The sequence below is a fragment of the Chroococcidiopsis cubana SAG 39.79 genome (assembly GCF_003991895.1).
GTDB classification, from domain to species: Bacteria; Cyanobacteriota; Cyanobacteriia; order Cyanobacteriales; family Chroococcidiopsidaceae; genus Chroococcidiopsis; species Chroococcidiopsis thermalis.
Window position 1 is genome coordinate 1 of sequence record NZ_RSCK01000028.1, and the last position, 57,671, is coordinate 57,671.

54 protein-coding genes, 1 tRNA gene, 1 pseudogene and 1 other annotated feature (1 of these 57 running past the window's edge) are annotated in these 57,671 nt (G+C 45.4%); of the genes and pseudogenes, 28 read left to right on the forward strand and 28 right to left on the reverse strand.

Features of this window, described 5'->3' with window-relative positions:
• Nucleotides 1–214: 214 nt before the first annotated feature.
• Entirely contained in the window at nt 215–2,872 is a 2,658-nt protein-coding gene (gene clpB / locus DSM107010_RS17415; RefSeq protein ID WP_015154804.1) for an ATP-dependent chaperone ClpB, read from the reverse strand.
• Nucleotides 2,873–3,130: 258 nt separating this feature from the next.
• Entirely contained in the window at nt 3,131–3,556 is a 426-nt protein-coding gene (gene gloA / locus DSM107010_RS17420; RefSeq protein WP_015154803.1) for a lactoylglutathione lyase, read from the reverse strand.
• Between the two features lie 377 nt (nt 3,557–3,933).
• On the opposite strand from gloA, the gene eno reads away from it, so the two are divergent.
• Nucleotides 3,934–5,223: a phosphopyruvate hydratase gene (gene eno, locus DSM107010_RS17425; protein WP_106169077.1), complete on the forward strand. Its 1,290-nt coding sequence runs from the start codon at nt 3,934–3,936 to the stop codon at nt 5,221–5,223.
• A 95-nt stretch (nt 5,224–5,318) separates the two neighbouring features.
• Here the strand turns inward: eno and argC are convergent, their stop codons facing one another.
• From argC to DSM107010_RS17450, 4 genes are all read right to left on the reverse strand, one after another.
• On the reverse strand, nt 5,319–6,377 hold the full coding sequence (argC, locus tag DSM107010_RS17430) for an N-acetyl-gamma-glutamyl-phosphate reductase (RefSeq protein WP_106169078.1): 1,059 nt from the start codon (nt 6,375–6,377) through the stop codon (nt 5,319–5,321).
• Nucleotides 6,378–6,909: 532 nt separating this feature from the next.
• On the reverse strand, nt 6,910–7,992 hold the full coding sequence (locus DSM107010_RS17440; RefSeq protein WP_127023469.1) for a hypothetical protein: 1,083 nt from the start codon (nt 7,990–7,992) through the stop codon (nt 6,910–6,912).
• Nucleotides 7,993–8,050: 58 nt separating this feature from the next.
• Entirely contained in the window at nt 8,051–9,079 is a 1,029-nt protein-coding gene (locus DSM107010_RS17445; RefSeq protein WP_127023472.1) for a response regulator, read from the reverse strand.
• A 452-nt stretch (nt 9,080–9,531) separates the two neighbouring features.
• Complete coding sequence (locus DSM107010_RS17450) at nt 9,532–10,611, reverse strand: ATP-dependent 6-phosphofructokinase (protein ID WP_015154798.1); 1,080 nt, start codon at nt 10,609–10,611, stop codon at nt 9,532–9,534.
• Between DSM107010_RS17450 and DSM107010_RS39720 the strand changes: the two genes are divergently transcribed.
• From DSM107010_RS39720 to DSM107010_RS17460, 3 genes are all read left to right on the forward strand, one after another.
• Nucleotides 10,537–10,791, forward strand: coding sequence for a hypothetical protein (locus tag DSM107010_RS39720; RefSeq protein ID WP_199755601.1), 255 nt, complete (start codon nt 10,537–10,539; stop codon nt 10,789–10,791). The two genes, DSM107010_RS17450 and DSM107010_RS39720, sit on opposite strands and share 75 nt — an antisense overlap.
• A 77-nt stretch (nt 10,792–10,868) precedes the next feature.
• On the forward strand, nt 10,869–11,825 hold the full coding sequence (era, locus tag DSM107010_RS17455) for a GTPase Era (RefSeq protein ID WP_106168338.1): 957 nt from the start codon (nt 10,869–10,871) through the stop codon (nt 11,823–11,825).
• Nucleotides 11,826–11,910: 85 nt separating this feature from the next.
• Nucleotides 11,911–12,999, forward strand: a complete 1,089-nt coding sequence (locus DSM107010_RS17460) for a PstS family phosphate ABC transporter substrate-binding protein (protein ID WP_106168337.1) — start codon at nt 11,911–11,913, stop codon at nt 12,997–12,999.
• Between the two features lie 64 nt (nt 13,000–13,063).
• Here the strand turns inward: DSM107010_RS17460 and recR are convergent, their stop codons facing one another.
• Nucleotides 13,064–13,678 carry a recombination mediator RecR gene (recR, locus tag DSM107010_RS17465; RefSeq protein ID WP_106168336.1) on the reverse strand — a complete coding sequence of 205 codons (615 nt, stop codon included), beginning with the start codon at nt 13,676–13,678 and terminating at the stop codon, nt 13,064–13,066.
• Between recR and DSM107010_RS42295 the strand changes: the two genes are divergently transcribed.
• Nucleotides 13,659–13,781, forward strand: a complete 123-nt coding sequence (locus tag DSM107010_RS42295) for a hypothetical protein (protein WP_258183917.1) — start codon at nt 13,659–13,661, stop codon at nt 13,779–13,781. The two genes, recR and DSM107010_RS42295, sit on opposite strands and share 20 nt — an antisense overlap.
• Nucleotides 13,782–13,809: 28 nt before the next feature.
• Complete coding sequence (gene aptA / locus DSM107010_RS17470; RefSeq protein ID WP_106168335.1) at nt 13,810–15,144, forward strand: omega-aminotransferase AptA; 1,335 nt, start codon at nt 13,810–13,812, stop codon at nt 15,142–15,144.
• A 70-nt stretch (nt 15,145–15,214) separates the two neighbouring features.
• Here the strand turns inward: aptA and DSM107010_RS17475 are convergent, their stop codons facing one another.
• The 3 genes from DSM107010_RS17475 to DSM107010_RS17485 all read right to left on the reverse strand — a co-directional run bounded on the left by DSM107010_RS17475 (nt 15,215) and on the right by DSM107010_RS17485 (nt 20,524).
• The gene (locus DSM107010_RS17475; protein WP_106168334.1) at nt 15,215–18,418 is read right to left on the reverse strand and encodes an efflux RND transporter permease subunit; all 3,204 of its coding nucleotides are present in this window, start codon (nt 18,416–18,418) and stop codon (nt 15,215–15,217) included.
• Between the two features lie 178 nt (nt 18,419–18,596).
• A complete protein-coding gene (locus tag DSM107010_RS17480) occupies nt 18,597–19,928 on the reverse strand; it encodes an efflux RND transporter periplasmic adaptor subunit (protein WP_015154791.1) in 1,332 nt (443 codons plus the stop codon).
• A 290-nt stretch (nt 19,929–20,218) separates the two neighbouring features.
• A complete protein-coding gene (locus DSM107010_RS17485; protein ID WP_015154790.1) occupies nt 20,219–20,524 on the reverse strand; it encodes an ArsR/SmtB family transcription factor in 306 nt (101 codons plus the stop codon).
• A 564-nt stretch (nt 20,525–21,088) separates the two neighbouring features.
• Here DSM107010_RS17485 and DSM107010_RS17490 point away from each other — a divergent pair.
• The gene (locus DSM107010_RS17490) at nt 21,089–21,682 is read left to right on the forward strand and encodes a thylakoid membrane photosystem I accumulation factor (protein WP_041463116.1); all 594 of its coding nucleotides are present in this window, start codon (nt 21,089–21,091) and stop codon (nt 21,680–21,682) included.
• A gap of 65 nt (nt 21,683–21,747) precedes the next feature.
• On the opposite strand, the gene DSM107010_RS17495 is transcribed toward DSM107010_RS17490, so the two are convergent.
• Nucleotides 21,748–21,936: a hypothetical protein gene (locus DSM107010_RS17495; RefSeq protein WP_127023476.1), complete on the reverse strand. Its 189-nt coding sequence runs from the start codon at nt 21,934–21,936 to the stop codon at nt 21,748–21,750.
• Between the two features lie 129 nt (nt 21,937–22,065).
• Here DSM107010_RS17495 and DSM107010_RS17500 point away from each other — a divergent pair, with 129 nt between their 5' ends.
• Complete coding sequence (locus DSM107010_RS17500) at nt 22,066–22,674, forward strand: hypothetical protein (protein WP_106217363.1); 609 nt, start codon at nt 22,066–22,068, stop codon at nt 22,672–22,674.
• Nucleotides 22,675–22,721: 47 nt separating this feature from the next.
• On the opposite strand, the gene DSM107010_RS17505 is transcribed toward DSM107010_RS17500, so the two are convergent.
• Both DSM107010_RS17505 and DSM107010_RS17510 read right to left on the reverse strand, forming a co-directional pair.
• A complete protein-coding gene (locus DSM107010_RS17505; RefSeq protein ID WP_106170668.1) occupies nt 22,722–23,495 on the reverse strand; it encodes an SDR family oxidoreductase in 774 nt (257 codons plus the stop codon).
• Nucleotides 23,496–23,602: 107 nt separating this feature from the next.
• The gene (locus tag DSM107010_RS17510) at nt 23,603–24,520 is read right to left on the reverse strand and encodes a nuclear transport factor 2 family protein (RefSeq protein ID WP_199755596.1); all 918 of its coding nucleotides are present in this window, start codon (nt 24,518–24,520) and stop codon (nt 23,603–23,605) included.
• 108 nt (nt 24,521–24,628) lie between these two features.
• On the opposite strand from DSM107010_RS17510, the gene murG reads away from it, so the two are divergent.
• Nucleotides 24,629–25,702, forward strand: a complete 1,074-nt coding sequence (gene murG, locus DSM107010_RS17515; protein WP_106170671.1) for an undecaprenyldiphospho-muramoylpentapeptide beta-N-acetylglucosaminyltransferase — start codon at nt 24,629–24,631, stop codon at nt 25,700–25,702.
• Nucleotides 25,703–25,840: 138 nt separating this feature from the next.
• Nucleotides 25,841–26,443 carry a Uma2 family endonuclease gene (locus DSM107010_RS17520; protein ID WP_127023479.1) on the forward strand — a complete coding sequence of 201 codons (603 nt, stop codon included), beginning with the start codon at nt 25,841–25,843 and terminating at the stop codon, nt 26,441–26,443.
• Here the strand turns inward: DSM107010_RS17520 and DSM107010_RS17525 are convergent.
• The 4 genes from DSM107010_RS17525 to DSM107010_RS17540 all read right to left on the reverse strand — a co-directional run bounded on the left by DSM107010_RS17525 (nt 26,440) and on the right by DSM107010_RS17540 (nt 28,840).
• Nucleotides 26,440–27,327: a sugar kinase gene (locus DSM107010_RS17525; RefSeq protein WP_106167471.1), complete on the reverse strand. Its 888-nt coding sequence runs from the start codon at nt 27,325–27,327 to the stop codon at nt 26,440–26,442. The genes DSM107010_RS17520 and DSM107010_RS17525 overlap by 4 nt on opposite strands.
• Nucleotides 27,328–27,350: 23 nt before the next feature.
• A complete protein-coding gene (locus tag DSM107010_RS17530; RefSeq protein ID WP_106167472.1) occupies nt 27,351–27,701 on the reverse strand; it encodes a type II toxin-antitoxin system PemK/MazF family toxin in 351 nt (116 codons plus the stop codon).
• The gene (locus DSM107010_RS17535; protein WP_015154781.1) at nt 27,698–27,970 is read right to left on the reverse strand and encodes a ribbon-helix-helix domain-containing protein; all 273 of its coding nucleotides are present in this window, start codon (nt 27,968–27,970) and stop codon (nt 27,698–27,700) included. Before DSM107010_RS17535 ends, DSM107010_RS17530 begins: the two co-directional genes overlap by 4 nt.
• 63 nt (nt 27,971–28,033) lie before the next feature.
• The gene (locus DSM107010_RS17540; RefSeq protein WP_106167473.1) at nt 28,034–28,840 is read right to left on the reverse strand and encodes a pantothenate kinase; all 807 of its coding nucleotides are present in this window, start codon (nt 28,838–28,840) and stop codon (nt 28,034–28,036) included.
• Nucleotides 28,841–28,990: 150 nt separating this feature from the next.
• Between DSM107010_RS17540 and DSM107010_RS17545 the strand changes: the two genes are divergently transcribed.
• Genes DSM107010_RS17545 through DSM107010_RS17560 form a run of 4 tightly spaced genes read left to right on the forward strand, consistent with a single transcriptional unit; the run spans nt 28,991 to nt 33,539 of the window.
• Nucleotides 28,991–30,712: a diflavin flavoprotein gene (locus DSM107010_RS17545; protein WP_015154779.1), complete on the forward strand. Its 1,722-nt coding sequence runs from the start codon at nt 28,991–28,993 to the stop codon at nt 30,710–30,712.
• 37 nt (nt 30,713–30,749) lie between these two features.
• Entirely contained in the window at nt 30,750–31,142 is a 393-nt protein-coding gene (locus DSM107010_RS17550; protein WP_106167474.1) for a hypothetical protein, read from the forward strand.
• Nucleotides 31,135–31,812 carry a hypothetical protein gene (locus tag DSM107010_RS17555; RefSeq protein WP_015154777.1) on the forward strand — a complete coding sequence of 226 codons (678 nt, stop codon included), beginning with the start codon at nt 31,135–31,137 and terminating at the stop codon, nt 31,810–31,812. Before DSM107010_RS17550 ends, DSM107010_RS17555 begins: the two co-directional genes overlap by 8 nt.
• Nucleotides 31,813–31,829: 17 nt before the next feature.
• On the forward strand, nt 31,830–33,539 hold the full coding sequence (locus tag DSM107010_RS17560) for a diflavin flavoprotein (protein ID WP_106167475.1): 1,710 nt from the start codon (nt 31,830–31,832) through the stop codon (nt 33,537–33,539).
• Nucleotides 33,540–33,575: 36 nt separating this feature from the next.
• On the opposite strand, the gene DSM107010_RS17565 is transcribed toward DSM107010_RS17560, so the two are convergent.
• On the reverse strand, nt 33,576–34,622 hold the full coding sequence (locus DSM107010_RS17565; RefSeq protein ID WP_106167477.1) for a fatty acid desaturase: 1,047 nt from the start codon (nt 34,620–34,622) through the stop codon (nt 33,576–33,578).
• Between the two features lie 228 nt (nt 34,623–34,850).
• Complete coding sequence (locus tag DSM107010_RS17570; protein WP_015154774.1) at nt 34,851–35,399, reverse strand: phycobiliprotein lyase; 549 nt, start codon at nt 35,397–35,399, stop codon at nt 34,851–34,853.
• Between the two features lie 343 nt (nt 35,400–35,742).
• Between DSM107010_RS17570 and rplS the strand changes: the two genes are divergently transcribed.
• From rplS to rplL, 8 genes are all read left to right on the forward strand, one after another.
• Nucleotides 35,743–36,105 carry a 50S ribosomal protein L19 gene (gene rplS / locus DSM107010_RS17575; RefSeq protein WP_039716820.1) on the forward strand — a complete coding sequence of 121 codons (363 nt, stop codon included), beginning with the start codon at nt 35,743–35,745 and terminating at the stop codon, nt 36,103–36,105.
• Nucleotides 36,106–36,217: 112 nt separating this feature from the next.
• Nucleotides 36,218–36,290: transfer RNA gene (locus DSM107010_RS17580), tRNA-Trp, on the forward strand.
• A 224-nt stretch (nt 36,291–36,514) separates the two neighbouring features.
• Nucleotides 36,515–36,733, forward strand: coding sequence for a preprotein translocase subunit SecE (secE, locus tag DSM107010_RS17585; RefSeq protein WP_015154772.1), 219 nt, complete (start codon nt 36,515–36,517; stop codon nt 36,731–36,733).
• Nucleotides 36,733–37,374: a transcription termination/antitermination protein NusG gene (nusG, locus tag DSM107010_RS17590; RefSeq protein ID WP_015154771.1), complete on the forward strand. Its 642-nt coding sequence runs from the start codon at nt 36,733–36,735 to the stop codon at nt 37,372–37,374. The genes secE and nusG overlap by 1 nt, the downstream gene beginning before the upstream one ends.
• 9 nt (nt 37,375–37,383) lie before the next feature.
• Nucleotides 37,384–37,809, forward strand: a complete 426-nt coding sequence (rplK, locus tag DSM107010_RS17595; protein ID WP_015154770.1) for a 50S ribosomal protein L11 — start codon at nt 37,384–37,386, stop codon at nt 37,807–37,809.
• Between the two features lie 169 nt (nt 37,810–37,978).
• Nucleotides 37,979–38,695, forward strand: coding sequence for a 50S ribosomal protein L1 (gene rplA / locus DSM107010_RS17600; RefSeq protein ID WP_015154769.1), 717 nt, complete (start codon nt 37,979–37,981; stop codon nt 38,693–38,695).
• A 131-nt stretch (nt 38,696–38,826) separates the two neighbouring features.
• Nucleotides 38,827–38,990, forward strand: a sequence feature (ribosomal protein L10 leader region).
• Between the two features lie 66 nt (nt 38,991–39,056).
• Nucleotides 39,057–39,608, forward strand: a complete 552-nt coding sequence (gene rplJ, locus DSM107010_RS17605) for a 50S ribosomal protein L10 (RefSeq protein WP_106167476.1) — start codon at nt 39,057–39,059, stop codon at nt 39,606–39,608.
• A 51-nt stretch (nt 39,609–39,659) separates the two neighbouring features.
• The gene (gene rplL, locus DSM107010_RS17610; RefSeq protein ID WP_015154767.1) at nt 39,660–40,055 is read left to right on the forward strand and encodes a 50S ribosomal protein L7/L12; all 396 of its coding nucleotides are present in this window, start codon (nt 39,660–39,662) and stop codon (nt 40,053–40,055) included.
• Nucleotides 40,056–40,143: 88 nt separating this feature from the next.
• On the opposite strand, the gene DSM107010_RS17615 is transcribed toward rplL, so the two are convergent.
• The 4 genes from DSM107010_RS17615 to DSM107010_RS17630 form a co-directional block, all read right to left on the reverse strand.
• Nucleotides 40,144–41,982 carry a serine/threonine-protein kinase gene (locus tag DSM107010_RS17615; protein ID WP_127023482.1) on the reverse strand — a complete coding sequence of 613 codons (1,839 nt, stop codon included), beginning with the start codon at nt 41,980–41,982 and terminating at the stop codon, nt 40,144–40,146.
• A gap of 100 nt (nt 41,983–42,082) precedes the next feature.
• Nucleotides 42,083–42,271 (reverse strand): DUF4089 domain-containing protein, encoded by a 189-nt coding sequence (locus DSM107010_RS17620; protein ID WP_015154765.1) that lies wholly within the window; start codon nt 42,269–42,271, stop codon nt 42,083–42,085.
• Between the two features lie 2 nt (nt 42,272–42,273).
• The gene (locus DSM107010_RS17625) at nt 42,274–43,761 is read right to left on the reverse strand and encodes a carotenoid oxygenase family protein (RefSeq protein ID WP_127023485.1); all 1,488 of its coding nucleotides are present in this window, start codon (nt 43,759–43,761) and stop codon (nt 42,274–42,276) included.
• A gap of 213 nt (nt 43,762–43,974) precedes the next feature.
• A complete protein-coding gene (locus DSM107010_RS17630) occupies nt 43,975–45,435 on the reverse strand; it encodes a folate/biopterin family MFS transporter (RefSeq protein WP_106170767.1) in 1,461 nt (486 codons plus the stop codon).
• A gap of 855 nt (nt 45,436–46,290) precedes the next feature.
• On the opposite strand from DSM107010_RS17630, the gene DSM107010_RS17635 reads away from it, so the two are divergent.
• Nucleotides 46,291–47,097 carry a mechanosensitive ion channel family protein gene (locus DSM107010_RS17635; RefSeq protein ID WP_106218320.1) on the forward strand — a complete coding sequence of 269 codons (807 nt, stop codon included), beginning with the start codon at nt 46,291–46,293 and terminating at the stop codon, nt 47,095–47,097.
• Nucleotides 47,098–47,136: 39 nt separating this feature from the next.
• Here DSM107010_RS17635 and hisB read toward each other — a convergent pair whose 3' ends face one another.
• From hisB to DSM107010_RS17650, 3 genes are all read right to left on the reverse strand, one after another.
• Complete coding sequence (gene hisB / locus DSM107010_RS17640) at nt 47,137–47,769, reverse strand: imidazoleglycerol-phosphate dehydratase HisB (RefSeq protein WP_015154761.1); 633 nt, start codon at nt 47,767–47,769, stop codon at nt 47,137–47,139.
• 299 nt (nt 47,770–48,068) lie between these two features.
• Nucleotides 48,069–49,808, reverse strand: coding sequence for a polysaccharide biosynthesis/export family protein (locus tag DSM107010_RS17645; protein WP_015154760.1), 1,740 nt, complete (start codon nt 49,806–49,808; stop codon nt 48,069–48,071).
• Between the two features lie 342 nt (nt 49,809–50,150).
• Complete coding sequence (locus DSM107010_RS17650) at nt 50,151–52,241, reverse strand: sensor histidine kinase (protein ID WP_106166239.1); 2,091 nt, start codon at nt 52,239–52,241, stop codon at nt 50,151–50,153.
• A 357-nt stretch (nt 52,242–52,598) separates the two neighbouring features.
• Here DSM107010_RS17650 and DSM107010_RS17655 point away from each other — a divergent pair.
• From DSM107010_RS17655 to DSM107010_RS17675, 5 genes and pseudogenes are all read left to right on the forward strand, one after another.
• Nucleotides 52,599–52,796: pseudogene (locus DSM107010_RS17655) on the forward strand (restriction endonuclease); the annotation flags it as partial.
• Nucleotides 52,793–53,722 (forward strand): N-6 DNA methylase, encoded by a 930-nt coding sequence (locus DSM107010_RS17660; RefSeq protein WP_106166240.1) that lies wholly within the window; start codon nt 52,793–52,795, stop codon nt 53,720–53,722. The pseudogene DSM107010_RS17655 and the gene DSM107010_RS17660, both read left to right, overlap by 4 nt.
• A 150-nt stretch (nt 53,723–53,872) precedes the next feature.
• Nucleotides 53,873–54,097: a hypothetical protein gene (locus DSM107010_RS17665; RefSeq protein WP_106166241.1), complete on the forward strand. Its 225-nt coding sequence runs from the start codon at nt 53,873–53,875 to the stop codon at nt 54,095–54,097.
• 38 nt (nt 54,098–54,135) lie between these two features.
• Nucleotides 54,136–56,307, forward strand: a complete 2,172-nt coding sequence (gene ppk1, locus DSM107010_RS17670; protein ID WP_106166242.1) for a polyphosphate kinase 1 — start codon at nt 54,136–54,138, stop codon at nt 56,305–56,307.
• 235 nt (nt 56,308–56,542) lie between these two features.
• Nucleotides 56,543–56,953: a response regulator transcription factor gene (locus tag DSM107010_RS17675; RefSeq protein WP_015154756.1), complete on the forward strand. Its 411-nt coding sequence runs from the start codon at nt 56,543–56,545 to the stop codon at nt 56,951–56,953.
• Between the two features lie 115 nt (nt 56,954–57,068).
• On the opposite strand, the gene DSM107010_RS17680 is transcribed toward DSM107010_RS17675, so the two are convergent.
• Both DSM107010_RS17680 and DSM107010_RS17685 read right to left on the reverse strand, forming a co-directional pair.
• Nucleotides 57,069–57,251, reverse strand: a complete 183-nt coding sequence (locus DSM107010_RS17680; protein WP_015154755.1) for a hypothetical protein — start codon at nt 57,249–57,251, stop codon at nt 57,069–57,071.
• Between the two features lie 113 nt (nt 57,252–57,364).
• On the reverse strand, nt 57,365–57,671 hold the 3' portion of the coding sequence (locus DSM107010_RS17685; protein ID WP_106166243.1) for a hypothetical protein. The gene runs 221 nt beyond the window's last position; the window shows 307 of its 528 coding nt (coding positions 222–528); the start codon falls outside the window, past its right edge — the gene reads right to left on this strand; its stop codon occupies nt 57,365–57,367.

Consider the following 57,671-nt stretch of genomic DNA (forward strand, 5'->3'; position numbering starts at 1 on the left):
AGACTATTGTGTGTGTATTTTGAGCATAGGTCTCAGTTTTCTTTTTGGCTAGTTTTTCTCATCGAACTCACGTTTAACAACATAGATTGCAATAAAAAGTCGTTCTCAATTAGCAAATTTTTAGTGAATACCCGATTTAAAAAGCATTCACTGAGGCGATCGCCACTAAATTGCTAACTAAAAACAACGAGAAAATTTCAGTGTTGTTTATGACTTAATTTGTATCAGGCTTAGAAAGAGCTGGCGCATAGGTAACAACTGAGCGTTGACGCTGGAAAGAAAGAGCGCCATCCTGACAATCGACTTGAATGGTGTCGCCTTCGGTAAAAGTCCCCTCTAATAATTTAGTTGCCAGAGGATTTTCTAGGTAGCGTTGGATGGCTCGTTTGAGCGGACGAGCGCCATATACGGGGTCATAGCCGATATCTACCAAGTAATCTTGAGCTGCTGGCGATAGCACGATGCCAATTTTTTGCTCGTCGAGCAGTCTTTGGACTCGTTTGAGCTGAATGCTGACAATTTGCCGTAACTGGCTGCGATCGAGGGGGTGGAAAATAATCAGGTCATCGACGCGGTTGAGAAATTCGGGGCGGAAGTGCGATCGCAGTGCCTCTAAAACTTGCCGTTGTACCTGTTCGTAGTCGGTATCATCTCCAGATAAATCGAGAATGCGATCGCTACCAATATTACTCGTCATGACGATCACCGTGTTGCGGCAGTCAATGACTCTACCCTGAGAATCCGTAATTCGTCCGTCATCCAACACTTGAAGCAGAATATTAAATACATCTGGGTGGGCTTTTTCCACCTCATCTAGCAACACCACAGAATAGGGACGACGACGGATCGCTTCTGAGAGTTGCCCTCCTTCTTCGTAACCAACGTAACCAGGAGGCGCACCTACTAGGCGGGAAACCGAATGTTTTTCCATGTATTCGGACATGTCCAAGCGGACTAAAGCATCGTCGGCATCAAATAAAAACTGTGCCAATGCTCGCGCTAATTCTGTTTTACCTACTCCCGTCGGACCCATGAACAAAAAAGAACCGATGGGACGACCGGGATCTTTCATCCCTGCCCGAGCGCGGCGAATAGCTGCTGCTACAGCCGATACAGCCTCAGATTGACCGACTACCCTAGCGTGGAGGTGGCTTTCGAGTTGGAGTAATTTCTGGCGTTCTGACTCTAACAGGCGATTGATTGGAATACCCGTCCACTTAGCAACGATCTCAGCAATATCAGCCTCGGAGACTTCTTCTCGCAACAGTGTAGAACCCTGGCTTTGAATTTCTATTAGTAGAGTTTCTTTCGCTTCGCGATCGCGCTGTACTCCTTCTAGCTGCCCGTATTTCAGCCGCGCTGCCGTGTTGAGATCGTAGGCGCGTTCTGCCTGTTCGATCTGTACCCGCAAAGATTCTTCTTCTTTTTTCAAAGCCCCGATCGCGTCGAGGATCTGTTTTTCACCCTGCCACTGAGAGTTTAATTCCTGTTGTTTTTGCGTTAATGTAGAAATTTCTTGCTCGATCCGTTCCAAGCGTTCTTTGGTAATGGCGGCGCGTTGGTCTTCACCTGCGATCGAGAGTTTTTCCATCTCTAGCTGCATTAAACGGCGATCGATGATTTCTAGTTCTGTGGGCTTAGAAGTGATCTCCATTTTCAGTTGGGCAGCAGCTTCATCGACGAGATCGATCGCCTTATCGGGTAAAAAGCGATCGGTGATGTAGCGGTGGGAAAGAGTCGCTGCTGCAACCAAAGCAGAATCAGTAATTTTGACGCTGTGATGTGCTTCGTATCGTTCTTTCAAGCCTCGGAGAATCGAAATTGTCGTTTCTACCGAGGGTTGATCGACAAAGACTTGTTGGAAGCGGCGTTCTAAGGCTGCGTCTTTTTCAATATACTTGCGGTACTCATCTAAAGTCGTCGCGCCAATACAGCGTAACTCTCCCCGCGCCAGCATTGGTTTGAGCAAGTTTCCCGCATCCATTGCGCCTTGAGTCGTGCCACCCGCACCGACAACGGTGTGTAATTCGTCAATAAATAAGACGATTTGTCCGTTAGATTCGGTAACTTCCCGTAATACAGCCCGCAAACGGTCTTCAAATTCGCCGCGATATTTTGCCCCAGCAATCAAGCTACCCATGTCGAGAGTAATGAGCTGCCTGTTTTTGAGAGATTCAGGGACATCGCCTTTGATAATTCTTTGCGCCAACCCTTCCGCGATCGCGGTTTTCCCTACACCAGGTTCGCCAATTAAAACAGGATTATTCTTCGTGCGGCGAGACAATACCTGGATCACGCGCCGCACCTCATCGTCTCTACCAATGACGGGATCGAGCTTGCCAACCTTTGCCTGTTCTGTCAGGTCGCGCCCAAATTTTTCTAAAGCTTCGTAGCGTGCTTCGGGGGTTCGGTCTATGACCTTTTGATTGCCACGAATCGCCTTAATTGCCGCTTCTAGCTTTGCCGTATCGAGATTGAAGCCTTTACATACCCTACGCCCGATCCGTTCGTCCTCCCCAAACGCTATCAGCAGGTGTTCGACTGAAACGTGTTGGTCTTGCCAGTTCGTTCTAATCGCATCTGTCCGGTCGAGCATCAGATCCAAATTTCGACCCAAATAAAGCTGACTGCTTTTACCCACTTTCGGCTGTCGCTTGGCAAAAGCTTCAAGCTGCTGATTCATTGCTGCGGGATCGACACCAGCTTTAGTCAGAATCCGATTAGCCAGCCCTTTTGGTTGTTCTAAAAGTGCGATCGCGAGGTGTTCGACCTCCAGTTGTTGTTGCTGAAAACGTTGAACCATCAAATCCTGAGAATTGACGATCGCTTCCCAGGCTTCTTCGGTGAACTTGTTAGGGTCGGTGGGCTGCATCTTAACGATTTTAGATTTTAAATTGGCGATTTTAGATTTAGAAAGAAAATACCATCTAGTGCTGATGGTGCGATCGCTATTAGCCTATCCTATTTTGGGAGTCGGGAGTCGGGAGTCGGGAGTCGGGAGTCGTGAAGAAAGAAGGGTGTGGGGTGTAGGGTGTAGTGTTTTTTTCTCCGCGACTCTCCGCGACTCTCCCTCAGCTCTCTCTTGTCCCCCTTGTCTTGCCCCTCTCCCCTGTCCGACGTATACCTCAGCCTACTGTGACACTAACTCCTTCTGGGGAGTAGCAGATTCTCTAGAACTGAGTTGGATCAGCTCTACCTTATAGCCGTCGGGGTCTTCAACAAAAGCAATGACTGTAGAACCGTGCTTCATCGGTCCTGGTTCTCGTACTACTTTACCGCCACGAGCTTTAATTTCTTCACAAGTGCCGTAAATGTCATCAACGCCAATCGCGATATGACCGTAAGCATCACCTAAGTTGTACTTCTCTGTGTCCCAATTGTGGGTGAGTTCGAGAACGGTGTGGTCTGCCTCGTCACCATAGCCTACAAAAGCCAGGGTAAACTTACCGCCTGGATAGTCTTTCTGGCGCAGCAACTTCATGCCCAAAAGTTCGCAGTAAAACTTGAGAGATGCTTCCAAGTTACCGACGCGAAGCATTGTGTGTAGTAATCGCATTAAGTGACTCCAAATTTCAGCATCGATCTCTATTCTAGGGAATGGGGAGTCGGGAGCAGTTATCAGTGACCAGTGACCGGTGACCAGTTAACCAACAACCAACAACCAACAACTATCAACTGTCAACCGTCAACCAACAACTAATGACAAATGATAAATGACGAATGACAACCAATTTCGTGTCAAATGATCCTTAACATCGTACCCATCAGCCTGTAAAATTCCTATCCTGACTCAAATGAAGTGAGTAGTGAGCAGTGAGTAGTAAGTAGAACCAGTGAGGAGTGACTAGTGACAAGAATTGAGTCCAGCCACTAGCCACCAGCCACTAGCCACTGATAACTGATAACTGATAACTGAAAAAGGAGCTACGCAGCATGATCGATACAATAGACAGCGCTATAGACAACATTATTGCTAGAGAAATTCTCGACTCGCGGGGTCGCCCTACTGTCGAGGCAGAAGTACATTTAATTGGGGGAGTGGTGGGACTCGCCCAGGTTCCCAGTGGGGCTTCTACAGGAACTTTTGAGGCGCACGAACTTCGAGATGACGACAAGAGCCGTTATGGGGGTAAAGGGGTACTCAAGGCTGTGGAAAATGTCAATTCGGCGATCGCCCCACAACTATCTCAAATGGATGTCTTGAACCAAGAAGCTATCGATCGCGCCATGATCGCTCTAGATGGCTCTCCAAATAAAGCCAAGCTGGGAGCAAATGCGATTTTATCGGTGTCTTTGGCGGCGGCGAAGGCAGGAGCGGAGTTACTCGGAATTCCTTTGTATCGCTATCTCGGGGGTCCTTTAGCCAACGTGCTACCCGTACCTTTGATGAACGTGATCAATGGTGGCGCTCATGCGGCAAATAATATCGATTTTCAAGAATTCATGATCGTTCCCGTTGGTGCGCCTTCATTTCGAGAAGCGCTACGTTGGGGGGCGGAAGTTTTTGCAGCTTTGAGTAAGGTATTGGACGACAAAGGATTGCTCACTGGTGTGGGCGATGAAGGCGGTTTTGCGCCTAATTTGGAGTCGAATCAGGTAGCTCTAGAAATACTAATGAGCGCGATCGCCAAAGCTGGATATAAACCTGGGGAGGAAGTTGCATTAGCCTTGGACGTAGCCGCCAGCGAGTTTTATAAAGATGGGCAGTATGTCTATGACGGTGCAGCTCACGCACCCACTGAGTTTATCGAGTATTTGGCTAAACTAGTCGGTGAATACCCAATTGTCTCAATTGAAGATGGGTTACATGAGGAAGATTGGCAGCACTGGCAGATGTTAACTGAAAAAATTGGCGATCGCGTTCAACTGGTAGGCGACGATCTATTTGTGACTAATGCCACCCGCCTGCAAAAAGGGATCGAAACCAAAGCAGGAAATGCTATCTTGATCAAGCTGAATCAAATTGGTTCGCTGACGGAAACTTTAGAAACCATCGATCTAGCTACCCGTAACGGTTTTCGCTCGATTATCAGCCATCGTTCGGGAGAAACAGAAGACACGACGATCGCTGACTTAGCTGTAGCAACACGCGCAGGTCAGATTAAAACTGGTTCTCTCTGTCGCAGCGAACGGGTAGCAAAATATAATCGCCTATTGCGTATTGAAGACGAACTTGGCGATCGCGCTGTTTATGCTGGAACTGTGAAGATGGGACCGAAGTAGGGATTGGTAATTGGTAGTTGGTAATTGGTAGTTGGTAATTGGTAGTTGGTAATTACTACCAATTGCTGACTGTTACCCATTACCCATTACCAAAATTAGGGATAAAACCCTAGCTTAGGTAGTCCTAAACTCTCGTCCCAACCCATCATGATGTTGAGGCATTGAATTGCTTGTCCGGCTTGTCCTTTGATCAAGTTATCGATCGCTGATAAGACGATGACTCTACCGGTACGGGGATCGGTTTCGATACCGATGTAGCAGAGATTGCTGCCGCACGCCCACTTAGTTTGGGGATAGATGCCACTGTCGCAAATTGTTACCCAAGGGCAATTGCGATAAAAAGCTCTGTAGATGGTAATTAAGTCTTCTCTAACTAACCCAGGATCGCGTAGAGTGGCGTAGACGGTGGCGAGGATACCGCGTACCATCGGGACTAAGTGAGGAGTAAATTGCACTAACACTTGATGTCCAGCCAAATCGCTGCAAACTTGCTCGATTTCTGGCGTATGACGGTGACGGGCAACGCCATAAGCAGCAAAGGAGTTATCTGCTTCTGCCAGCAACAGTCCAGTTTTTGCCTGTCTACCACCCCCAGACGTGCCGGATTTTGCATCGACGATCGCGGTTTCAGGAACGATTAAGCCTTGTTTTAGTAGGGGTGCAAGTGCTAACAAACTGGCGGTGGGATAGCAGCCAGGACAACCGATCAGTTGGCTTTCGGCAATGCGATCGCGATACAGTTCTGGCAAGCCATAAACTGCTTTTGTTGCCACAGCTAAGTCTTGCCGCTGTTTGCCGTACCAGATTTGATAAGTTTCTAAATCGCTAAATCTATAATCGGCAGATAAATCGAGAACTTTACAACCTTTATCGACCAACTGAGGAGCCATATCGCAAGCAAAACCATTGGGGAGTGAGAGAAAGACTACCTCACACCTTGCCGCGATCGCTTCTGGATCGACAGATTCGATTGGCTGCGCTACCCGATGAGCTAAGTGGGGGTATATATCAGCAAACGATTTGCCAGCACTGCTATCGCCACCCAAGTAGACGAGTTCTACTTCAGGATGATCCATCAACAATCTGACTAATTGCACCCCGCCATAGCCTGACGCGCCAACAATTCCTACCGATACGCGCCCTTCTTTACCCATGACAATCAATCCTGATGAAATACATTTTTATGACTCGATTGCGATCGGGCTTTGACAATTGGCGATCGCCAACTGCTCTTAGCCTCGGAAATGGATTTGTAAACTAGGAAAAAAAATTAACTTTCGCTGCATTGTAGTACTAAAAGGGAAATCTCGTTGCAACAATTTTTTCAAATCTTGACGTAAGCCGTGGGGTGAGTTATCAGTTACGCCAAAATAGCCGTTTTGTAACGCAAGAAAGGGTGTAGGGTGTGGGGACAAGGGAGACAAGGGAGACAAGGGGGAACTCGCTCTTCCCCACGACCGAAGGGAGTGGGGATTAGGGGGCGAAAGGGGACAAGGAAGCAGGTGAGCTTTGTGTGCAGGTGAGCTTTGTGTGCAGGTGGGAAGGTGGGCTTCAGGTGCAACAACTACCCATTACCCATTACCCATTACCCATTACCCATTACCCATTACCAACTACTAATTCCCTACACCCTATATCCCACACCCTTTCTTCACGCTCTTACTGACAACTGCTCCCAACAGGTAATCAAATTTCCTGTAGCAGTTTTTGCGGATCGACTTGCGCAGCCATTTCTTGCTTTTTTAATTCAATTGCTTTTAGTTCATCTAATTGCCTGAGAATTTTTTCACCCACATTTTCTGGCAGTACTTGAGCAATACGCGAGGTTTCGTATTCTATAGAAATCATTCTAATAATTTGACAATATCCGTATAATAATTCTTCCGATAATTTAATTTGTTGTGCGATTTTGTCGATCCCTTTGCTCGTAATGTCAATTTGACGACTATATAATTCCTGTTGCGCGCTTAACATTTTTTGCTGTAAATTTTTTAAGCGTCGAATCAATTTTTTATTAGCATTTAACTCTTGTTGCAGCTTGAGAATCTGTTGCTCCATCTCATGTTTTTGCGATAGCAATTGTTGCTCAGAGGTGAGCCTACCTAACTCTTGGCGATCGCGCTCTTTGAGTCTTTGACGCATAGTTGCATAGGTTCCTATGCCTGCCGCTGTAGGTGCAGCCGCAGCTAATAGCAGTTTATTGGTTGTAGGATTTAGAATGCATAACGGTACGGTAATGGCTAGAGCAAACTTACTAATATTAAAAGCTAGAGATTTCGCTCTTGCTCCTGGTTTTCTTAAAAGATAATTTTCACCTGTATGAGAATTTTCTAGCCACAGCAAATCTTTTAAAACCTTACCTTGCATCAGATAAAGCAAAAGTAGTTTATCTCCAGCTACAGCTGATATTCTTTCCTCTCGTCCTAAAGTGGAAAAGTCTAGTGCTTGCAGCAGATTATTTTTGTATAGATTCCCTACATTATACAACCGCAATTGATAAACACGTCTGTATTCTGGTTGCTTATTATATTTACTGCGATACGATGATTCTAGATATGAATTAAAGCTAGCAACTTCGGTGCGTACTAAGGCATATCTATAGTCACACTTGAGACATATACCTTCGAGAAAGTCTTCATCGCATTCTTCAAAGCTGGGAAAATAGACAGAATGACGACAAGCCGGACAGGAAATTTGCAGTGTCATGGAAGGAGCTAGGGGCGATCGTGAGAGCTGAGAGACTGTAGGGCAGAACTCTTTTTGAAGCATGAGGATTGAAAAAGATTGAAAAAGGCTGAGGAAATCTTTCTTTTTCTTCAAAAAAAGTCTAGCCTCTAGCCCTTAATCCCTCGATCCTAACCCCAAGTCCCTCCAGAGAGGTTGCGGGGATGGCAGTTGAGTTAATAAAGTTGATAAACTGTTGTACGAGTTTGGGATTGCGCCATCCTCGATTGGTTTCTGCAACCAAAACTTTTAATGCTTCTTCCTGAGACAGCGCGCGTTTGTATGGGCGATCGCTAGTCAGAGCATCATAAATATCAATAATTTGAAATACTTGGGCGAGATAAGGAATCTGTTCTCCAACTAGTTGATAGGGATAACCAGAACCGTCCCAGCGCTCGTGATGGTGCAAAACAATTGGAATCACCCCTCGCATCGTCCGTAGAGGTTGACAGATTCTCTCACCAATCAAAACGTGCTGTCGCATCACTTCCCACTCTTTGGGATTTAGTTTTCCAGTCTTCAGCAGCACGGCATCGGGAATGCCAACCTTACCAATATCGTGTAAATAACTACCCCACATCAAATCTCGTCTCTGAGGGCGGGACAGATTGAGATAGCCACCGAAAGCATCGCTCAAGTTTACCAAGCGTTCGCAGTGATCGCCAGTATTGGGATCGCGGCTTTCCACTGCTCTAGCAATGGAAAATAACACTTGCGAAGCATGATCTAAATCTTCATTCAAACGCTTTTGACGCACCAAGGATTTGACGCGGGCAGCTAATTCCAGGCGATCGAAAGGTTTGCTTAAAAAATCATCTCCCCCAGCTTCAATCCCACGAATTCTAGCTTGTCTATCGTTTAAAGCTGTGATAAAAATGACTGGGATCAACCTTGTCTGTTCGTCCTGCTTCAGTTGGCAACAAACTTCAAATCCATCCATTTCTGGCATCATTACATCCAGTAGGATTAGATCCGGTTGACCTTGACTGACGGACTCTAGCGCTGACGAGCCGCTATCTGCCTCTAAAACTTCGTACCCCTCTACCGAGAGAATAGCTACAGCCGTCATACGACTAGCTGGATGGTCGTCAACTACCAGGATTTTAGGCGGAGCTAGATCGAAGCTGTTCACTCAATATACCTGTATTATTATCTACAATCTGAAGTCTGTGTGAAGTCTGTTGGAAGGACAACAAGCTAGACGGAACAATCCGTCAAAAGTCACAGACTCATCAGTGAGATTGTTTCATTTTGTCAAAAAATATCTGAATTATACCGGAAAAGTTTTAATAAATTAACTTTAGTTTATCTTTGAGGCATTAGCCACGTATGGTTAATTCTACCTCTGCTTTCGCAACTTCTGCTTTCAGATTTTACTTTCACAACATACAGCACTTTTCTCAACTACTCACTCTTACCATTCTAGAGTTTAGGTGAGAAAAGACATAGTGGATACCAGTTTTTGAACCGTCTATAGCCACGCATTCGCAAGTCAACCCCACACCCCACAATCCATTCGCCAAGAACTTTGTAGAGACGTTACATGTAACGTCTCTACACTGATAACTGATAACTAATAACTGACTAATGCTCGTCGCCTAAACAAATACCCAAACCACGGGCAGTTTTGACCAGTGTACCGTGAGGATTGACTGCGCGGTATTGGGCGATCGCCTCGGGAATAGGAACGCTGACAACTTGCCGTTTTTGCCACGTTACCATGTGGTCGTACTGTGCTTCGGCGATCAAATCGACAGCCGCAACACCAAAAGCAGAGGCAATTACCCGTTCTAGTGGCGACGGCGTACCACCTCGTTGAACGTGTCCTAGTACTGTGACTCGCGTTTCTGCTCCAATCCGAGTGCAAATTTCGTCAGCTAAATATTGACCGATGCCACCATAGCGACATTGTCCCAAGCGATCGGTGGACATGACACATACACCTGTTTCCGTCCGCACCGCTTCCGATACGACGACGAGAGAATAATTTTTCCCCTGTTCTTGTCTTTCTTTAATCGTGTAACAGACGCGCTCGACAGTGTAAGGAATTTCTGGGACTAAAATCACATCAGCACCACCAGCAATCCCCGCACTGATGGCGATATGTCCTGCATCGCGTCCCATAACTTCTAAAATCATCACGCGGGAATGACTGGCAGCCGTAAAATGCAACCGATCTAAAGCTTCAGTGGCGATACTTACAGCAGTATCAAAACCGATTGAAAGTTCGGTTACGCCGACATCATTGTCAATCGTTTTAGGAATTGCTACCAGGTTGAGATTTCCTTGTTGGGCAAGGCGACGTAAAATCGCCATACTACCGTCGCCACCAATGCCAATCATGGCATCCAAGCCTAATTGGTGGTAGCCAGCAATAATGTCTTCCGAGCGATCGCGGATAGTCCCGTCTGGCATCGGAAAAGCAAAAGGATCGCCTTTATTGGTCGTTCCTAAAATTGTCCCACCAGCTACGAGCAATCCATCAACTTTGTCAATTTCTAAGGCGATCGCTTGTGGTGGTTGAGCCATCAATCCTAAAGTGGCTTGTCGAATTCCAAATACCTCCCAGCCATAAGTACCGACAGCGCGATGCACCACGGCACGAATCGCGGCATTCAAACCCGCACAATCTCCACCACTGGTCAAAATTCCAATTCTTTTCATTCAGTTATTAGTTATCAGTTAACAGGGAGCAGGGAGCTTCTGAGCAGGGAGCAGGGGGACAAGGGGGACAAGGGGGACAAGGGGGACAGGGGAGTTGGGGGAGAAAAACCACGCACCACGCACCACGCATCACACCTGCATCAACACGCGCCACTCTACCAAAGCAGTACATTAGACTGAAACAGGTAGCATCGATCTTAATTACAATTTGATTTTAGATTTCTTTATTTTTTGCAATATTAAGCTAGTTCTAGGCAGTGATTAATTCAGATAACGATTCTTTTGATTTTTCGGATGCATTAACTATTCCCCAAGCCCCGCCTGGTTATAAATCTGGCTTTATTGGGATTATCGGTCGTCCTAATGTTGGTAAATCGACGTTGATGAATCAACTTGTAGGGCAAAAAATTGCAATTACTTCTCCAGTCGCGCAGACAACGCGCAACCGCTTGCGAGGAATTTTGACCACACCCGCAGCTCAATTTATTTTTGTCGATACGCCAGGAATTCATAAACCCCATCATCAGTTGGGAGAAGTGTTAGTCAAAAATGCTCAGATTGCGATTGATTCTGTCGATGTAGTCTTGTTTGTGGTCGATGGTTCTCAAGTTGCTGGGGGAGGCGATCGCTTTATTATCGAGTTGCTAACTCAGACACAAACCCCTGTAGTTCTAGGGCTGAACAAAATCGACCGGCGATCGACTAATACTGAAGATTTGGATCGTTCTTACCAAGAAATCGTTAAATCTTACCAATGGCAGATGCTAAAATTTTCAGCTCTCAATGGTGAGGGATTAGAAGCCTTACAACAGGCAATTGTAGAATGTTTGGAGCCTGGTCCTTATTATTATCCTCCCGACTTAGTTACAGACCAGCCAGAACGTTTTATTATGGGAGAATTAATTCGCGAACAAATTTTATTGCTAACACGGGATGAAGTTCCTCACTCGGTAGCAATTACTATTGACAAAGTGGAGGAAGCTCCTAATATTACCCGTGTATTTGCGACTATTCATATCGAGCGAGATTCTCAAAAAGGAATTCTGATCGGTAAGGGAGGAGCAATGCTCAAAGCGATCGGTAGCGCTGCTCGCGAACAAATTCAAAAGCTAATCGCCGGGAAAGTTTATTTAGAACTATTTGTAAAAGTACAACCAAAATGGAGGCAATCTCGGCTCAGACTATCAGAATTTGGTTACAAAGTAGAAGAATAGTTGGTAATGGGTAATGGGTCATTGGTAGTTGCTCCCTTGTCCCCCTTGTCTCCCTTGTCTCTCCCTGCTCCCTGATAACTAAAACATGTTTGAAAAATCCAATCAGACTCCACTCAAGAAAAATAAAGATGTTGTCCTATTAATTAAAGGATTAATTATTGGCAAAGTTCTGATCTTGCTGGTTATTGGTGGTTTGTTGTGGTGGCTAAAACCTCAATTGTGGAGCAGCGCTACTGCTACAAATCAAACTTCAGAAAATCCAGTAGCAACAACAAATGGTTCTACCTACGATCGCACGACAGGTGTACCATCAGGTACGTTTAACTATGGTGGTAGTGCTGCATGGATACCAATCCGCCAAGTGGTTGACGCTCAGATTCAGCAAGCACGCCCAGAACTTCAATTGCGCTATATCCAGCCGCCTAATGGTAATTTGAGTTCTAGTGTGGGAATACAGATGCTGCTCGACGGGAAATTAGATTTTGCCCACTCCTCTCGTCCGCTAACAGCAGCAGAAAAAGCACTGGCACAAAAGCAAGGATTGACACTGGCAGAAATTCCAATTGCGATGGATGGGATCGCCGCCGTCGTTCATCCCTCTTTGCAAATCTCTGGCTTAACCGTAGAGCAGTTGCAGCAAATTTATCAAGGCAAAATTACCAACTGGAGTCAGTTAGGTGGGGAAAACTTGCCAATCGTACCATACACTCGTCATCCTCAAGATGGTAGTCCGGTTGCAATCTTTTCTACGTCAGAGCAAGCTTTTGGGACAAACGTGCGCTCTGTCAACTCCACAACAGCCGCCTTGCGTTTAGTTAATCAGACTCCAGGTGCAATCTATTATGCTTCTGCCCGTGCGGTCGTGCATCAATGCGGGGTCAAGCCAATTCCCTTGGGAGAGAATAGCGATCGCTTCGTCGCTCCCTATCGCGAACCGCTATCTCAGCCTTGCCCTAATCAGCGTCATCAACCAAACTTAGCAGCTTTTACTGATGGCAGCTACCCCCTAACTCGTAATTTATACGCGATCGTCAAGCAAGATGGAGGTAGGGCGCAACAAGCAGGAGAGGCTTACACCAAACTCCTCCTTTCTGACCAAGGACAACAAGCCATCCGACAAGCTGGCTTCGTGCAAGCAGCAGCCTCTACTGCACAAAACAAACTAGCTAACTAACAAATCTTTAATTCCGAATTCCGTAGCTTGCTTAAGCGAAGGGGTATTCCGAATTCCGAATTCCCTAATCTAGTTCCCGCCGCCCTTCTAAAGCTCTTGCTAACGTCACCTCGTCAGCGTATTCTAAATCGCCACCTACGGGTAAACCAAAGGCGATTCGCGTCACTTTGGTGAATGGTTTGAGGAGTTGACCGACATACAGCGTTGTCGTCTCTCCTTCCACGCTAGGACCAATTGCTAAAATCACTTCCTTGGGTTGTTGTTGACTCACCCGTTGTACCAGCGATTGGACTGTGAGTTGTTCGGGTCCGATGCCATCCATCGGTGAAATGACTCCCCCCAAAACGTGATATTTGCCGTGATATTCCCTAGTTTTTTCCAAAGCAATCACGTCGCGGGAGTCAGCCACAACACAAATTGTGTTGTTATCTCGGTTAGAGTTACGGCAGATCTCGCAAACGGGTTCGGCTGAGAGATGAAAGCAAACTTTACACAAACCCACTTGTTTTTTTGCTTCTAACAAAGCCTGTGCTAAGGCTTCAACTTCTGCTTCTGGACGCTTCAAAATATGTAGAGCAAGGCGCTGAGCGGTCTTGGGACCGACTCCTGGCAAGCGCTGCAACTGCTCGATCAAACGAGCCAAAGGACGTGCGTAAACCGTGGTTTTATCTCCTGCGATCGCTTTTTTATTTTATCAGTTATTAGTGAGTGGTGCGTGGTGCGCGATCGGCAGCCAATTAGCAATTACCAATTACCACTTACCAATGCGATTTAATATGTAAATGAGCTTTCAGCCCCCCGATTAAATCTATGGAATTAGCAACTACTACCAATCTTCCCAGCAGCGATTTAGATGCCTTTTGGATGCCGTTTACGGCTAATCGTCAGTTCAAGGCTAGTCCCCGTTTGTTAGTGGCGGCTGAGGGGATGTATTACACCACATCTGACGGACGGCAGATAATTGATGGTACGGCGGGGTTATGGTGCGTCAATGCGGGTCACGGTCGCCGAGAAATTGCCGATGCGGTACAAAAACAGGTAATGCAGTTGGATTTTGCTCCGACGTTTCAGATGGGACATCCAGCACCGTTTGAATTGGCAACACGGCTAGTAGAACTGTTACCTGGAGATTTGAATCGCGTCTTTTTTACGAATTCTGGTTCGGAATCTGTCGATACGGCTTTGAAAATTGCGATCGCCTATCATCGGCTTAAAGGTCAAGGGGCGCGGCAAAGACTAATTGGTAGAGAACGCGGCTATCACGGGGTCAATTTTGGTGGTACGGCGGTGGGAGGCACGGGAGCAAACCGCAAGTTATTCGGCAACATCGTAACTGGAATCGATCATTTATCCCACACTCATAATTTAGAACATAACGCCTTTACTCGCGGACAACCTAAGTGGGGCGAGCATTTAGCTAACGAGTTAGAGCGGTTGGTAACGTTACACGATGCCTCAACCATTGCTGCTGTTATTGTGGAACCAGTTGCAGGATCGACAGGAGTTTTGCTACCACCAGTCGGATATTTGCAAAAGTTACGCCAAATTTGCGATAAACACGGCATTTTACTGATTTTTGATGAAGTGATTACGGGTTTTGGACGTTTGGGTAAGCCATTTGCTGCTGATTATTTTGGAGTCATACCAGACATAATTACGGTGGCGAAAGGAATTACCAACGCGACTGTGCCGATGGGAGCGGTATTCGTGCGCGAGGAAATCTATCAAACCTTTGTCCAGGGAATAGAAAACGGGATTGAATTTTTCCACGGCTACACCTACTCCGGTCATCCCGTCGCCTGTGCTGCGTCTCTGGCTACGTTAGATATATACAAAAAAGAAGGATTGCTGACTCGCGTATCAGAAATTGCGGATTACTGGGAAAATGCCGTCCACAGTTTGCGCGGTTTACCCCATGTTATCGATTTACGCAATTTGGGATTGGTAGGAGCGATCGAACTAGAATCAATTCCAGGCAAACCAGGAGCAAGGGGATATGAAACTTTTGTCAAATGCTATCAGCAAGGGGCATTAGTCAGAGCAGCGGGAGATAATATTGCGCTGTCGCCACCGCTGATTATTGAAAAGCAGCATATCGACGAACTATTTGGCGTGGTAACGGATGTGTTGAAGCAATTAGCGTGATGATTACATAGACTGTAGGGGCGCACAGCTGTGCGCCCCTACAAATTTTGCGTATTAACCGATCGCAAATTTATCGGCTTTCAGAAGCGACTCTGACATCTGTATCGCTGGGTTCCAACTGCTGGGGTGGCTGAGGTGGACGACGCGATTGAAAGCGATCGCGCAAATTACTGATAACAATGTACAGTACTGGCACGACAAACAAACTCAAGAACGTTGCCACAAACATGCCGCCAAATACTGCCGTACCAAGTGCTTGACGACTTTTTGCCCCCGCACCCACGGCAATGACTAGGGGGAAAATCCCTAATAAGGTCGAAAGAGCCGTCATCAAAATTGGTCGCAAGCGTTCCTGGGATGCTTGAATTGCTGCTTGCGTAATTGACAGTCCGCGATCGCGCAATTGGTTGGCAAATTCTACAATCAGAATTGAGTTTTTACTTGCCAATCCGATCAACATCACCAAACCAACCTGACAGTAAACATCATTCGGTAAACCCCGCAGATTCTGAGCTAACAAAGCTCCGAAAATTGCTAGGGGAACCGCCAGCATGATGATCAATGGATCGACGTAATTCTCGTATTGAGCCGCCAGCACTAGGAATACGAAGACCAAGCCTAAAGCAAAGATAATCGGTGCTTGACCACCTGATTCTGTCTCGTCTAAGGAAATCCCCGACCATTCGTAGCCCATGCTAGCTGGGAGAATCTCCGCTGATAGTTTTGCCATCGCGTCCATTGCTTGTCCGGTACTAAAACCAGGAGCCGCAGAACCGTTGAGTTCGATCGAGCGGAAGAGGTTATAGTGTGTAATTGACTGCGCTCCAGTAGTCGGGGTGACTTTTACCAAGTTGCTCAGCGGAATCATCTGCCGCTGGTCGGGATCGGTTTGATTCGATCGCACGTATAATTTACCAATATCCTCTGGATTCGAGCGAAACTGCTTGTCGGCTTGGACGTACACCCGATAAGTCCGCCGTTGTAGGTTGAAATCGTTGACGTAGCGCGAACCCATGTATGTTTGCAGGGTATTTAAAATTTCGTCTACATCGACTTGTAAGGCTTTGGCTTTGTTGCGATCGATCTCGATCTCCATTTGCGGCGCATTTGCCCCAAAAGTACTAAAGACAGCTGACAATCCAGGGGTTTGATTTCCACGTTGCATCAGTTGTTGCATTACGCCGACAAGATCGTTGAGAGGAAGATTTCCCTGACGGTCTTGCAGTTGATATTGGAAACCGCTGACGCTACCCAAACCGCGAATTGCGGGCGGATTTACAGGTAGAATTCTAGCTTCAGGAAATTGGGAAACAACACCGCGCATCCGATTAATCAGAGCTTCTGCCGATTGATTTGCCCCTGGACGTTCGCCCCAAGGTATGAGCGGGGTAAAAATTGCTCCCCTGTTAGCGGTGTTACCCGTACCACCAATACCGAAACCACCAACGGCAAAAGTTGCTTTGACTTCGGGTAATTTCAGATATTCAGTTTCGATTTTCCGCATCACGTCGCTGGTGTAGTTCAGCGAAGCTCCTTCGGGTCCTTGAATTAGGGTGATGAAATAACCTTGGTCTTCATCGGGTAAAAATCCGGTGGGGACGATTTGATACAACCATGCCGTTAGTCCTAAGAAGACGACAAATATTCCCAAAACAATCGGTTTGATCCGCGTTAGGAAACTGAGCGATCGCTCGTACTTGTGGCGCGTCCAATCGAGGAAGCGATTAAACTTACCAAATACCCAAGCTATAGGACCCCGTGCAGGTGGTTTTTGTCGCAGCAACAAGCCTGCGAGTGAGGGCGTAAGGGTCAGCGCCAAGAAGGTAGAAATTGTAATTGAAAAGGCGATCGTCAGCGCAAATTGCCGATAAATTTGTCCTGTGGCTCCTGGGAAAAAGGCGACGGGGACAAACACCGCCATCAATACCAAGGAAGTTGCAATCACTGCCCCAAACAATTCGTGCATCGCCTCTGATGCTGCTTGACGCGGTGGCATTCCCTCATCTTGAATCAAGCGAGAGATATCTTCCACAACAACGATTGCATCGTCTACTACCATCCCTGTAGCAAGGGTTAAACCGAACAACGTCAAAGAGTTAATCGAGAAATTGAACGCTTTAACAAAAGCAAACGTGCCGATCAAAGCTAGAGGAATTGTCACAACCGGAATCAAAGTCGTGCGCCAGTCCTGCAAGAACAGGTAAATCACCGCAATTACCAGCGCCACAGACATGAGCAGGGTAATAATGACTTCTTTGAGGGACTCTTCTACAAATAAGGTCGTGTCATAGGCTACCTGATATTCCATCCCTGGCGGAAATTGTTGAGATAGCCGTTCCATTTCGGCTTTAACATTTCGCGCCACCTCCAAATCGTTGCTACCTGGAATCGGAAAGATCCCGATCCCTACCGCCTCTTGACCCCGATACCGCAGGAACGAACTGTAGTTTTGCGCCCCCAATTCTACCCGCCCCACATCGCTCAATTTAATCAGGGTTCCGTCTGGTGCGGTCGAGATTACCATGTCTTCAAACTGAGACACGTCAACAAGTCTACCCACAGCCCGCAAGTCAATTTGATATTGCTGTCCGTCTTCTGTAGGTGGCTGACCGATTTGTCCCGCACCTACTTGCAAGTTTTGTTCTTCAACAGCATCGACGACATCTTGTGCTGCTAAATTGCGGCTGGCGAGTTTATCGGGATCTAGCCACAGGCGCATAGCATAGCGACGTTCGCCAAAAATCCGCGCCTCGCTCACGCCCTTGACTCGTTGCAAGGCATCGACCATATAAAGATCGACGTAGTTGCTCAAGAACACGTTGTCATACTGCTTGTTAGGCGAGAATATACCCATGCCTAACAGCAGGTTGTTGGTCTGCTTTGTCACCGTCACGCCGACTTGACGCACTTCTTGCGGCAACTGCGGTTCGGCGATCGAAACGCGGTTTTGCACGTCTACAGCAGCAATATCGAGATCCCGTCCTGCTTCAAACGTGACTGTAATCGTACTCGTACCGTCGTTGGCGCTACTGGAGTTGATGTATCTCATCCCATCAACGCCGTTAATTTCTCGTTCTAGTACTGTCGTTACTGTATCTTCTACGACTTCTGCACTTGCCCCAACATAGTTAGCAGTGACTTGCACTTGGGGCGGCGCAATTTCAGGATATTGAGCGGCGGGCAGGGTAGGAATGCTAATCGCTCCTACCAGCAAAATAATGATGGCGCAGACGCTCGTAAAAACTGGTCGCTTGATAAAAAAGTCAACAAACATGAGGGAGTAGGGAGTAGGGTAGTTGTAGAGGCGGGTTTACCAAGCGGCTTTGCTACTAGCAAAAATTTCAGGTGAACCCGCCCGTACAGGAGTAGGGAGTGGTTCATAGTTCATAGCTAATAGTTGATTGCTATTAACCATTGACCAATAACTATTGACCATTGACTCCCTTGTCTCTTTAAGATTCAGGGGCGATCGGTGCGCCGTCTCTAAGGTTGAGCAGTCCTGAAGTGATAATTCGCTCTCCAGGTTTTAGTCCTTCGAGAACTTGGTAATTGTTACCTTGAATGCTGCCTAATTTCACGGGTTTTTGCCGTGCTATCAGCTGTGGTTGTCCCGATTGTGCCTGTTGAGACTGTTGTTGTGGTGCTGATTCTGCTACATAGACGAAGTTTTGACCGCCAATCCGGTTAATTGCCGTTGTGGGAACGAGAATGCCTTGGCGTTGATTCCAAATGACTCTCGCTCTTACATATTGGTCGGCACGCAGTTGATTTTGGGAATTTTCAAATAGAGATTTGACGAGTACGGATTGGGTATTAGTAGCGGTGTTAGGGGCAATGAAAAAGACCTTGCTCGTCCCTACACGCTTGCCTTGTCCGTCAAGCAGCTCGACTGGCATTCCCTGGCGTAGTTCTGGTCCCCGTTCGATGGGTACGGAGATATTGACTTCTAGGGGTTGGTTCTCGGTAACGCTTGTGAGTTGGGTTGATGTGTTGACAAAATCCCCCTCTTTGACTGGAATTCGCCCCACTGTACCCGCAAAGGGTGCGGTAATCGTGTAGTATTTCAGTTGCGCTTCCTGTCCTTGGGTATTCGCTCTTGCTTCTGCCAAGGCTTTTTCCTGTTGAGCTACGGTAGCTTTCTGAGCGGCAATGCGTTTGTCGATCGCATTGAGTTCGGCTTTTGCCGTAGCGATTCTATTGGTATAATCATCCGCAACCGATCGCGCTACCGCTCCTTGGTCGGCAAGGTCAGAATATCTCTTGTATTCTTTCTCGTTGAATCTGACATTCGACAAGTTGGAAAGGCGTTCTGCTTGCAAGGAACTCAGGGTTGCTTCGGCATTTGCCACTTCTGCTTCGGCAGCTGCGATCGCGGCGCTAGAACTCCTGACGGCTGCTTGTTGTTCTTCTGGATCGATCTGGATTAGGTTCGCTCCTCGATTGACGCGATCGCCCGGACGAACGAAAATACGAGAGACTTGCCCTTGAATTCTCGGCTGTAAAGTCACGGATCGTCGCGATTCTAAATTGGCAATATACTCGCTACTTTCGCTGACTGCTCCTGATTCTAGGGTGGCTAGCCTCACCTTAGTTGGCGGTTGCTGCTGTGCGGCTGAATTGGCGTTTTGATTTTTGGGTGCGAGTAAATACCATAGTCCAACTCCGCCACCAATGGCGATTAGACCGACCAATAACCACATCCACGGCTTGCGTTTACCTGGGGGTTTGTCTTGGACTTGTTTTCTCTCATCCGTAGCGGATGCTTTAGGTTCTGATGATTCCATATTGAATAGAAAGCTTGCTAAATAAAAGTTTTGACTAACGAAGAGTCAGGAATTCTCTAAAGAGAATTGTAATTTTGGCTTATTGCCTCACCTTTGTGTAATAATTCATCGGTCAATACCAAACTCTACAGTTATCAGTTACATGTAACGTCTGTACAAAAAGTTGTCAGTTAGCGGTTTGATTACTTAAGTAGTGACTCCTGTAATAACGGTGAAAGTTATATTTGTAATAGGTTTAAATTCCCTTCTATACGCGATCGAGATTATTGGTTGTCTCCAATTCAAGTCACTTAAATTCGTTCCGGCGATTTTTGTTGAATGTTTATTGTCAAAAGTTGCTGTAACTGAGTAATATAAATTGACAAAACTTCCGCACGAAAACTGTAATAACAGTATTGCCCTGCACGCCTAGTTTCGATCAAACCGACTTTAACTAACTCCTTAATGTGATGAGAAACTGTTGCTTGCGATACAGGAAACTGCTCGACTATTTCTCGGCAAGATAGCTCATCATGGGTAGCGATCGCTGTTAGAATTTCCAATCGCCGTGGCTCCGCTAGAGCTTTTGCCACTTGCTGAAATTGGGCTGCGTCCATTTGAAATATTTCCTAGTTACTCAACCAATCGACGCAACCTAATACATAGTTTCAATAACATAGCCTTAATCACTATGCCTGAGTAACTATAGCTTCAATAACTCACAGTTTTAATACCTATAGTTTCAGTAACACAGTTTCAGTAACTATGCATAAATAACCCTGTCTAAATAACTATGTCGTTTATATATTGATATACATCGATTAACTGCTCCTGTCAACCGCTAGCACCCAGATTGAACGAACGATCGCGAATCTACACCTTTTTCAGATTTTTGCGACTTCAAACCTCCAATTTCTATTGCTATGACAGAATTTTTAGCTCCTGCTTCTCCTTATATAGATTAAATCAAAATTACCGATTCTGATTTCCGACTTAAGATAGATGTAGTTAACAAAATTAACATCAATTCTCTCACTACACCCTACACCCCACACCCCACACCCCACACCTCACACCCGCATCAACACGCACCACTCTCTTACCGTCAACCAACAACCAACAGCAAAAAAATAGTCTAATGGTAGATGTGGACTATTGGCTCAAATCTAAGGTTTGCTGCAATGAATTTTTTTCAGCTCCAGTCACCTCCAAACGCGACACGTCGATGGAGACGATTGTTGACTAAGTTGTTATTACTATTCGTCGTATTTTCGTACTGCCTGGGAATACCCTCTGCCCTAGCAGGAATCAACGACGACAATTATGAAGGGAACGTTTTTGTGTTGTATGGTGGAAATGCCTCACTAGTACCACCAAAAACAACGTTAGAAAAATCTATGGCAGCAAGCGATCGCGCCACGCTGCTAGTGTTGTACTTAGACGATTGCAGCGATTGTAAGCAGTATGCTTCAGCAGTATCGCGGATGCAAGCCTTCTATGGTCGGGCAACAGATATCATTCCTGTCAATGTAGACACCATTTTACCGGAATTGACCTACAAGCCCACCGAACCTGGCTACTACTACAAGGGTGCAGTTCCGCAAGTTATTGTATTCGACAAAGCGGGTAAAGTCGTCCTGAATGAAACAGGGCAAGTTCCTTACGAACGAGTAGATGACACCCTGCGAGAAGTATTTGACTTATTACCCCGTACCGAATCATCTGAGTTGAAACGCCGCTCTTTCAATGAATTTAGTTCTGAAGTGACGGAATAGGAGCGAGGAGTGAGGAGCAAGGAGTGAGGGAAAGAGAGTGGTGCGTGGTGCGCTCAGGAAAGGGTTTAGGGTGTGGGGTGTAGGGTGTGGGGATTTTGGATATTGAATTGATTTTCTCCTCTGCTTCCTTGTCCCCCTTCGCCCCCTAATCCCCACTCCCTTCGGTCGTGGGGTCCCCGAGTTCCCCCTTGTCCCCCTTGTCCCCCTTGTCCCCCTTGTCCCCCTTGTCCTTTACCTCGCCCCTCGCTCCTCACTCCTCACTCCTCAAAATGTATTGCAGATGCGCAGACAAAAGGACAATTTTTAGGCAAAATGATCGGCAATAGCCCCAACTAGTCACTGGTTCCACTAGCCACCAGCCACCAGCCACTAGCCACTAGTTAATGACAAAAGCGTACACTACACAGGAGCTAATTGAGATTTTGGCAGCCGAACGCCAAGCCTGTCTCCAGGGACAAAGGCTCAACTTGGCGGCGCAGCCTTCTGGGAATATTGCGATCGACAAGTATCTCAAACCCGAAGGCTTGCAAAAATTTACTGCCTATCAAGACTTTAAGGCAGCAGTACATCGTTACCAAATCGAACATGGCGTATCTGGCATTGTCTGGCGACAGATGACGGTTAAAGGTAAAACAATCGCATATCCTGAAGTTGATGCCCACTTAATCGCCGTACCTGAAGATTTGGAAATCTTGAAGGAGCATAGATCCGCGATCGCCGAGTTTTGGCAAGAAGTCACGGCAGGAATGGATATTTACCTGAGTATCAATCACGGCAAAGGCTACCGACAGATTACGCCAGTTGATGTCGAAAGAATTATGCACCGAACCCAATGGGCGACCCTGTGGAAATCAGAAAATATAAATTTTCTCGAAATTATTCTGCAACTGGGTTGGGGTCAACCCCAAGAAGCAGCCTACAAACGCGGCTGGCCCGATTCTGGTAGCGAGTACATTCATGCTGTGAATCCTGGGAATCGACCGATTTGTTGATAGTACGCTGGTTGTAGAGACGTTCCATGGAACGTCTCTACAACTCCCTAACCCCTTCGATTAAACAAAGTCGAACTCGACTGATCCACGGGCATCATCAAAACTTCGCTGATATTCACGTGGGGCGATCGCGTGACGCAGAAGAAAATGACATCGGCTACGTCTTCTGGCGTGAGGGGTTTGAGTCCCTGATACACTTGATTTCCTCGTTCGGTATCGCCGTGAAATCGAACTTGGCTGAATTCCGTCTCTACCATCCCAGGATCGACGGATGTAACCCGCACGGGAGTCCCCAGTAAGTCTTGTTTTAAGCCTTCAGAAATTGCTTTGACGGCGGCTTTAGTAGCACAATAGACGTTGCCGTTAGGATAAGTTTGATGTCCTGCGATCGAGCCGAGGTTGACAACATGTCCCCGTCCGCGACTTACCATTCCTGGGACGATCGCACGGGTAAAGTAAAGTAACCCTTTAACATTGGTATCGATCATTTCTTCCCAATCTTGGTAACTGCCTTGATAGAGCTTGTCTAAACCGCGACTCAGACCAGCATTGTTAATTAAAACGTCGATCGCGGAGAATTCAGACGGCAACTGAGCTAAAGCCGATTCTATACTGGTGCGATCGCGCACGTCCAACTGCATAGTATGTATATCGCTGGCAAATTCTTTATTAAGATCGTCTGCCAATTGTGCTAATCGTTCTTGACGACGGGCTACTAAGATTAACTTAGCACCAGCTTGGGCAAATATTTGCGCTGTCGCTTCACCAATGCCACTACTTGCACCCGTAATTAATACAATCTGATGTCGGACTGAAACCATACTCCTTTCTGAAAAGTCAAAAGTCAAAAGTTAAAAGTCAAAACTTAGGAGCCAGGAGTCAGGAGCAGTTTTTCTTCCTCAGTTCCCTCAGCTCCCTCAGCTCTCTTCTATGGCTTCTGCGCCGCAGGTGGATTTTTGCCGACTACATTAAGGCGCTGAGTTACCAGTGTCATGCCATCGCCTCGGATGAGTACGGCAGAAACCCAGTAGCGATCGGGTTTGATGGGAGCGCGACCGATTTTAAATAGTCCGCCGGATGAGAGTAACTCTAGATCCACCCGCGCCGGATTTGCAAAATTATCGGGTCTAATTGGTTCTTCGATCGCCGCACCGAGGAGATAATCGTCGCCTAATGGTTCTCGCACGACTGCATCAAAGTTATATTGCTGCCCGGGTTTTACCTGCTGCGGTAGTTTGACTTCTACCGTTGGCGGTTTGTCTCCAGTTTTAATTTGACTTTGCTCGGAAAGAATTTCCTGCTGTACGATTTGACCGTTCTCGTACCTCTGTTTGGATCTAATGGTGGCATCGAGTAGCGTATTACCAACCGCTTGCGGCTGCGTGCCAGTAATCTTAGTCACCGTCTCTGCGATCGTAGCCCTGCCTTGAGGTTGCCACGAGAGCAGTTGCGTCTGATACTTGAGCTGCGGGTAACTCTTCCATAGGGCAGTTAAAGCTTGTGTCATGCTTTGGCGCGTTAAGCCATCGGAATGAGTGAAATTGGGACTATAAAACTTTAATACCTCATTAATGTTGCGTTGGTTGGCAGCCGCATCAATTTGCGCAATTATGTTTGTCAGTTCTGCGGGTGCGTTGAGCGGTACTGGTGGCTGAGGCTGAGGCGCATTAGTGGGGGTGGATGCTGGCGGGGTTTGTACTGGAGCTTGGGCAACGGTACGGTTGCTTGAGACTATGACAGAGAGTGCTAGCAGTACTGGAACTAACAAGCAAGCAGACAGAGAATTCAAGATTTTACCCATTGGCGATCGCCTAAATATTTCCCGATTGAGCAAGTTAGCTGTCATGACAATTCGCAATTTGCAATTTGCAATTCGCACTTTATGACCAATGACCGAAAACAACATCATTTGCTCTATCTTAGGTTAACCTGTGTCTTGACTTGGTAGAAGGGAATGGGGGATGCACGGATGCGACTATTGATTGCAGCAAGTGGCACTGGCGGACATTTGTTTCCGGCGATCGCCACTGCGGAACAGTTATCAGATTACCAGATTGAGTGGTTGGGGGTTCCGAATCGATTAGAGACTCAATTAGTTCCATCCCAATATCGCTTGCATACTATCGATGTAGAAGGCATTCAGCAACGCTTGGGGCTGGGTACGGTAAAAATTTTAACTAAACTGGCTCTTGCTATTTTTCAGGCGCGAAAGTTGCTAAAACAGGGGCAGTTTCAGGGGGTGTTAACAACGGGTGGATATATTGCGGCTCCAGCAGTTATTGCAGCGCGATCGCTTGGTTTACCCGTTATTTTGCACGAATCGAATGCTATTCCCGGCAAAGTGACTCGCTTTTTAAGTCGTTGGTGTAGTGTTGTGGCGATTGGGTTTGAACCAGCAGCAAAATACTTATCTGGAGTCAAAACCATCTTTACAGGTACGCCCGTGCGATCGCAGTTTCAAGTAGAGGCACTAGATACGCTACCACCTCTAGATTTAGCTATCCCTGAGAACGTACCGCTGATTTTAATTGTCGGTGGTAGTCAGGGAGCGGTAGCTGTCAACAAGTTAGTGCGGCAGTCTGCTACGGCTTGGTTTGAGGCTGGAGCGTGGGTGGTACATCAGACGGGAAGTAACGATCCTGACGTGGAAAGTTTGAAACATCCGCAGTATATTGCACTGCCTTTTTATGACAATATGGCGCGGCTGTTGCATCGGGCAAGTTTAGTTATTGCCAGAGCCGGAGCTGGTACGGTAACGGAATTAGCGATCGCCCGCAAGCCAGCGGTTTTTATTCCCCTACCAACAGCAGCGGAAGATCATCAATATTACAACGCTCAAGTTTTAGTGGCAGCGGGAGCGGCTTTAGTCTTTCGTCAACCAGAATTAACACCAGAAATCTTAACCAAAGAAGTTTTAAGTTTGTTGCATTCACCTGAAAAGTTAGCTCAAATGGGAAAAAAAGCAGGCGCGATCGCAGTAGTTGATAGTGCTGAAAGATTGGCACAGTTAGTCCGCGAAATAGTGTAGTAGGGGCGGGTTTACCAACTATCTCTGCTGCAATCTGAGATCTTCCTAAACCCGCCCTCCGATATTTTGTACAACCTACCAAGTTAAACTATCGGTAGAATTTGTGATTTCCAGTTGTAATTTGAGATTGAGGAAACTATGCAAATAACCGAACGCTACTACACCCAAGATGAGTACTTAGCTTTAGAAGAGATAGCTAAATTCAAGAGTGAATATATAAACGGTGAAATTATTCCAATGGTAGGCGGAACGACAAATCACAATCGGCTAGCACTAAATCTTAGTACTGGACTAAATTTTGCTTTCAGACAGCAAGACTACGAAGTTTTTATGGGTGACGTGCGTTTGTGGATCCCTGATAAGAACATTTACACCTATCCCGATGTCATGATAATTGCCGGAAAGCCAGAGTATTACAATAATCGTAACGATACAGTGACTAATCCAATTGTCATTGCCGAGATTTTATCTAAGTCTACCCAAAGTCGCGACCGTCAAGCAAAATTCGAGGATTATAAAACTATAGCTTCTTTCCAAGAATACATATTAATCGACCAAACCAAAATTAATGTCATGCAGTATGTGAAGACGGGAAGAAAGCGTTGGGAAATTCGAGAATATGATATAGAAGATGAAATGATTGCCTTACACTCTGTTCTCTTTCAAATCTCTCTAGAAGATTTATATAACAAAGTTGACTTTGAGGCAGAGCAGTTAGAGGAAGCTAATCCCGATAGTTAATTTCTCCCAGTTTGCATCCATTGACGAGAACCGAAAGCCTGACAAGACCGAGCAGCAATTTTTGCCGCAGCTCCTAAAGCTTCAATAAAATTGTGCTGAAGAATGTAATGACAAAAAGCCCCGTGAAAAATATCTCCTGCACCGAGAGTATCTATAGGTTTAATTTGAGAAATTTCTAGAGATTTGATTTTTCCCTCATCTAAAAACTGAATTGGTTGTTCTCCCTGAGTTATCGCAATATGAGGAATTTCTATTTGGGAAAGATAGGCAAAGACTTCCTCCATGTTGTGACAATTGGGAGGGCGAAAGTTAGCAGAACAGATAATGTAGTCTGCAAAAGACAGAACTTTTTCAAATCCAGGTTTCCAACTACCACCATCAACAACAACAGGAATATTATTAGCTTTAGCAAGTTGGGCGATTGCTTCTCCTACTAACATTTGATGTCCGTCAATTAAAACTATATCTACACCTTGTAAAATATTGTTTGGGATAAATTCAGGTGTCACTTGGTTTTTGACAGCATTAATAGAAACTACTGCCCGTTCCCCCGTCTCTTGGGAGACAATAATTGACGAGACAGGCGGCGGTTCAGTTTGACTGGGTGCTAAATCTGCGATCGCCACTCCATAAGTTGCTAAATCTGCTCGAACTAGCTGAGTAATCGGGTGGCTTCCTACTATTCCTAACAAAGTAGCCTGATTCCCCAAATAACTAAATGTGACGGCAGCATTAGTAGCAGGACCCCCAGCTGCAACAACATAATCGGATGCAACAATTTTCTGATTGTTAGTTGGTGGGGATGGAGCTAAATAAACAAAATCTAGGGTGACTAGACCAACAAATAGCCCGCGAACACTTTTAACTTCGCTTCGATTTATCATGAGCTATAAACTCTAGCTTTTACTTAATCTTGCCCTAGCAAATCTAAAGCAATTAACAATGCTTGGTTTAATTGCAACATTGCCTGATGCGAGAGCATTCCTCGTAAGCGCAAAAGACGAGCTTTAGATAAAACGCGCACCTGGTCTGCCATAGCAATAGAATCTTTACTCAATCCCCCATCTGATGCACGAATTAAAACTTGAGTCGGATAAACTCGCTTATCTGGCTGATAAGTAGTGCAAGGAACGGCTAAAATTACAGGACTATAGGCATTAATTGCATCGCGACTAACAATGATGATGGGTCGAGTTCCTCCTTGTTCAGAACCTTCAACGGGTTCGAGGCGGGCATCATAGACTTCTCCCCGTTTCACACCTGAGAAGCCCCTAGACTTAAAGCTTCCCAGCTAGCAGGAGCAAACTCAGCTTCCATTCTTAGCACTTCTGCTTGATAGTCTGGGTCTTGTGCCATCTCAGCTAGGGCTGCATCAATCTCTGCTCGTTGTAGTGTTGCCAGTTCGTGTCGCAAAGCTTGAGCTACAAACTCATTACGGCTCTTGGCTTTCCCTTCGCTAACCATTCTATCGGCGGCTTCTAGAAGCTCAGAAGGTAGAGTGAGAGTGGTACGTACCGTCCGTTCCATGTCTTTTATGGTGGCTAAATTGATGTCGCAAGTGGCATCATTTTTAGCTTAGCTCAAAAACAATTACTGGAAACTTTGCAGATACGATCGCATTCCCCAAAATGTTAGGTTTGGTTCATACATAATTTTTCGATCTGTGAATTCAGGATGGAGCGATCGCAGATATTCCAGTAGCAACTTACCATCGCCTCCTTTAAAACAAATCTGACTATCGGGAAATTTTTCCCACCAAGCCGTAACAAAATCGCGAATGCTGGCAATTAGCGTGTAGATAACTCCACTTTGGATTGCTTCTGAGGTATTCATCGCCCAGCGTTCGGGTAAAAAAAGAATTTCGGGAGTTGTTATTGATGGCAAATTAGCCGTTTGTTGCCCTAAAGACTGCAACTGTAGGCTCAATCCTGATAATATCGCCCCACCAACCAAACAGCGATCGCCATCTGCACCTGTAAAAGTTAATGCTGTCCCTGCATCAATAACTAAGACGGGAAAACCGAAAGCTTCTCCAGCTCCCAACACAGCTAAAGCGCGATCGATCCCTAGTGTGGGGTAAATTCCTGAAAGAGAGATTTTATCTAGCGAAATTACGTGTGCTTCTGGGTATGCTTGCCACAGCGCTGTCTGACTAGGAACAACTGAAGCAATGTAGATGGGTAAGAGGCGAGAGGCGAGAGGCGAGAGACGAGAGGTATTTAAGTCAGGAGACAGAATTTCTTGGGGAAGATCGGCAAAAGTCTTACACTGAGCTAGCTGTTGCTCAATCAACCTAGAAAGATGGGGGGTATCCCAAGTCTCTTGGATCTCTTCGCCTGCAAACCAAGCCCAATGCAACCGAGAATTGCCAATTTCCAAACCCAGCCAAGCTTCCATCTCAGTTATTAGTTAATTCCGACTTACGACTTACGATTTACTTTTAGCTTTTTTAACTCACTGATAATTTATTTAATAAAGCTTTACAAGAAAGACGTGAGAGAATGAAGATAAGGAAATAATACTTAAAAATTATAGGGGAGAGGACTAATGGTAGTACTCGCCGATAGAAAGCAAAATCGCCTGACAATCCAGACAAGTGAAATTGCTGCCAATACCACAGCAATTCGATCGCTCGACTGGGATCGCGATCGCTTTGACATTGAATACGGTCTGCAAAACGGTACAACGTATAACTCATTCATCATTCAGGGCGAACGAACTGCCTTAGTTGATGCTTCCCACGAAAAATTTCGCCATCTGTATTTAGATAGCCTCAAAGATCTGATTGACCTTTCACAGCTAGATTACATCATTATCAGCCACACCGAGCCAGACCATAGCGGCTTGGTTAAAGACGTGCTGCAACTCGCACCCAACGCCACGGTTATCGGCTCCAAAGTTGCCTTGCAGTTTCTTGAGGACATGGTACACCAACCATTCCAACGCCAAATCGTCAAAAATGGCGATCGCCTCGATTTAGGCAACGGACACGAACTGGAATTTGTCAGCGCGCCTAATTTGCATTGGCCCGATACTATTTTTACCTACGATCGCGCCACCCAAATTCTCTACACCTGCGATGCTTTTGGGTTGCATTACTGCGACGAGCGCATGTTTGATGAAGATTTAACCGCGATCGAAGCCGATTTTCAATACTACTACGAGTGTTTGATGGCTCCTAATGCCCGTTCTGTGATCTCTGCGATGAAACGGATGGGTGAATTAGGGAAAGTCAACATCATTGGTACTGGTCACGGACCTTTACTCTCTCACAATGTTGCGGAACTCACCGGACGCTACCGTAGTTGGAGCCAAAATCAAGCTAAGACAGAAACCACCGTCGCCCTGTTTTACACTCCAGACTATGGCTACAGCGATCGCCTTGCAGCTTTTATCTCCCACGGGATAGATAAAACGGGTGTTGCTGTAGAGATGGTCGATATGAGGACAACCGACCAGCAAGAAGTGCAAGAAATTGTCGGTCGCAGCGCCGGAGTTATCATTGGGATGCCCCCCAGCAGCCTCAGCGATCCCGCCCACGATACCCTCAGTTCGATTTTGGCAGCTGTCAAAGCCAAGCAAGTCTTTGGTCTATTTGAATCTGGGGGTGGCGACGACGAACCGATTTATCCACTGCAAAATAAGTTTCGTAACTTGGGCTTGACTCCAGCTTTTGGTATCATTCGGATTCAAGATACCCCGACAGAGAATACATACCAGCAGTGCGAAGAATCGGGAACGGACTTGGGACAGTTACTGACGCGCGATCGCAGTATTAAACAGTTAAAAGCCTTCGCCGCCGACTTAGAAAAAGCCCTGGGAAGAATCAGCAGCGGACTTTACATCATCACTACCCAAAAAGGCGAACTCTCTGGGGCGATGTTAGCTTCTTGGGTTGCCCAGGCTAGTTTTCAACCCTTGGGAGTCACGATCGCAGTGGCAAAAGACCGGGCGATCGAGTCTTTGATGCAGGTCGGCGATCGCTTCGTGTTGAATGTCTTGGAAGAAGGTAACTACCAAGCCCTGATGAAGCACTTCCTCAAGCGCTTTCCCCCTGGCGCTGACCGCTTTGCTGGAGTCAAGACCCAAATGGCAACAAATGGTTCTCCTATTCTTACCGATGCCCTTGCTTATATGGAATGCGAAGTCGCTAGCCGGATGGAGTGCAATGACCACTGGATCGTCTACTGTACGGTTTATGCAGGTCGCGTCTCCAAACCAGAATCTATCACCGCCGTTCACCATCGGAAATTAGGAAATTCTTACTAGAATTGGGGTTGCTGTTGTATTAATTCAAGATAAGAAAATGTCAGAAGAAGAGGGACTGGAGAAAACATCTGCTCAGTTACCATCTGCTTCTAACGCTTCTGCCGAGCCTACAGCCCTTTCCCAAGTAGAACAACGCATAGCTAAAGCAAATTCTCCTCAAGAAGCCTTGTTTTGGACTCAAATACGGGGAGAAATCATCAAACAAAATGAAGTTATTAAGGAAGGTAAACAGGGGCGTTTCATACAGAACATACAGATATGGCGACGAATAGGTGTTTCTGTTGCTGCTCTTACAATAGGTTTAGTGCTATTCATTAATGGCTCGACTGAAGCAGGGTTGCTAGTACTGGGAGCATTTCTGTACGAACTTGCACCAGACTTAGTAAAAGAAACATTTTCAGGCAGAGACAAAGGAAAAGAAGATGATTAGTAGACCTGCACAAATTGAAGGGTTTCGCAGCATAATCGCAGGATTAATTCTTGCCTTTGTTACAGCTTATCTGCTTTTTGTGGTTGGAAAAAATGAGACAACATCTGGAATAGACCAAGTGTTGCTAATTATCTCAGGTATGACTACAGTTGCTGCCTTATCTGCTTTCGAGCGGTTTATAGGAAGAGAACGAAAAATGAATTCATCTTTAGATGAAATCTTGTTTGACGAAGTTGATATTAGCAAAAGCATTGTAGAAATAGAAACAAGTGAATCAAGTATTAGTCAAAAAGGCAAAGTTGCGGTTTCTCAATCCTTGCCTTGGGATGTAAGCATAAATCAATTAATCGGGATAGATAATTCATTAGCATTAGCAAAATTAAGACTTGAATTAGAAAGAGAACTCAGAAGAATTGCTTACGAACATGGTATCGATATTTCAACACGTCCAATAGGTATTGTAGGCATGGCTGAAGAGCTTGTTGCCAAAGAAATTCTCTCGCCCGATTCGTTAGTACTGTTGATGAAAACTAACAGCACTTGCAATAGAGTAATACATCGTGGCTCCAAAATATCTGATGCAGCTACTAAGTCAGTGGTTAGAACTGGTGTTGTAATTTTAGATTATTTGCTTTCGGTGACAGCAGAAGAGAAATCAAGTGACTCCTAATTTAAATGCATTAAACCATGCTAGAAACAAAACCCCGCGACGTTCAAGTTCTACCCATCGGGATCGATACAACTATAGTGCGATCGCGCAGTTGGGCGCGGCTACGCTTTGAAATTGAGTACGCCCTTGCTAAAGGCACGACGGCAAATTCCTATTTTATTCAAGGCGATAAAACTGCCTTGATTGACCCTCCCGGCGAAACTTTTAGCCAAATCTATCTCGAAGCTTTACAGCAGCGCTTCGACCTCAAAAGTTTAGATTACGTCATCTTAGGACACGTCAACCCCAACCGCGCCGCTACTCTCAAAGCCTTGTTAGAAGTTGCCCCCCAAATTACTTTTGTCTGTTCTAATCCTGGGGCGAAAAATTTGCGTACCACGATGGAAAGTGAAGATTTATCCATTTTGGTGATGCGAGGAGATGAAACCTTAGATTTGGGCAGAGGGCATCTTTTACAATTTATTCCTACTCCCAATCCTCGCTACCCCGACCACCTTTGTACTTACGATCCGCAAACCGAAATTCTCTACACCGATAAACTATTTGGTGCACATCTGTGCGGCGAACAAGTATTTGATGAAGGCTGGGAAATTTTTAACGAAGACCGTCGCTATTATTTCGATTGTGTCATGGCTCCCCATGCACGACAAGTAGAAACGGCGCTGGAAAAACTTGCCGAATTACCCGTGAGAATGTATGGCGTAGGTCACGGTCCCATCGTTCGCTATGGATTGATCGAACTCACTCAAGCTTATCGTCAGTGGAGCAAACAGCAAACCTCTCAGGATATAACCGTAGCCTTGCTCTATGCCTCAGCTTATGGTAGTACTGCAACACTAGCACAGGCGATCGCCCGTGGAATTACTAAAGCTGGAGTCGCCGTAGAATCGATCAACTGCGAATTTGCCGAACCCGACGAGATCCGCACCGCTGTAGAAAAAGCTGCTGGGATTGTCATCGGTTCCCCCACCCTTGGCGGACACGCACCAACTCCAATTCAAACCGCTTTAGGGATCATTCTCTCTACCTCTAGCAGCAACAGACTTGCAGGGGTTTTTGGTTCCTTTGGCTGGAGTGGAGAAGCAATAGAATTAATTGAAGGTAAACTCAAAGACGCTGGTTATCGATTTGGATTTGACCCGATCCGCGTCAAATTCAAACCTACTGATGTCACTTTGCAACTATGTGAAGAAACAGGTACGGATTTTGCCCAAAGTGTCAAACGGGCGAAAAAAGTCAGAATCGCACGTCAACCAGCTAGCAATGTAGAACAAGCTGTAGGACGAATTGTCGGTTCTCTATGCGTCGTCACCACTAAAAAGCACGAAGAAATTTCTAGTGCGATGCTAGCTTCTTGGGTATCTCAAGCCACATTCAATCCGCCAGGACTCACTGTAGCTGTGGCTAAAGACCGTGCGATTGAATCGATGCTGCATAGCGGCGATAAATTGGTTTTAAATGTCTTGGCAGAAGGAAGACAATTACGCAAGCACTTTATGAAATCCTTTGCCCCAGGCGAGGATAGATTTGCCAATGTTGCTACGGAAACATCTGAAAACGGCTGTCCCATTCTCACTGATGCTTTAGCGTATCTCGAATGTACGGTTAATAATCGGATGGAGGCTGGCGATCACTGGATTGTCTACGCGATCGTCGATAACGGAAAAGTCCTCAACCCCGATGGTGTCACCGCCGTCCATCACCGTAAATCAGGGAATCATTATTAAAAAAGTAGAGACGTTATATGTAACGTCTCTACTTTTTTAATCCTTCAATTCCTTGGGAGACTGATAATAAACAACTCCGCCTGTATCTGAGACGAAATAGCAAGATTTATAGGATTGCCATAAAGCCCGCAATATGGAAACCTGAGACTTGCGATAGTAATTTCCCAAGATTGGTTTAATTGCTTCCGTCGCGGTGCGCAGGTGGTAGTGTGGCATATTCAGAAATATGTGATGTGCCACGTGAGTCCCAATATCGTGATGGATGGGGTTAATCCAGCCGTAATCGCGATCGATTGTTGATAAAGCCCCTCTTAAGAAATACCATTCCTCACCTCGATACCAAGGAATATCCGGTTCTGTGTGGTGTAAGAATGTTACCAAGTCCAGCCACATCACAAAAATGACGTATGGTACTAGGTAATATTTCAGCAAGAACATCCAGCCATATAGGTAAGTCAGTCCACCTAAGAAAGCTATCATCAATCCACAGCAGATCGTACTCGTAATCACATCCCACTTTTCGGAAGGACGAAAAAGATTGCTGCTAGGTAAGAAATGCGAACCCTGTTTTCCAGGCGATCGCTTAAATAAATAGAGTGGATACAAGAACAAAATTAGTTGAAAGCGTAGTAGTTTTTCATACCAAGCCATCTGTCGATATGTGGCTTCCGTCACCGGATACCAGCTTTCATCTGTATCGATATTGCCAGTGTTATTGTGATGGGTTCTGTGACTGATCCGCCAACCGTGGAAAGGGACGAGAATTGGCGTGTGTGCCAAATGCCCGACTAAGTTATTCAACCACTTATACTTAGAAAACGAGCGATGTCCGCAATCATGTCCAACCACAAATAAAGCCCAAAACATGGTTCCTTGCATCACCCAAAAAATGGGAAAGAACCACCAAGAGTCAATTGCACTAGCCACTACGTAGAGAAGGCTAATAATACCTATATCTAAAAAGAAGTAGGCAAGCGATCGCCAAGTAGATGGTTGAAAGCACTCGGCAGGGATTGCAGCTTTCAGTTCTGCCAGCGTGAAGGGAAGGCTTGCCCGATCTTGGCTAGTTTCCTTGCTTCCCAGATTTTCTACACTACTAACAAGCTCGAATGGCACAGAGTTTTTTAGTTTTAAACAGCGAACATTATTGTAATGCCAAAATGTAACGAAATTTGAATAAATCTCTGATAATAACGAATTTTTATCGAGAATATCAATTTGATTTTATTGTCAATGCGATCGCGGTGACACATAACACACATGTAGGGGCGCACAGCTGTGCGCCCCTACGACAATTCTATGGTAGAAACGTTATTCCACCCGCTTTTCCAAATATTGACCGATCATCTGTTGTTCCCCTGCACGGGAAATAATTGTCTGGCGCGTACGATACTTATCGCCAATTAGTTTTAACTGTTCCTCAAAGACTGAGCCATTATACTCAGTTCGCAGACACATGGTTTCCGATTCTAGAAAGTAATATTCAGCTGTTACAGGTTTAGTCGTGGCAAAACCGCGATCGCGATATAAAGTAGAACCTGCAACTCCAAACATTGTTGCACCTTTTGACTGCTTCTTCTGTGACACCGAATCCCGGCTTTCCCAACTTACTTCTGCACCACAAGTTAAGATACCTGGATCGCTCAATTGATGTAATTCTGCTAATTTTCTTAACTCATCGCACCCTGGTTCTAAAAACCTGATGGTAATGTAGCTGACCATTTCCTTAGTTTCGCCATCAGGTAACGTATAGTATCGTCGTTGCGATCGCCATTCACCCGCCGACTTGCGAAAGAACTCAGCAACTTTCTGGGATGCCGATGCTTCATCAACTTGAGCCAATCTTAATTGTGATGTCACGGTTAGCAAGTCCTTACATACTATGTATTCATCTTGCGCATCTTAGTCCCCCTACTTGGGGATGTTCCAGAAAGCAAGATCTTGTTAATATTTTTAACGATTGACTATATATTAAGTCAAAATTTTCAAATTTGACATCTTGTAGATGAATTAACTCTTCAGAGTGACTTCGCACCAGAGCTTACCAAGAAGGCGGTTGAGTGGTTGTAATTGTTGACACAATTAGGGAATTCGGCAGTCGGAAGCATCTAGCCACCAGCCACTAGTCACTAGTCACTGACACCCCCTAGACCGATCGATAAACATTGAGCTATGATTAACGATTGTGAGTTTTTTAAAAATGATGAACGCGCAAGAAATTATCCGCTCGATTGAAGCGGAGCAGTTGAAGTCGAATTTACCTGAGATCTATATCGGTGACACGGTAAAAGTCGGGGTAATTATTCAAGAAGGTGGCAAAGAACGTACTCAGCCTTATGAAGGCGTAGTTATTGCCATGCGTAACAGCGGCATTAACAAAACGATCACCGTGCGCCGCGTATTTCAAGGTGTAGGTGTAGAGCGAGTCTTTCTACTGCATTCGCCTCGAATTGATAGCGTTAAAGTTATGCGACGTGGTAAGGTACGACGTGCTAAGCTATACTACCTACGCGATCGCGTAGGGAAGGCAACTCGGATCAAGCAACGGTTCGATCGCGCCCTGTAATTGCAATTGGGTAACTGTTGCAAGTCACGCAAGAAAAATTACCCAATAGCAATCGCGAAGATCGCGCTTCAGGTCGCCAAATTGCGTTAGACTAGAATCCAGCCAAATTTGTGCGCTCTTAGTTCAGTTGGTAGAACGTCGGTCTCCAAAACCGGATGTCGGGGGTTCAAGTCCTCCAGGGCGCGCTCTCAATCAGGCAAATCCCTTACCCAAAAGCGCGATCGAATGCTAGCTATCGCCAGCAAAAGTAGAAGCTTTTGGGTAAAATTAGTTGGTGACGACCCAGATCTTAAATATATATAAGTTAGATCGGCTGGACTCGAACGAACTGCTCAGTCTGAACAAAACAGTCAAGCAGTGAGGGTTAAACCGCGATCGCTTCTATTATCAATTGAGGTGTAAAGCAACCGTGAGCAAGAAAAACGAAGCCGAGATCCAACAAAGCAGTGGATTTAGCGTCACCGACTTTTTAAAGGGAACTAAAGAGGAACTTGATAAAGTAGTTTGGCCCAGTCGCCAACAGCTAATCAGCGAATCTTTAGCCGTACTATCAATGGTGGCACTATCTGCCACAATGATTTACCTCATTGATGCGTTGTTTGCTTGGGCAGCAAGAAAGGTATTCTAATGACTTTTGCAACAGACGAGCCAGGTGACTCTCGCCGCGAAGAAGAGGCAAAACCAGCGATCGCGGACACAGCAGATCGCAAACCGCGTTGGTATGCCGTACAAGTCGCCTCTGGCTGTGAAAAGCGCGTGAAAGCAGACTTAGAGCGGCGGGCGCAGACATTCGACGTATCCGAGCGCATTTTTCAAGTAGAAATTCCGCAAAGTAAAGCCTTCAAAATCCGCAAAGATGGCAGTAGGCAAGAAACGGATGAAAAAGTGTTTCCTGGTTACGTGCTAGTCAAAATGGCAATGGACGATGAAACGTGGCAGGTAGTGAAAAATACCTCTCACGTCATTAACTTTGTCGGAGCCGAACAAAAGCGTGGTAGCGGTCGCGGTCGCGGTCACGTTAAACCCCTACCCCTCAGTCCCCCAGAAGTAGAAAGAATCTTTAAGCAAGCTCAGGAACAGGAGCCAGTAGTCAAAATCAATTTGGCGGCTGGAGATCGAATTATCGTGTTAACTGGTCCGTTTAAAGACTTTGAAGGCGAAGTGGTGGAAGTCAGTCCAGAACGGAGTAAGCTAAAAGCTTTACTCTCAATTTTCGGACGGGACACGCCCGTAGAATTGGAGTTCAATCAGGTTCAGAAACAAGGCTAGAACAGAGAAATGGCAAAGAAAGTAGTTGCGGTCATTAAGCTGGCATTGAATGCTGGTAAAGCTAACCCAGCACCGCCAGTCGGACCAGCGCTAGGTCAGCATGGCGTGAATATTATGATGTTCTGCAAAGAATACAACGCCAGAACCGCCGACCAAGCAGGAATGGTCATTCCCGTAGAAATTTCGGTGTTTGAAGACAGAAGTTTTACATTTGTCCTCAAAACTCCTCCTGCTTCCGTATTGATTCGTAAAGCAGCAGGGATCGAGCGCGGTTCCAACGAGCCAAATAAAAAGCGAGTTGGTTCGATTTCAACAGCTCAGTTGCGGGAAATCGCTCAAACGAAGCTACCAGACCTGAACGCTAATGATATCGATGCTGCGATGAAAATTGTGGCAGGAACGGCGAAAAACATGGGCGTAAACGTTACTGAGTAGTCATTCGTCATAGCCTTCGGCAAGGGCTATTCTTCGAGAAGCCACCCTTCGGGTGTCTACGCCCTAAGTCATTTGTCATTTGTAAGTGACAAAAGACCTCAAAGTAAACGGCAGCAAAATTATATCGGGGGAGAGGCAGGAAGCTTCGCAACGACCCCAGGAGAGAAAAATGGCAAAAAAAGTATCGAGAAGATTGCGATCGCTGCAAGAGAAAGTAGAAGATCGGGCTTATGCGCCGATTGAAGCGTTGCAATTATTAAAAGAAACCGCTACAGCTAAGTTTCCCGAAGCCGCAGAAGCACATATACGGTTGGGAATCGATCCGAAATATACAGACCAACAGCTCAGAACGACAGTTGTACTACCCAAAGGTACGGGTCAAGAAGTCCGCGTTGCCGTGATTGCTAGAGGTGAAAAGGTCACAGAAGCGAGCAACGCAGGAGCAGATATTGTTGGCTCTGAGGAATTAATTAGCGAAATTCAAAACGGTAGAATGGACTTTGACAAACTCATCGCCACACCCGATGTGATGCCCCAGGTGGCAAGATTGGGTAAGCTGTTGGGTCCACGCGGTTTGATGCCATCGCCCAAAGGGGGAACGGTAACGTTTGACATAGCCAGTGCAATTTCGGAGTTTAAAGCTGGTAAACTGGAATTTCGTGCCGATCGCACGGGAATCGTTCACGTTATGTTTGGGAAAGCAGCTTTCCCCGCCGAAGATTTGTTAGTCAATTTGAAGGCGCTACAAGAAACTATCGATCGCAACCGTCCCTCTGGTGCAAAAGGTCGTTACTGGCGTACTATTTTTGTTTCCGCGACTATGGGACCTGCAATTGAAGTTGAAATCAGCGGCTTACGAGATCTCAAGATGACAGAAGCAGCATAATTTATGGTAATGGGTAATGGGTAATGGGTAATAGGTAATGGGAAGTCAAAAGTCAAAAGTCAAAAGTCAAAATCGCTGGCAATCACTGACTGCTGATAAATAACCAACTACCAATTACCAATTACCAACTACCAATCAAAAATTGATAGCCGAAGACAGCAGGGGCTAATTAGCTTAATATCCTGCCGAGGTTTGTACAAAAATGTTTTTGATGACACTAGTTATAGTGAAGTCGAAATAACATGACGTACACCGTGTCACCTCGGCTCTTGAGTCGAGGTTTTGTTTTGGGTGGGTAGGGTAGGAGACACGGATTTCATGTGAATTGGTCGATCGCATTCCAAGCTAGGAGGTGAAATGAATGGGTAGAACCATAGAAAACAAACAAGAGATCGTGGCGGATCTCAAAGCTACTTTGAGTGAGTCCCAACTCGCTCTTGTAATTAACTATCAAGGGTTATCAGTAGCTGAGATTACAGATTTACGGCGGCGATTGCGCCCAACCGGAACAGTCTGTAAAGTAACCAAAAACACGCTGATGGGCATCGCGATTAGCGGTCAGGATAACTGGCTAGCTATGGAAGAATTGCTCCAAGGTTCTTCAGCATTTTTGCTGGTAAAAGAAGATATCAGCGGTGCAATCAAGGCTTACCAGGACTTCCAAAAAGCCAGCAAGAAAACTGAATTGCGCGGTGGCGTAATGGAAGGTCGTCTGCTGAAAGAAGCAGATGTTAAGGCACTGGGAGACTTGCCATCTAAAGAGCAGCTTATGGCTCAAATTGCTGGAGCTATCAATGCATTGGCAACCAAAGTTGCTGTGGGTATCAACGAAGTTCCATCTTCGCTGGCGCGTGGTATTCAGGCGTATGCCGATAAAGATGGCTCGGCTGCGACCGAAACAGATGCTGCTTAATCAGTAGCGAGAAAGACAAGCACAAATTTAGATTACATAGGAGTTAATTGCATGTCTGCTGCAACCGATCAAATTTTGGAACAACTCAAATCTCTAACTTTGCTAGAAGCATCTGAGTTAGTCAAGCAAATCGAAGAAGCCTTTGGTGTAAGTGCTGCTGCTCCTGCTGGGGGCATGATGATGATGGCTCCTGGTGCTGCTCCTGGCGCTCCTGCTGAGGAAGTCGAAGAGAAGACTGAATTCGACGTAATTCTGGAAGAAGTCCCCGCTGATAAGAAGATTGCCATCCTGAAGCAAGTGCGCGAACTAACAGGTCTAGGCTTGAAAGAAGCTAAAGACTTGGTAGAATCTGCACCCAAGCCAGTGAAGGAAGGCATTGCTAAAGAAGCGGCAGAAGAAGCTAAGAAGACTCTAGAAGCTGCTGGTGCTAAGGTGACTGTTAAATAGATCCCCCAACCCCCTTTTTAAGGGGGTTTTCGCTCGCCATCTGTAGAGACGTTCCATGGAACGTCTCTACATTTGTTTTAATATTATTTCAATGTAAATTTGCATCCCAGATGCCGATGTAAATGCGATCGCGGCTGTTTCGTTCGATCGCTCCTTTTAGTTGACCTTGGCGAAAAGAATATCTGTTAGTCTGACGCTGATAAACTTGTTGCAATCCGTTGATAATTTCAGGTGCGGTCTGTTCGCGTAACATTCGCTGTAGTGTTGCTTGCATAGTTTCCGGCGCGACTGACTGAGCAAAAGAGACTTCAGTTTGACGCAGCCGTCCAGAAGTGCGATCGAATAAATAACCGAGCGTGATGCGTTCTGGCTCGATATCGTAAATCGCCGCACGGGTATTAACCCAAAGACCTCTACTCGTTTTTGTAGGCTTGCCTAATGCTGCTTTGACTACATTTTCAGTAGTACCAATCGGAAATCCAGGTATATCTCGATCTCGATCCCCCCTAGCCCCCCTTAACACAGCGGGGGGTTGTGGAGATTCTCGCTCTGTCGCCCCCTTTTGTAAGAGGGGTTGTGGAGATTCTCGCTCTGTCGCCCCCCTTTGCAAGGGGGGTTGGGGGGATCTAGCAGCTACGGGACTAGCGGGAGATTCTCGCTCTGTCGCCCCCCTTTGCAAGGGGGGCTGGGGGGATCTAGCAGCTACGGGACTAGCGGGAGATTCTCGCTCTGTCGCCCCCCTTTGCAAGGGGGGTTGGGGGGATCTAGCAGCTACGGGACTAGCGGGAGAGTTTTGCTCTGTCGCCCCCCTTTGTAAGGGGGGTTGGGGGGATCTATCCGTTGGGACGGGAAGATCTACCGACACAGGGGCAGGTGGCGATACTGGCAATACGGACGATCGCGGTGCTGGCTGGGGAATGAAACTAAAAACTGTAGCAGTACTTAGCAATCCACCAATGAGCAACCCACCAAAAATAAGATATTTCTGCTTTTTGCCCGAACTCTGTCGAATTGTAGGAGGGGGGAGAGTTCGAGTTTCTAAAGTCTGCTGGTGAGGGGGAGCGATCGCATCTCGATCGACTTCCTGGCGCGAGGATATAGTATCTACAGATTGCAAATCGTTAAGCATTTTAATCGCAGTTGAGTAGCGATCGCGTGGCTGATACTCAACTGCTTTATTCAGTACCGCTGCTAAACTAGGACTCACGTTTGCCGCGTACTGCTGCCAGATAACTCTTTCGGTATGGGGGTCAACCTCTAACTCTTGTGGCAACTTACCAGTCAAAAGATAAATTGCTGTCATGCCCAAACTGTAAATATCGCTGGCGTAGATCGGTCGCCCTACGGCTTGTTCTGGAGCCATGAAGCCAGGAGTCCCCAGCACCATTGTATAAATCGATCTACCTTGAGCCGCGATCGCCGTTGCCATTGTTTCCTTGACCGCACCAAAATCAATCATGACTGGCTGGCAGTCCGGTTGACGCAAAATAATATTGTCCGGCTTAATATCGCGATAAATAATTCCCTTACTGTGGACGTAATGTAGGACTTTAAGTAGACTCACTAAGATTTTCCAGACAGATGCTTCGCTCAGCACCCCTTCAGAGGTAACTTTTTTGGTGAGAGTTTCGCCCTCAATCCACTCCTGAATCAGGTAAAACTGTCCGTTTTCGCTAAAGTAGGCGTACAACTTGGGAATTTGATCGCTACCTGCACTCAAAGCTTCTAAGGTCGCAGCCTCACGCTGGAATCTGTCTTGAATGATTTGATACAGTTGCAAATCGTTTGCTACGGGTTTGAGTTGCTTGACTACGCAAGGACGGCGAGACGGCAAATATGTATCTGCTGCCAGAAAAGTTTCGCCAAATCCTCCTGCTCCCAGTAACTTAATTGTTTGATAGCGATTATTGAGTAGCGCAGTTGTCATGGAAAGTTTACTAGCAGTTTTTATACTGCTCGAATGCCATAACTCTACAGTAGCTATTTATTCAGAGATCATCTGCTACCAAAAGAAACACCTCAGTCGATTAGGGTTCAAATACTGTAGCCGCTTCAATATCTTCTGGTATAGCAAAATCATTGACGATCTGGGCGATCGCTTTTATCTTGGCAAAATTATCTACCACTCCCGACCGATAAGCGGCTGGAATTGGTAAATCCAACACCAGCGCCATGCGATCGACATATTCAGCTAAATCTAACTGCTGCTCGTCCATGATTAACTAGCGATCGTGCAATCTGGGGCAAAATTACCGTGCAGTCCGTAGGGAATATGGTGCTTGAGATGTAAAGTCGCGATCGCCCCTTTATTCAAATCCCGACCATCCAAAATTACCACATCAGAACGGTGGTGGGTAGAATCATAAACCACACTCAGCACCCAGCCATCATCTTCTAGCGTCGAGTCAGGACGAGGGACAAAAATCGGTTCGCTGATAAAGCCACGCGGCGCAGCACTCCAAAGTTGCCGTTCTCCAGATTCTAAATCGATTTTGAGAATTGCTTGCAAAGGTGCATTTCCAGTCGATTCATGCGCCGCACCCATAAAGAGATAGCGATAAGGTCTACCGACTTTATCCTTGTGGATGCTAGGAAATTCGCAACATCTCGGCTCTATAAGTTCTCGCGATACTGTTTTCTCTTGTAAGTTGAGATGAAAGCGCCACAATTGCCCAGGCTTGAGCGCATCAAAATCTACTTGCTTGAAATCGCTAGCTGGTTCGACCTCGGGGAAAGACTCGTAGCAAATTGAATCAACAACAATTTCCCCATCTTGTTCAAAAGCGTTGGCGTGGTGAAACACAAACCCAGCGTGAGTTTCTAAAATCTGAACCGACTCTTTAGGATGGCGGGGAATTAGGACAATCCGTGTTTTTTGGTGAGGTTGGAACTTGATACACTCTGCTGCCCCTCTTAATCCTAATGTAAAAGGTATTGGGTTAAAAGCAACGGGGTTTTGGAAAAGAATGCAGTAGTTAGGAGTAATAGCGAAATCGTGAATGAAGGCAAACCCAGGAATACTATGGGCGTGCTGGCGAATAACTTTTCCGGCGGGATTCAGTTCAAAAATGGTAACTGTGGTAGATAAACCAACCTTGAGGGAGAAATTCACCAAGCAAGGTTCACCGCCGTCCATGTCACAACTCGGATCGAGGCGAGGATGTGCTGCAAAAGGATCGCCTTCTGCGATCACACCGTCCAGAAAATCTTTTCCCAAGGTTTCCAGATTGTGAGGATCGAGGCGATGGGGTTCTGCTGCTTCCCACAGTGCCAACAGCTTGCCACCCCAGTAGATCACGTTAGTATTGGCAATATTCTTGAGTTTGAAATCAAAGGCATTTGCCAACCAGCCGCCAGGTTTTTGCGTACCAAAGACACCGCGATACAAAATTTTTCCAGCTTTTTGTTCCTCTACATACGCTTCTGTACGAATGTAGCGATTGCGGAAGTGGGCGCGACCGTCACGAAATGCGATCGCGCTAATCATACCATCGCCATCAAAGGGGTGGTGAACTGGCTGTCCGTTGATATCCAATAAGCCGGGACCATTGCGGAATAGTGTCCCGCACAGTTCAGGAGGGATTTCCCCTTCGACATCATCAATTGAATAGTCGTATTCTTGTTTGAGCGATTCGTATCCTCGCTGCCAATCGTGGCGCTGGTATGACTTAGGAGAAACTGTTGTGGCGCGTTCGTGAAGTTGCATAGTTAGGGAGTCGGGAGTCGGGAGTCGGGAGTCGGTAGGGGCGGGTTTACTCAAAATCTCTGTTCGGAGCGAGGTTTGTTTTGGAAAACCCGCACGTCCGGGGATCGAGCAAAAAAATGCCTAACCCGTACAGATACAAAAATCAAGTCAAGATAAATTACAAATTATGACTATAACTTCATAATTCATCATGCAGCATTCATCTTTCATCCGTCACTCGGCAGGTTCTTCGACTGGTTCTTGTCGCAAAGAAGATGGTACTAACTCTGACAAGTTAGGTAGCAAAGTTTGCCCGATCTCTTTATTGTTAGTTGCATCTGGGGCGATCGCAGGTTGACCGCTAGCAGCAGTAATTTCTTCTTTAGCGGGCAGCCAGTTTAAAAATGGCAGGGGTAAAAGCGTTGATAAGTTAGTAATGACTACCAGAAGCCAGAGCAAATCGAAGTTATTCTGAGAAATGCCAAACCACCGCATCAAAATCGCTCCCATTTGATAAGAAGCTAGGGAGGCAAGATTTGATACAGACATCAACAAGGCAAACAAGGTTGCTTCTACTCCTGGGGGGCAAAGCCTTGCTGCCAACACCAAAACAGGCATGTAGGCAATTTGTCCCATCACCGTGAGGACAAGACTATCGCCTAAGCTAAACCAGCGATCGTCAATTCCTAAACTGCGGTTGGTATGAGTAACTAATAGCAGCATACTCATACCCAGGACGGCTGAAAGTAAAGTACTCCAACCAAAAATGACGCGGAAAGATACACCTTTGAGGAAGCGCTGAAAAATCCACACGCCAACGAGGGAAGCGATACTCGTCACCAGACGTACCCTACCTAGAAATTCTGGTTCAAACCCTAATTCGTTGGTGGTGAAGAAAAAGAAGGCTGCATCAGCCGTGGGAGTGGCTTGCCAGAGAAAAATAAAGGCGGTAGGAAGCCAAATTGTTCTTTGGGCGATCGCTTGTCGTAGTTGTTTAATTTGAGTGCTGACACTAGACCAGTTGGCAAACGCTTGCGAGTCATTTGTTTTGCTGACTGGAACTTCGGTAATAAACCAAGCAATGAAAGAAACTATGAGGGGAAAAGTTGCCGTAATCAAAAATACCGTGCGGGTGGTGAAATGTTCTAGCAGCCAACCGCTGAAATAAGCTGTAATTAAACCACCAAAGGCTGAAGTTCCCCAACATAGAGATTGCAGCGAACCCGCATCAGCTTGAGATTCGACTCTTGCTCGTTCTACCACTAAAGAGTCTACAATCACGTCGCTGACGGCAACCGATAAAGAGCCTAGCGCGATCGCTCCTACAGCTGCCATTGGCGTATGTACGACTGTCGCCATACTCACCCAGGAAATCGCCCCTAAAATTCCCGATAAGATCAGGTAAGGACGGCGGCGATAGCCAAAAATGGGTAAACCATCAGAGACAAACCCAAATACTGGTTTAATAATCCAGGGAAGCGCCACAATGCCTAATAAGGACGAGACTTCGGCTGGACTCAATCCCAGTTCATCCTTGAAGAAAAAGCTGACAGCAAGGCGGGCTAAGCCTAGAATTCCCTGAACGAAGTAGACAGTCAGGATTGCAATTAACTCCGTACTGGGTTCTTGACCGAAGAAAATCTTTTCTTTTAACGAGTCTTTTACCTTGGACAAGCCAGACGCGGAAATCAGCATTGATTAAAATAAATAAACTTTAAGATTTATCGACTTTTATATCATATCTACTTTGAAGATGTTAGCTGTCGGTGAGGCGATCGCAGCAGTACGAGTACGACAGAATCGCGGCTGTACTTTTGCGGATATCCATAGTTTACCCGTGCTACCCATACTACAAAACTAAACGGCGGGGTGGTTTCCTGAACTCAAACCCAACTTCATCGTCGCCAATACTACTCCAGAGTTGAAGATTTAACGATTGAAACGATCGGTTTCAGCCCTTGATAATTACAGTGCGGCGATCGATCGCCAGCGAATTTTGAGTTGTCCGAAAGGAGGGGCGATGCTGCCAAAACTTGACTTCGCCTGAGATTTTATACGAAGAAGAACATCAGTTGATAGCAATTCTCGATTGTGTAGATGACATTTGTAGGGGCGCACAGCTGTGCGCCCCTACCAGACGTGTATTGTATCCAATTAAAAATTGCTATGAATTAGGAAACAGATACGAACATATTGGCAAAAACACCTGATTTACACTTAGAATCAACTGTTCAAGAGTAGCTGTTATTACACATAAAATATCAGTGTTTCAAGAACTACTATAAAAGCTGCTTTTCGTGTCGCAAATATAGACACAGATCGCACAGAAGCATGGCTATACGCTCGATATTATTACTATTTTGAAATAGAAATTCTGCATTTGTTGCCATCTATAAATTTATTTTTAAACAGAAATTTAACTCACAAATTTACTATTTCTTAAAAAAAGTTGAATAAGTATACCCGCAGAGAGATGACATGGGAATATCTAGCCAAGACGAAAACCTAAGTCTGTTTGGATAGTCATCAAATTTTTTCTTAATACAAAATATGGACATAGCGCAAATTGTGCAGACAGCTTCGCAAACACTAACTCAAGTAGGGTTGAAGCTCATTGGGGCAATTGTTTTCTGGATTGTTGGTCGATGGTTGATTAACGTTGCGGCTAGCCTTTTATCCCGCAGCCTCAAGCACCAAAAAGTTGATAAAACAATTTTGAGCTACTTAGTAGCTACGGTTAAAGTCACGCTGAATATTATTTTAGTCGTGGCAATTTTGGGCTTTTTTGGCATTGAAACCACCTCTTTTGCAGCTTTACTAGCGGCGGCTGGTGTGGCGATTGGTGCAGCTTGGAGTGGACTGTTAGCGAATTTTGCCGCAGGTGCGTTTCTCATGATTCTGCGACCCTTTAAGGTAGGTGACTTCATTACTGCTGGCGGCGTGACGGGAACCGTGCAGGAAATTGGTTTGTTTGCCACCACGATTAACACTCTAGACAACGTACAAACGGTTGTAGGCAACAACAAAATCTTTTCCGACAATATTCAAAACTTTTCGGCAAATACTTATCGTCGCGTCGATCTCGTGGCTCAACTCAACCACAACACAGATCATAATGCCGCGATCGCTATGTTAAAAGAACGGCTGAGTCGAATTCCCAACGTTCTTTCTAATCCTGCCCCAGATGTAGAAATCTTAGAATTTAATTTAGCGGGTCCCGTGTTAGCAGTGCGTCCTTACTGCAATAATGCCGACTACTGGCAGGTTTATTTTGATACCAACCGCCTGATCCGCGACAGCTTTGGCGAAGCTGGATTTTCCGCGCCAGAACAACTTTACGCCATTCGGAATAATTAGAGATTTGTAGAGACGTTGCACGCAACGTTTCTACAATAATTACAACACGCCTTTAGAACTGGGAATATTCCCAGCCCGACGCGGATCGATTTCTACAGCCATGCGCAGCGATCGCGCCAAAGCTTTAAAAGTTGCTTCAATAATATGGTGAGAGTTAATTCCGTCGAGTTGACGAATATGCAGCGTCATTTGACTGTGGTTAACCAGTGCTACAAAGAATTCCCGCACCAATTGAGTATCATAGGTTCCCACTCGTTGGGTGGGAATTTGCAGTCCGTAACTGAGATGAGGACGACCGGAAAAATCTAAAGCAACCTGAATCAATGCCTCATCCAGGGGGGCGAGAAAATGCCCAAACCGGATTATGCCCTTGCGATCGCCTAAAGCCTGGTGAAAAGCTTGTCCGAGGGTAATTCCCACATCTTCATTCGTGTGGTGGTCGTCAATTTCAATATCGCCAGTCGCCTTGACTTCCAAATCGAATAGTCCGTGGGAGGCTATTTGATGCAGCATGTGGTCTAAAAATGGAATTCCCGTCGCCGCAGTGCATTTACCCGTTCCATCTAAATTCAGCGTTACTTGGACATCGGTTTCGCCTGTAGTCCGGCGGACAGAAGCAGTCCGTGCGGCAAATGTGACTTCGTTAATTGAGGGGCGATGGCTAATCTGCATGACTGAAATTTAGGGAGTAGGGAGCGGGAAGTAAAGCGATCGGATTCCATTTTTACTTCTTTCATCTTACTGTTAATAGTTCTAGCCATTCATCGGATTTAGCGTTAATAGGTCAATGTTGCTACTACACAAAACAATTAGGGTGCGATGTCAGTACCAATTTCCTCTTTGACTACGACAAAAGAGATCCCCCCAACCCCCCTTATCAAGGGGGACTAGGGGGGATCTTCCATAGCATAGTTTTAGTGAAATGGTAAGCGCACCCTACCCGCGATCGAACTAAACGTTATTTCAAAACGTTATCTCAAGATATTCACGATTCCTAGCACCGGACTTAAGACAGGTCCAAATACAGCGCCAATTGCGTCACCAACCCCCGCCGCACTGTTACGTCTGACGACAATAATGTCGTTGTCACGCATAGTTGGGTTATTTTCGTCGTTGATTCCTTTAGAAAAATCAAGCTTGACTCGGCGACTCGTAACCGTACCATCAGGATTGAGACGAATTAAATCTGCCGAACCCCTTCTAGCACGGGCGTTATCAAATCCTCCTGCTGTCAACAGCGCTTGGTTAAGCGGCGTATTGGGCTGCAAGTTGACTAGTCCTGGTGTTTTGACTTCTCCCACAACGCTAACTTGAATTGTCGCTGGAGAAAAACTGGCATCTGCTAAGGCAGTAGCATCTGCTGGGCTGATGTTTGTTGCCGTCGAAACGACGACAGTGTCACCTTCTTGAACGATCGTATCTTGGTTGGGATCTCCTTGCAGCAATTTCCAGAAACTCACGGTCATCTTTTGTTCGCCGCCATTTCTGGTCGGACGACGGATTTGAATGTTTCGCACGTCAGCCGAACTTGTAATTCCGCCAGCTAGCTGAATCGCCCGTGAGACTGTGGGCAAACCACCACCAGCACCTCCGCCGCCATCAATAGCTCCGCCGCCCCCTCCTTGGGTGTTACCTGGGGTAGTTGCAGCAGCAGCAGCAGTTCCACCCCCAATAATTACGTAAGAACCAGGACGGTTAACTTCACCTACAACTGTGACGGTACGGGGACGGTTGGAAGCCATAGCAAAGCTAGCATTAGAAAAGGCGCGAATATCTGCCATATTCACTTCAGTCGCCGTTGGTACGAAGACTGTATCGCCATCCCGTAAAGTGATGTCTTGTGGCAAAGTACCTTTTCTCACTAGTTCCATCAGATCCAGATTGATAATTCGCTCCGGTCCCAGTCCCTGCTTGCGCTTAAGCTGCACTTGCCTCAGATCGGCTGCTAGGGTGACTCCCTCTGCTAAAGTCAACGCGCCAACAATCGTAGGATATTGTACCCCTGGATTATCGCCTGCACCACCTTGCAAGCCCACAGTATACGAGCCAGGACGAACAACTTCACCCGCAATCACAACGTTAATTGGGCGTGGGGAAATTAGACTCACTGTGACTAGAGGACGCTTTAAGTAGCGAGAGTATTTTGCCGCGATCGCATCTGCTGCTTCTGCCTGGGTTAACCCTAAAATGTCTACAGGTCCGACCAGAGGCAAGAACAACTGACCACCAGGGGGAATCTGATAATCTCCGGTATATTCCGGCACTTCAAACACGTTGATGCGGATGCGATCGCCGCCTCCAAGAGCATAATCTACTGGTGTTTGGGCGGGTTGGTTGGCTGCTGGAGCTGTCGCCGGAGCGTTTGCTGGAGCTACATTGGGAAGTGGAGCTGCATTATTTCCTGGCGCTACTGGAGTAGTGGTTGGAGCCGTATTGTTGCTTGGCGCTACTGGGGTAGTGGTTGGAGCTGTATTATTACTTGGTGCTACATTTGGTTGAGCTGCGGGTTTGGTTGTTGGTAAAGACGGAAGAGTACGTGTTGGGCTAGCGGGACTGGTTGTTTCTTGCGCTTTTATTGGCGCTGGGCAAGCCATCGCCACTAGAGCAAAAAGTGTTAAACCTGCAACTGGCTTGGTAATTGCTTTAGACATACGTGTAGATTTCTGTGCGGAAATATAAGCAATTTCTTGCTGTTTTCTAGACTTCACCATTTTATGTTTTGTTGCCAGATATGGAATTCACTAGATATTCAGTATAAGTATGCAAGATCGATATGAGCGAACTTGAGAGTGGATTATGCCACACTTAGGCAAGCTTTGTAAAACTTCATTTAACGTTATCAAAAAACGCTATAAAAAATACGCTCTTACTAGCTGAGCCAAAGAGCAGTCGCGATCGCACAACAGAAAGCAGGGAAGCAACTATCAATTCACACTCTTACGCTGCGCTACACTACCCCTACGATACTCGCAAGCTACGTGTTAGCCAAAGGCGAAGCGGAGCGTTACGCAATTCACAATTCGCAATTAAGATTCACTACACCCTACACCCTACTACACCCTTTCTTCACTGATAACTGATAACTGATAACTGACCAAGGGAATCGCGACAATAAATTTAGTTCCCATACCAACTTGTGTTTCAAACCAAATTTGTCCCTGGTGAGTTTCGACAGCTTTTTTCACAATTGCTAATCCCAAACCCGTTCCTGCAATATTGCCTACGTTTGTAGCACGATGAAACGAGTCAAATAAATTCTGGCGATCTGAAGCAGGAATACCAATTCCGCGATCGCGAACTTGAAATAGAATTTGATTTGGTTCCCAGAGCAAATCAAAATGAACTTCAGTTGCAGTTGGAGAATATTTAATCGCATTAGATAGCAGATTAGTAAAAATGTGTCGCAATAGCTTTTCATCCATTTGTACAATCTCTGCTTTTCCTTGAGAATGAAATACAATTGTATGGGTTTTTGTTATCAATTGGATTTCTTCAACCAAACTGCGGCACCACTGAAATAAATCTATTGAAGTCGGTTGACATTCTAATTTTCCCGCTTCGGCTTTACCCATCACTAGCACGTCATTTAAGAGAGAAGTCATGTGCTTAACCTGAGTTTGAATCCGCTGTAAATGGTAGATTTTTTTCTCTTCGTGCCAAATTGCACCATAGTCTTCTAGTAATTCAGCAGAGGATAAAATTGCTGTTAAAGGGGTACGGAATTCATGAGAAGTTATGCTAACAAAACGAGATTTAAGTTCGCCTAGTTCTTTTTCTTTCACTAAGGCTTGCTCGATTTCTACATTTTTATTAGTAATTTCAGTAAAAGATATTTGTAATTGAGCTGCCATTTGATTGAATGAGTCAGAAAGTACCGCGAGTTCGTCAATACTTTCCACAGATTGTCGGTTAAAATCAGTATTCGTAAAATCTCCGATAGCAGCTTGTTGCGCTAATACTTGACTTGCTCGGCTCAAGCGTCGAATTGGCATTGTAATCCAGCGGGATGTAATCGCGCTAAGTACAGTTGTGATAAGTAAAGCTGTCAAACATAGCACAAATGTTGTGCGGTTATTATCGTGAATGTCCTGCATGAAATCCGATTCAGGCACGACGATCGCAATTAACCAGTTCAATCCATAGTTATCTTTCCAAGGTTTAATACAAACAAATTGCCGCACTCCTGTAATTTTAAGCTCGAAATGTTGCTCGACTTCAAGTAAGTTTAGATTGTTGAATTTTCTGAGTAAAAATTTTGTAGTTTGTCGGATTATCGGATCGGGACTATCAGCTGCATGTATTCTTCTTGCTTGGCGATCGACGATCGCAAATGGTCGATCGGAACTAGAACTAGCTACTAATAAGCCATTCTGTTCGATAATAAAAATCTGTTCTGAAGAACTGACTGGTAATTGATGTAAATAATCGCTAATTTGTGACAGAATCAAATCGACTCCAATAACACCTATAAGCTTTTGTTGGCGATCGCGAACGGGATAGCTAGAAGAAATTGATAAAACTTCTGGTTTATCTCGCCACTGATAAATTGAACTCCACACGGGTTTACCTGCTTTCACTGCATCTGCATACCAACTCTCCTGTTGTACTGGTTGGATAGTGTGAACTATTTCCTTCAGGTTTTGGCGATTTCCCCACTTGTCTGTAGTATAAACAGATTGGTGACTAGGCGATGTTTTCAGAGTTTCATTTATGAGTAAATCACCGTTATTGAGACGCTCTACACCAATAAATTCGCCTTGGATGTTGGCATAATTAATATAACCAACATTGAAGACTTGCATTTGCTTCCAAAAGTAATGTCCGGTGAGATCGAAGTCTTTTAAGTCGAGTAAACCTAGCTCAGCTGCATCTAAATTAATTTGATTAATTTGTTTGGGAATTGCAAAATAAGCAGAGAGACGATCTTGAATGCGATCGCCAGCTTTATCTATTATGCGATCGGCGAGGCGATCGACTGTTTGCTGACCGTTTTTGAAAGAAAAATAGCCAACTAATCCAACTGTTGCTACTATGTGCAGCATAAATGGTACTGCCAATACTAATTGCATGGGCATTCTTCTAGAGGTTGGGTGAAATAGCCCGTTTGCGGTTCTCAGCCACCCAAAGCGTGAAAGCAGTTTCATGAATAAAATTTCGCTAGTTGTAGCTTATTATTCCCTTTTGAGTTGGTAAATTTTAAGTAAAGAACGCCACAACCACTTAAATGTTTAGTAACTAGTTAAGTTATTTTACAAACAAAAGCGCAAACTTCAGGATTTTTTACTTTATTGTTTAACAGTTGTATTCTCGGCATGCTTGTCGATCTTGAACATAAAATATTTCTAGTTCGCGATCGGGTTTTAGCATAGTAACAATTATCAAGTTTAACGATTTTTGATTTTGAAGAGTATCATACTTTAAGACTCGTTATTGTATAATATTGAACGCGATCGCCAGTTGTAAATATGTCAATTTTGACCGTAGAAACTCTTTGCTCTACCGCTATTATGTCGGATCGAAATCTACCTGTTGATGAAATTGAAGTAGCCAATATTGCAGATGAAATATTAATCAATCTACCCGCACAAGGATTTTTGACTATTTCTAATGCTTTGCAATGGCGACTTCAGTACAGCAGAATAATTGAGCGTGCTGGCAAAGAAGAAGGCGTAATTGCTGTTTACAGATCTAACTTATGATTTCAAACAGTCAGAAAGCAAAAATAGAGTACGGAGATTTTCAGACAACTCTGGAACTAGCCAATTTAGTATGTCAGAAATTGCTAGAGCTTAAGATCGATCCCGATCTTATTATAGAGCCAACTTGTGGAGTTGGAAGTTTTCTAGAAGCAACCGTACGTTCCTTTAAGTTAACAAATAAAATTATTGGAGTTGAAGTCAATCAGAGCTATTTACAAATATTGCAAGTAAATCAACAGCTTATTGAAGATGAGAGAATTGAGATTATAGCTGGAGATTTTTTTCAATATGACTGGATACCTTTGATAGAAAAATTTAATGAAAAGGTACTGATAATAGGTAATTTTCCTTGGGTAACAAACTCACAACAAGGAACAATAGATGGTAGGAACTTGCCCAAAAAAACGAATTTTCAAAAATATACTGGTTTAGATGCGATTACAGGTAAGAGTAACTTTGATATTTCTGAATGGATGCTGATTCAGACAATTCACTGGCTACAGAAAGATGGCGGCTATCTAGCAATGCTTTGCAAATCTTCTGTTTCAAGAAAAATATTGAATTACATTCATGCTAAAGGATTAAATCTTGCTAGCTGCTCGACATACAAAATAGATACCAAAAAATATTTTAATGCAAATGTTGAAGCCTGTTTATTAGTATGTAAATTTGATTTGAATTCGCGAAACTATTATTGTGATGTATTTAGCAGTTTAGAAAGCCAAACTTCATGTCGCATAGGATATGATAACAACATCCTCATTAAAGATTTAGACTCTTTTCAAAAACTAAGCATGTTGTACGATCCAAACGCTATTATAAAGTGGCGCTCTGGCATTAAGCATGATTGTTCGAGCGTGATGGAACTTCGTAAAATAGATAGCATGTTTATCAATGGTTTAGGAGAAATTATTGTCTTAATTTGAAAGCATTAGCAGAAATAAACGGATGTAGGACTTGAGCTACTTAAATTTAATTGACACATACTATCCGATCTGGAGCGATCGCCTCTAGGCGCTAACATCTCAACAGAGTTAAAAATTTATTACCATTTGGTTAAATTACAATTAAAACTCATGAATAGTGAAGAACTAGCGCGCTACATCGAAAGTACAGATGGTATATCTAAACCCTGGCTGCTATTGCAATTGCGCCTGAAGAAGCTGCAAGAGCGATCGCACTCACTCACCCCAGAGGAATATGCTAAAGAGTTGGCAGACATACACCAAGGATTGATGAATCTGGGAGAATGGTGGCGGGGGATAGAAGACGAGGCGTTCGGAGTTGACTATCCTCTATAAAGTAGCGTCACCATTCTAGCTTTGCAGCCAAAACTTCTATGCCTAGAACTAAAAAAACAACCACTACACAAGAAATTGCTACTGAAATTAATTTCACAGATCCGCAATACTACTTCAATCGCGAGTTGAGCTGGTTAGAGTTTAATAATAGAGTTTTACATGAAGCTTGCGACCCGCGATCGCCTTTACTAGAACGATTGAAGTTCTTAGCAATCTTCAGCTCTAACTTAGATGAATTCTTTATGGTGCGTGTAGCAGCTTTACGCCAGCAACTAGCGGCTAAAGTCAGCAAACTCAGTCCAGACGGACGCACCCCAGAAGAACAGCTAGAAGCAATTTCTCAACGCCTGCGTCCCTTGGTAACGCAACAACACCGTCATTTCGAGCAAGTCCTCAGACCAGCTTTAGCGCGAGAAGGAATTTATATTTTAGACTACATGGACTTGAACCAGGAACAGCGGACGTACCTGGAACATTACTTCGACGAACAAATATTTCCCGTCCTCACCCCCCTAGCTGTAGATCCGAGTCACCCCTTTCCCCACATTTCTAATCTCAGCTTGAATTTAGCTGTAGTCATGAAAAATCCAGTGACGGAAGAAGAATTATTTGCACGGGTGAAAGTGCCAAAAGTCTTACCGCGATTTTTACCGCTTCCAGAAGAACTGCGGGTACAACACCATGACAAACCCGCGCATTGGACGGGAGTACCTCTAGAACAAGCGATCGCCCATAACTTAGAATCCTTGTTTCCAGGGATGAATATTTTAGAATATCACCTGTTTCGGATTACCCGCGACGCTGACATAGAACTGGAAGAAGACGAAGCCGACGATTTATTACTGGCGATCGAACAAGAACTGCGCAAGCGCCGTATTGGTGGATCGGCAGTTAGGCTCGAAATTCACTCTCAAATGCCAGACCTAGTACGTAATAGACTCTTACGAGAACTCGATTTAGAAGAAAGGGCAGTTTATGAAATTGATGGCATATTGGGACTAGGAGATTTAATGTCATTTATGGCATTACCGCTACCAGAACTGAAAGATCCACCTTGGAAATCCGTCGTTCCTCCACGCTTGCAACGCCTCAATCCTGCTTTAGCAGATACTGAAGAAGGAACTGATTTTTTCAGCCTGATTCGAGAAAAGGATGCTTTAGTTCACCACCCATATCATTCTTTTTCCTCCACCGTACTGCGGTTTATTAGTAGTGCGGCTCACGACCCGGATGTTTTAGCGATTAAAATGACGCTGTATCGCACCTCTGGCGATTCCCCCATTCTTAACGCTTTGATCGCCGCCGCTGAAAACGGTAAACAAGTCGCAGTGTTAATGGAACTCAAAGCGCGGTTTGACGAAGAGAATAACATTTACTGGGCGCGACGGTTAGAAAAAGCTGGAGTTCACGTAGTCTATGGCGTTGTCGGACTGAAAACCCACTCGAAAATCGTTATGGTCGTGCGGCGGGAAACAGATCGCATCCGACGTTACGTCCATATCGGCACTGGTAATTATAATCCCAAAACAGCCAGAATTTATACTGACATGGGACTCTTTAGCTGTCGGGAAGAATTGGGAGCCGATCTGACAGACTTATTTAATTACTTAACTGGATATTCGCGCCAACAATCATATCGCAAGCTATTGGTTGCACCAGTTAATTTGCGCGATCGCATGGTGGCTTTAATTAAGCGCGAAACTGAGTGTTGTAGAAATGGTGGTACTGGTCGGATCGTAGCGAAAATGAATGCTTTGGTCGATCCGCAAATTATTGCTACCCTCTACGAAGCCTCTCGCGCTGGCGTGCAAATCGATCTAATTATCCGAGGAATGTGCTGTTTGCTACCCGGACTTAAGGAAGTAAGCGAGAATATTCGTGTTATAAGTATCGTTGGGCGCTTTTTAGAACACTCCCGTATTTTCTATTTCCACAACAATGGGGAAGAAGAGATTTATATCGGCAGTGCTGATTGGATGCCACGCAATCTCGATCGCCGGGTTGAGGCTGTCACCCCAATTGACGATCGCCATCTTGCCAAAGATTTACAAGAAATTCTCGGAGTCATGCTTGCCGATAATCGCCAAGCTTGGGACTTACAGCCTGACGGACGTTACATTCAGCGCCGTCCTGCCCCTAATACTCCCCAATCGAGTTCTCAGAAAATATTTATGGAAATGGCTCTCAACCCAGGGACAACCAATGACTAGGTATGAGTGGTGCATGATGCGTGGTTTAATTATGAATTGAATCGTCTTCCTTGTCTTCCTTGTCTCCCTTGTCTCCCTTGTCTCTTACTAACAATCAACAACTATCAACCATTAACTATCAACAGTCCTCCCTACATTCCACCATAGGACAGAGGTAATTTTACCTCGAACAAAAATATACTGTGAAAATCAATAATTTATAATCGTCCGCCCTGGTAATCTTATTCGGTTTAAAATGCTGATGTTATCTTGCGAACCTTCCATTGTCAGAGTCTTGGTTGTAGACGATCACGAACTTACTCGTCTCACTCTGAAGCTAGCGATCGCTCACCAGGAAAATTTAGAACTAGTAGGATTAGCCAGTAACGGCAAAGAAGCTGTAGAAATGACGCAGCGCTTTCATCCAGATGCGATTGTGCTTGACTTGCAAATGCCAGTTATGGATGGTTGGAGTGCTGCTGCCAAGATTAAAGATATTCAGCCAGAAACTCAAATTATCGCCTATTCTTCTGTAGAAGATCCAAAACTCCACGACCGTCAAGCAATTGCCTGCTTTGATGCAATCTGCAAGAAAGACATCGCTACTCCAGAACTAATCAACATCATTAAAGAATTAAAACAACAACAAGAAATAAATCGCTCGTAAACAATGGTTTGAAAAAGATGAGTTTGTAGCGGGCAAGAAGATTTGTTAGCACTGGAAAGCGATTCTAGAAATCGGCTTCCGGTGCTTTTTGTTTAGAAGGGGGGCAAATAATAGATTAGTTAGTCGCGTTGTCAGGAAAAGTGCGCTTAAATTCATCAAGTAAGTCGTCCATTTCTTCTAAAGCTTGATTGACATCTATTCTGAGCGTACCTAAGTTAGGTTGTTCTAACAAGCGCAACAATGATTCGCGTTTTTCTTCAACTAACACAATTCTTGCTTTCAAAGTTTCAATATCCATCGTTGAGTCCTTGTTTGATTCTGCCCTTATTGTAGTAGAAATCAAAAGTTAAAAGTCAAAAGTTAAAAGTTAAAAGTAGAAGTTGTTTCATCTCATCTGCACCTGAAGCTCCCCTACTCCCGACTCCCGACTCCCGACTCCCGACTATTTGATTCACCAGATTCTAGTCGTTTGGCAGTAAAAGCAATTTCTCTAGCTGTCGTACCTATATCGAGTTTACCTTCTATCCTTTCTGACTGAAACTGACTAGAAATTGCGATCGCATTTACAACTGCTGCTACAGGTCGGCGACAGATTGTCGCTAAAGGGACATTACCAGTTAATTGCAAGGTGCGATCGCTTAGTTTTCCTGTGAGAGTCGGTCTTTTTTCTCCAACCCTAGCCTTATGCGAACTACTCTCTGCTAACAATAAAGACCCG

Excerpts from the sequence above, each read along its gene's own strand:
- DSM107010_RS17510 (WP_199755596.1), bottom strand. The coding sequence starts at position 24,520 with ATGACAGCTAACTTGCTCAATCGGGAAATATTTAGGCGATCGCCAATG.
- DSM107010_RS17525 (WP_106167471.1), bottom strand. The coding sequence starts at position 27,327 with ATGATAAATCGAAGCGAAGTTAAAAGTGTTCGCGGGCTATTTGTTGGT.
- DSM107010_RS17650 (WP_106166239.1), bottom strand. The coding sequence starts at position 52,241 with ATGAAACTGCTTTCACGCTTTGGGTGGCTGAGAACCGCAAACGGGCTA.
- DSM107010_RS17620 (WP_015154765.1), bottom strand. The coding sequence starts at position 42,271 with ATGGACGAGCAGCAGTTAGATTTAGCTGAATATGTCGATCGCATGGCG.
- DSM107010_RS17460 (WP_106168337.1), top strand. The coding sequence starts at position 11,911 with ATGTTTGAAAAATCCAATCAGACTCCACTCAAGAAAAATAAAGATGTT.
- hisB (WP_015154761.1), bottom strand. The coding sequence starts at position 47,769 with ATGCAGATTAGCCATCGCCCCTCAATTAACGAAGTCACATTTGCCGCA.
- ppk1 (WP_106166242.1), top strand. The coding sequence starts at position 54,136 with ATGCCTAGAACTAAAAAAACAACCACTACACAAGAAATTGCTACTGAA.
- DSM107010_RS17535 (WP_015154781.1), bottom strand. The coding sequence starts at position 27,970 with ATGGAACGGACGGTACGTACCACTCTCACTCTACCTTCTGAGCTTCTA.
- rplL (WP_015154767.1), top strand. The coding sequence starts at position 39,660 with ATGTCTGCTGCAACCGATCAAATTTTGGAACAACTCAAATCTCTAACT.
- DSM107010_RS17550 (WP_106167474.1), top strand. The coding sequence starts at position 30,750 with ATGTCAGAAGAAGAGGGACTGGAGAAAACATCTGCTCAGTTACCATCT.
- DSM107010_RS17520 (WP_127023479.1), top strand. The coding sequence starts at position 25,841 with ATGCAAATAACCGAACGCTACTACACCCAAGATGAGTACTTAGCTTTA.
- DSM107010_RS17675 (WP_015154756.1), top strand. The coding sequence starts at position 56,543 with ATGCTGATGTTATCTTGCGAACCTTCCATTGTCAGAGTCTTGGTTGTA.
- DSM107010_RS17645 (WP_015154760.1), bottom strand. The coding sequence starts at position 49,808 with ATGGTGAAGTCTAGAAAACAGCAAGAAATTGCTTATATTTCCGCACAG.
- DSM107010_RS17680 (WP_015154755.1), bottom strand. The coding sequence starts at position 57,251 with ATGGATATTGAAACTTTGAAAGCAAGAATTGTGTTAGTTGAAGAAAAA.
- DSM107010_RS17665 (WP_106166241.1), top strand. The coding sequence starts at position 53,873 with ATGAATAGTGAAGAACTAGCGCGCTACATCGAAAGTACAGATGGTATA.
- aptA (WP_106168335.1), top strand. The coding sequence starts at position 13,810 with ATGGAATTAGCAACTACTACCAATCTTCCCAGCAGCGATTTAGATGCC.
- argC (WP_106169078.1), bottom strand. The coding sequence starts at position 6,377 with ATGGGTAAAGAAGGGCGCGTATCGGTAGGAATTGTTGGCGCGTCAGGC.
- DSM107010_RS39720 (WP_199755601.1), top strand. The coding sequence starts at position 10,537 with ATGCACCACGGCACGAATCGCGGCATTCAAACCCGCACAATCTCCACC.
- DSM107010_RS17615 (WP_127023482.1), bottom strand. The coding sequence starts at position 41,982 with ATGACAACTGCGCTACTCAATAATCGCTATCAAACAATTAAGTTACTG.
- DSM107010_RS17635 (WP_106218320.1), top strand. The coding sequence starts at position 46,291 with ATGGACATAGCGCAAATTGTGCAGACAGCTTCGCAAACACTAACTCAA.
- DSM107010_RS17440 (WP_127023469.1), bottom strand. The coding sequence starts at position 7,992 with ATGCTTCAAAAAGAGTTCTGCCCTACAGTCTCTCAGCTCTCACGATCG.
- gloA (WP_015154803.1), bottom strand. The coding sequence starts at position 3,556 with ATGCGATTACTACACACAATGCTTCGCGTCGGTAACTTGGAAGCATCT.
- rplK (WP_015154770.1), top strand. The coding sequence starts at position 37,384 with ATGGCAAAGAAAGTAGTTGCGGTCATTAAGCTGGCATTGAATGCTGGT.
- DSM107010_RS17485 (WP_015154790.1), bottom strand. The coding sequence starts at position 20,524 with ATGGACGCAGCCCAATTTCAGCAAGTGGCAAAAGCTCTAGCGGAGCCA.
- rplS (WP_039716820.1), top strand. The coding sequence starts at position 35,743 with ATGAACGCGCAAGAAATTATCCGCTCGATTGAAGCGGAGCAGTTGAAG.
- clpB (WP_015154804.1), bottom strand. The coding sequence starts at position 2,872 with ATGCAGCCCACCGACCCTAACAAGTTCACCGAAGAAGCCTGGGAAGCG.
- DSM107010_RS17490 (WP_041463116.1), top strand. The coding sequence starts at position 21,089 with ATGAATTTTTTTCAGCTCCAGTCACCTCCAAACGCGACACGTCGATGG.
- DSM107010_RS17630 (WP_106170767.1), bottom strand. The coding sequence starts at position 45,435 with ATGCTGATTTCCGCGTCTGGCTTGTCCAAGGTAAAAGACTCGTTAAAA.
- nusG (WP_015154771.1), top strand. The coding sequence starts at position 36,733 with ATGACTTTTGCAACAGACGAGCCAGGTGACTCTCGCCGCGAAGAAGAG.
- DSM107010_RS17500 (WP_106217363.1), top strand. The coding sequence starts at position 22,066 with ATGACAAAAGCGTACACTACACAGGAGCTAATTGAGATTTTGGCAGCC.
- DSM107010_RS17475 (WP_106168334.1), bottom strand. The coding sequence starts at position 18,418 with ATGTTTGTTGACTTTTTTATCAAGCGACCAGTTTTTACGAGCGTCTGC.
- eno (WP_106169077.1), top strand. The coding sequence starts at position 3,934 with ATGATCGATACAATAGACAGCGCTATAGACAACATTATTGCTAGAGAA.
- DSM107010_RS17660 (WP_106166240.1), top strand. The coding sequence starts at position 52,793 with ATGATTTCAAACAGTCAGAAAGCAAAAATAGAGTACGGAGATTTTCAG.
- murG (WP_106170671.1), top strand. The coding sequence starts at position 24,629 with ATGGGGGATGCACGGATGCGACTATTGATTGCAGCAAGTGGCACTGGC.
- rplA (WP_015154769.1), top strand. The coding sequence starts at position 37,979 with ATGGCAAAAAAAGTATCGAGAAGATTGCGATCGCTGCAAGAGAAAGTA.
- rplJ (WP_106167476.1), top strand. The coding sequence starts at position 39,057 with ATGGGTAGAACCATAGAAAACAAACAAGAGATCGTGGCGGATCTCAAA.
- DSM107010_RS17560 (WP_106167475.1), top strand. The coding sequence starts at position 31,830 with ATGCTAGAAACAAAACCCCGCGACGTTCAAGTTCTACCCATCGGGATC.
- DSM107010_RS17625 (WP_127023485.1), bottom strand. The coding sequence starts at position 43,761 with ATGCAACTTCACGAACGCGCCACAACAGTTTCTCCTAAGTCATACCAG.
- DSM107010_RS17545 (WP_015154779.1), top strand. The coding sequence starts at position 28,991 with ATGGTAGTACTCGCCGATAGAAAGCAAAATCGCCTGACAATCCAGACA.
- DSM107010_RS17505 (WP_106170668.1), bottom strand. The coding sequence starts at position 23,495 with ATGGTTTCAGTCCGACATCAGATTGTATTAATTACGGGTGCAAGTAGT.
- DSM107010_RS17450 (WP_015154798.1), bottom strand. The coding sequence starts at position 10,611 with ATGAAAAGAATTGGAATTTTGACCAGTGGTGGAGATTGTGCGGGTTTG.
- DSM107010_RS17480 (WP_015154791.1), bottom strand. The coding sequence starts at position 19,928 with ATGGAATCATCAGAACCTAAAGCATCCGCTACGGATGAGAGAAAACAA.
- DSM107010_RS17555 (WP_015154777.1), top strand. The coding sequence starts at position 31,135 with ATGATTAGTAGACCTGCACAAATTGAAGGGTTTCGCAGCATAATCGCA.
- DSM107010_RS17540 (WP_106167473.1), bottom strand. The coding sequence starts at position 28,840 with ATGGAAGCTTGGCTGGGTTTGGAAATTGGCAATTCTCGGTTGCATTGG.